Annotated in this window: 42 protein-coding genes (1 of these 42 running past the window's edge); 21 read left to right on the plus strand and 21 right to left on the minus strand. The window is 64.6% G+C overall.

Going from position 1 to position 57,671, the window contains the following annotated elements; translation table 11 throughout:
• The 6 genes from G6032_RS02915 to G6032_RS02940 all read right to left on the minus strand — a co-directional run.
• Window positions 1-2,393: hypothetical protein (locus G6032_RS02915; protein WP_206211774.1), on the minus strand; the 2,393-nt coding region annotated here is incomplete at its 3' end.
• Between the two features lie 71 nt (window positions 2,394-2,464).
• Complete coding sequence (locus G6032_RS02920; protein WP_165280644.1) at window positions 2,465-5,044, minus strand: glycoside hydrolase family 16 protein; 2,580 nt, start codon at window positions 5,042-5,044, stop codon at window positions 2,465-2,467.
• Between the two features lie 377 nt (window positions 5,045-5,421).
• Window positions 5,422-5,622: a hypothetical protein gene (locus tag G6032_RS02925; RefSeq protein WP_165280645.1), complete on the minus strand. Its 201-nt coding sequence runs from the start codon at window positions 5,620-5,622 to the stop codon at window positions 5,422-5,424.
• A 131-nt stretch (window positions 5,623-5,753) separates the two neighbouring features.
• On the minus strand, window positions 5,754-6,647 hold the full coding sequence (locus tag G6032_RS02930) for a LysR family transcriptional regulator (protein WP_165280646.1): 894 nt from the start codon (window positions 6,645-6,647) through the stop codon (window positions 5,754-5,756).
• Between the two features lie 6 nt (window positions 6,648-6,653).
• Window positions 6,654-7,613, minus strand: a complete 960-nt coding sequence (locus tag G6032_RS15880) for a glycosyl hydrolase family 17 protein (protein WP_165280647.1) — start codon at window positions 7,611-7,613, stop codon at window positions 6,654-6,656.
• Window positions 7,614-7,715: 102 nt separating this feature from the next.
• Window positions 7,716-9,902, minus strand: coding sequence for a glycoside hydrolase family 3 N-terminal domain-containing protein (locus tag G6032_RS02940; protein WP_206211775.1), 2,187 nt, complete (start codon window positions 9,900-9,902; stop codon window positions 7,716-7,718).
• 155 nt (window positions 9,903-10,057) lie between these two features.
• On the opposite strand from G6032_RS02940, the gene G6032_RS02945 reads away from it, so the two are divergent.
• Window positions 10,058-11,530, plus strand: coding sequence for an MFS transporter (locus G6032_RS02945; RefSeq protein ID WP_165280648.1), 1,473 nt, complete (start codon window positions 10,058-10,060; stop codon window positions 11,528-11,530).
• A 29-nt stretch (window positions 11,531-11,559) separates the two neighbouring features.
• Here the strand turns inward: G6032_RS02945 and G6032_RS02950 are convergent, their stop codons facing one another.
• The 6 genes from G6032_RS02950 to G6032_RS02975 form a co-directional block, all read right to left on the minus strand.
• Window positions 11,560-12,291: a TMEM175 family protein gene (locus tag G6032_RS02950; protein ID WP_165280649.1), complete on the minus strand. Its 732-nt coding sequence runs from the start codon at window positions 12,289-12,291 to the stop codon at window positions 11,560-11,562.
• 41 nt (window positions 12,292-12,332) lie between these two features.
• Window positions 12,333-14,153, minus strand: coding sequence for an SLC13 family permease (locus G6032_RS02955; protein ID WP_165280650.1), 1,821 nt, complete (start codon window positions 14,151-14,153; stop codon window positions 12,333-12,335).
• Between the two features lie 58 nt (window positions 14,154-14,211).
• On the minus strand, window positions 14,212-15,588 hold the full coding sequence (dbpA, locus tag G6032_RS02960; RefSeq protein ID WP_165280651.1) for an ATP-dependent RNA helicase DbpA: 1,377 nt from the start codon (window positions 15,586-15,588) through the stop codon (window positions 14,212-14,214).
• A gap of 79 nt (window positions 15,589-15,667) precedes the next feature.
• Complete coding sequence (locus G6032_RS02965) at window positions 15,668-17,368, minus strand: ammonia-forming cytochrome c nitrite reductase subunit c552 (RefSeq protein ID WP_206211776.1); 1,701 nt, start codon at window positions 17,366-17,368, stop codon at window positions 15,668-15,670.
• A 33-nt stretch (window positions 17,369-17,401) separates the two neighbouring features.
• Window positions 17,402-17,878: a cytochrome c nitrite reductase small subunit gene (nrfH, locus tag G6032_RS02970; RefSeq protein ID WP_206211777.1), complete on the minus strand. Its 477-nt coding sequence runs from the start codon at window positions 17,876-17,878 to the stop codon at window positions 17,402-17,404.
• Between the two features lie 84 nt (window positions 17,879-17,962).
• Window positions 17,963-18,628, minus strand: coding sequence for a response regulator transcription factor (locus G6032_RS02975; RefSeq protein WP_165280652.1), 666 nt, complete (start codon window positions 18,626-18,628; stop codon window positions 17,963-17,965).
• Window positions 18,629-18,832: 204 nt separating this feature from the next.
• Here G6032_RS02975 and treZ point away from each other — a divergent pair, with 204 nt between their 5' ends.
• Entirely contained in the window at window positions 18,833-20,692 is a 1,860-nt protein-coding gene (gene treZ / locus G6032_RS02980; RefSeq protein ID WP_165280653.1) for a malto-oligosyltrehalose trehalohydrolase, read from the plus strand.
• Window positions 20,692-25,827: a malto-oligosyltrehalose synthase gene (gene treY, locus G6032_RS15590; protein WP_240901934.1), complete on the plus strand. Its 5,136-nt coding sequence runs from the start codon at window positions 20,692-20,694 to the stop codon at window positions 25,825-25,827. The genes treZ and treY overlap by 1 nt, the downstream gene beginning before the upstream one ends.
• Before the next feature lie 20 nt (window positions 25,828-25,847).
• Here treY and G6032_RS02990 read toward each other — a convergent pair whose 3' ends face one another.
• Window positions 25,848-27,074 carry a sugar phosphate nucleotidyltransferase gene (locus tag G6032_RS02990; protein ID WP_165280654.1) on the minus strand — a complete coding sequence of 409 codons (1,227 nt, stop codon included), beginning with the start codon at window positions 27,072-27,074 and terminating at the stop codon, window positions 25,848-25,850.
• 254 nt (window positions 27,075-27,328) lie between these two features.
• Here G6032_RS02990 and G6032_RS02995 point away from each other — a divergent pair, with 254 nt between their 5' ends.
• The gene (locus G6032_RS02995; RefSeq protein ID WP_165280655.1) at window positions 27,329-28,066 is read left to right on the plus strand and encodes a DUF72 domain-containing protein; all 738 of its coding nucleotides are present in this window, start codon (window positions 27,329-27,331) and stop codon (window positions 28,064-28,066) included.
• Window positions 28,067-28,083: 17 nt separating this feature from the next.
• A complete protein-coding gene (locus G6032_RS03000; protein ID WP_165280656.1) occupies window positions 28,084-28,869 on the plus strand; it encodes an Fpg/Nei family DNA glycosylase in 786 nt (261 codons plus the stop codon).
• Here the strand turns inward: G6032_RS03000 and G6032_RS03005 are convergent.
• The gene (locus tag G6032_RS03005; RefSeq protein ID WP_165280657.1) at window positions 28,862-29,782 is read right to left on the minus strand and encodes a ribonuclease HII; all 921 of its coding nucleotides are present in this window, start codon (window positions 29,780-29,782) and stop codon (window positions 28,862-28,864) included. The genes G6032_RS03000 and G6032_RS03005 overlap by 8 nt on opposite strands.
• An 89-nt stretch (window positions 29,783-29,871) precedes the next feature.
• Here G6032_RS03005 and G6032_RS03010 point away from each other — a divergent pair, with 89 nt between their 5' ends.
• The 7 genes from G6032_RS03010 (at window position 29,872) to G6032_RS03040 (ending at window position 39,130) form a co-directional block, all read left to right on the plus strand.
• The gene (locus G6032_RS03010) at window positions 29,872-30,876 is read left to right on the plus strand and encodes a glyceraldehyde 3-phosphate dehydrogenase NAD-binding domain-containing protein (RefSeq protein ID WP_165280658.1); all 1,005 of its coding nucleotides are present in this window, start codon (window positions 29,872-29,874) and stop codon (window positions 30,874-30,876) included.
• Window positions 30,876-32,057, plus strand: coding sequence for a phosphoglycerate kinase (locus tag G6032_RS03015; protein ID WP_165280659.1), 1,182 nt, complete (start codon window positions 30,876-30,878; stop codon window positions 32,055-32,057). Before G6032_RS03010 ends, G6032_RS03015 begins: the two co-directional genes overlap by 1 nt.
• Before the next feature lie 123 nt (window positions 32,058-32,180).
• Window positions 32,181-33,134, plus strand: coding sequence for a 1-phosphofructokinase family hexose kinase (locus G6032_RS03020; protein WP_165280660.1), 954 nt, complete (start codon window positions 32,181-32,183; stop codon window positions 33,132-33,134).
• 17 nt (window positions 33,135-33,151) lie between these two features.
• Entirely contained in the window at window positions 33,152-33,736 is a 585-nt protein-coding gene (locus G6032_RS03025) for a superoxide dismutase (RefSeq protein ID WP_165280661.1), read from the plus strand.
• An 11-nt stretch (window positions 33,737-33,747) separates the two neighbouring features.
• Window positions 33,748-35,322: a trehalose-phosphatase gene (gene otsB, locus G6032_RS15595; protein ID WP_165280662.1), complete on the plus strand. Its 1,575-nt coding sequence runs from the start codon at window positions 33,748-33,750 to the stop codon at window positions 35,320-35,322.
• Entirely contained in the window at window positions 35,319-37,772 is a 2,454-nt protein-coding gene (locus tag G6032_RS15600) for a glycoside hydrolase family 65 protein (protein WP_165280663.1), read from the plus strand. The genes otsB and G6032_RS15600 overlap by 4 nt, the downstream gene beginning before the upstream one ends.
• Window positions 37,769-39,130, plus strand: a complete 1,362-nt coding sequence (locus G6032_RS03040; protein ID WP_165280664.1) for an FAD-dependent oxidoreductase — start codon at window positions 37,769-37,771, stop codon at window positions 39,128-39,130. Before G6032_RS15600 ends, G6032_RS03040 begins: the two co-directional genes overlap by 4 nt.
• Before the next feature lie 20 nt (window positions 39,131-39,150).
• On the opposite strand, the gene G6032_RS03045 is transcribed toward G6032_RS03040, so the two are convergent.
• Window positions 39,151-39,858 (minus strand): Crp/Fnr family transcriptional regulator, encoded by a 708-nt coding sequence (locus tag G6032_RS03045; protein WP_165280665.1) that lies wholly within the window; start codon window positions 39,856-39,858, stop codon window positions 39,151-39,153.
• Between the two features lie 178 nt (window positions 39,859-40,036).
• On the opposite strand from G6032_RS03045, the gene ppsA reads away from it, so the two are divergent.
• From ppsA to G6032_RS03060, 3 genes are all read left to right on the plus strand, one after another.
• The gene (ppsA, locus tag G6032_RS03050) at window positions 40,037-42,424 is read left to right on the plus strand and encodes a phosphoenolpyruvate synthase (RefSeq protein ID WP_165280666.1); all 2,388 of its coding nucleotides are present in this window, start codon (window positions 40,037-40,039) and stop codon (window positions 42,422-42,424) included.
• A 207-nt stretch (window positions 42,425-42,631) separates the two neighbouring features.
• A complete protein-coding gene (locus tag G6032_RS03055; protein ID WP_165280667.1) occupies window positions 42,632-44,629 on the plus strand; it encodes an ATP-binding protein in 1,998 nt (665 codons plus the stop codon).
• 92 nt (window positions 44,630-44,721) lie between these two features.
• On the plus strand, window positions 44,722-45,756 hold the full coding sequence (locus G6032_RS03060; RefSeq protein WP_165280668.1) for a sodium:calcium antiporter: 1,035 nt from the start codon (window positions 44,722-44,724) through the stop codon (window positions 45,754-45,756).
• On the opposite strand, the gene G6032_RS03065 is transcribed toward G6032_RS03060, so the two are convergent.
• Window positions 45,749-46,348: an exopolysaccharide biosynthesis protein gene (locus tag G6032_RS03065; RefSeq protein ID WP_165280669.1), complete on the minus strand. Its 600-nt coding sequence runs from the start codon at window positions 46,346-46,348 to the stop codon at window positions 45,749-45,751. The two genes, G6032_RS03060 and G6032_RS03065, sit on opposite strands and share 8 nt — an antisense overlap.
• A 74-nt stretch (window positions 46,349-46,422) precedes the next feature.
• Here G6032_RS03065 and G6032_RS03070 point away from each other — a divergent pair, with 74 nt between their 5' ends.
• Together G6032_RS03070 and G6032_RS03075 are read left to right on the plus strand one after the other, a co-directional pair.
• Window positions 46,423-46,695 (plus strand): DUF883 family protein, encoded by a 273-nt coding sequence (locus G6032_RS03070; protein ID WP_165280670.1) that lies wholly within the window; start codon window positions 46,423-46,425, stop codon window positions 46,693-46,695.
• Between the two features lie 41 nt (window positions 46,696-46,736).
• Window positions 46,737-47,234, plus strand: a complete 498-nt coding sequence (locus tag G6032_RS03075) for a hypothetical protein (RefSeq protein WP_165280671.1) — start codon at window positions 46,737-46,739, stop codon at window positions 47,232-47,234.
• 62 nt (window positions 47,235-47,296) lie between these two features.
• Here G6032_RS03075 and ligD (G6032_RS03080) read toward each other — a convergent pair whose 3' ends face one another.
• From ligD (G6032_RS03080) to G6032_RS03090, 3 genes are read right to left on the minus strand one after another with little or no spacing between them, the layout of a single operon-like run.
• Complete coding sequence (ligD, locus tag G6032_RS03080; protein ID WP_165280672.1) at window positions 47,297-48,229, minus strand: non-homologous end-joining DNA ligase; 933 nt, start codon at window positions 48,227-48,229, stop codon at window positions 47,297-47,299.
• Window positions 48,230-48,235: 6 nt separating this feature from the next.
• Window positions 48,236-49,234: a non-homologous end-joining DNA ligase gene (gene ligD, locus G6032_RS03085; RefSeq protein ID WP_165280673.1), complete on the minus strand. Its 999-nt coding sequence runs from the start codon at window positions 49,232-49,234 to the stop codon at window positions 48,236-48,238.
• A complete protein-coding gene (locus tag G6032_RS03090; protein WP_165280674.1) occupies window positions 49,227-49,844 on the minus strand; it encodes a DNA polymerase ligase N-terminal domain-containing protein in 618 nt (205 codons plus the stop codon). The genes ligD (G6032_RS03085) and G6032_RS03090 overlap by 8 nt, the downstream gene beginning before the upstream one ends.
• Before the next feature lie 139 nt (window positions 49,845-49,983).
• On the opposite strand from G6032_RS03090, the gene G6032_RS03095 reads away from it, so the two are divergent.
• Window positions 49,984-50,682, plus strand: a complete 699-nt coding sequence (locus G6032_RS03095; RefSeq protein ID WP_240901936.1) for a ZIP family metal transporter — start codon at window positions 49,984-49,986, stop codon at window positions 50,680-50,682.
• A 29-nt stretch (window positions 50,683-50,711) separates the two neighbouring features.
• On the plus strand, window positions 50,712-51,452 hold the full coding sequence (locus G6032_RS03100; RefSeq protein ID WP_165280676.1) for a ZIP family metal transporter: 741 nt from the start codon (window positions 50,712-50,714) through the stop codon (window positions 51,450-51,452).
• A gap of 5 nt (window positions 51,453-51,457) precedes the next feature.
• Here the strand turns inward: G6032_RS03100 and G6032_RS03105 are convergent, their stop codons facing one another.
• Together G6032_RS03105 and G6032_RS03110 are read right to left on the minus strand one after the other, a co-directional pair.
• Window positions 51,458-53,485 (minus strand): CocE/NonD family hydrolase, encoded by a 2,028-nt coding sequence (locus G6032_RS03105; RefSeq protein ID WP_165280677.1) that lies wholly within the window; start codon window positions 53,483-53,485, stop codon window positions 51,458-51,460.
• Entirely contained in the window at window positions 53,482-54,786 is a 1,305-nt protein-coding gene (locus G6032_RS03110; protein WP_165280678.1) for a D-alanine--D-alanine ligase, read from the minus strand. The genes G6032_RS03105 and G6032_RS03110 overlap by 4 nt, the downstream gene beginning before the upstream one ends.
• Window positions 54,787-55,008: 222 nt before the next feature.
• Between G6032_RS03110 and G6032_RS03115 the strand changes: the two genes are divergently transcribed.
• Both G6032_RS03115 and G6032_RS03120 read left to right on the plus strand, forming a co-directional pair.
• Complete coding sequence (locus G6032_RS03115) at window positions 55,009-57,096, plus strand: VIT domain-containing protein (protein ID WP_165280679.1); 2,088 nt, start codon at window positions 55,009-55,011, stop codon at window positions 57,094-57,096.
• Window positions 57,093-57,671, plus strand: the 5' portion of a protein-coding gene (locus G6032_RS03120) for a class GN sortase (RefSeq protein ID WP_165280680.1). It continues 6 nt past the right edge of the window; only the first 579 of its 585 coding nucleotides appear in the window; its start codon is at window positions 57,093-57,095; the stop codon falls past the right edge of the window. Before G6032_RS03115 ends, G6032_RS03120 begins: the two co-directional genes overlap by 4 nt.

Consider the following 57,671-nt stretch of genomic DNA (forward strand, 5'->3'; position numbering starts at 1 on the left):
CCCGTGAATGCCACGAACCCGACGTGCACACCGGCACCGTAGCCCTCGCCGCTCGTCACCTGGATGGCAGGATTGAAGTCCGCGTCACCAGCGAAGTCGAAGTCGAAGACCGCCCCGGAACCGAAGTTGTTCACGCCAGCAGGGGCCAGGTCCTCGGTCACGCCCGGGTCCGTCGCGTACACGACGTTGTCCGGGATGATGCCGCTGCCGCCGCCCCCACCACCGCCGGCGGTGCCGCTGAATCCGAAGTCGGTCAGCAGGAAGGTGAATTGATCCGGAGACGTGTTGGTGCTCTCGAAGAGCAGGGCCGTCGCCGTATCGACACCCGTGAACTGGGTCAGGGGTATCGACACCTGGTACCAGCCGTTGCCGAGCAACGTCGAGTACTCTGAGATGGTCAGGTCGATATCCACATAACCGCCGTTGTCGAGGAACCTGACCCGGATCACGTCGTCCGGCATGCCCTTGACCTTGAAGTCGAGGGCTGCGAAACCCGCAGCAAAGCCGGCATCGAAGCCGACGATCGCAAACTGGCCGACGTTTGCTCCGTAGCCTGCGCCGCTGGTGACTGCGAACACCGGACTGAAACTCGGATCGTCCGCAAAAGTCGAATTAAAGACCGAGCCGGAACCGAACGCCTCGAAGCCGGTGTAGTCCACGCCGAACTCGAAATCTACCGCGACGGCCGGGTCGGTCGCGAAGATCACGTTCTCGGGGATGATGGAGTCCGCGCTGTCCGCCGGTCCGAGCAATCCGCTGAACCCAATATCGGTCAGCAGAAACGTGAAAGATTCTGACGCGCCAGCGCCGGTCTCGAAGAGTAGACCCGTCGCGGGGTCCACGCCCGTGAAGCTCGTAAGCGGTACAGACACCTGGTACCAGCCGTTGCCCAGCTCTGTAGCGAACGGGGAACTAGTGAGCACGATATCAAGATAGTCACCGCCATCGAGGAATCGAACCCGAATGACGTCGTTGTCGAGACCCTTCGCTTTGAAGTCAAGGGTCTCGTAAAGAGCCGCGAATCCCGGGGCGAAGCCGGTGTACGCCAGCTGGGCGTTCCAGATGTCGTAGCCGAAACCGGTCGTGACCGCGAGCACCGGACTGAAATCGAGGTCGCCCCTGAAGTCGTCGTCGATAACCGCGCCGGAGCCGAATACAGTGATCTCGGCGTAATCGTCCGGGATCAAGAGGTCCGGGGCTCCCGCGCGGTCGTAAAGGGAGAACTCCGGCAAGACGCCCGGAGCGGCGGGAACGTAGGTGCCGGTGCCGCTGAATCCGATGTCGTTCATCAGCATCCGGAACTCCGTCGCTGAAGAGTCATCGCTCTCGAAGACGATGCCGGTCGCCTCGTCCGCTCCGGCGAAATCTTCCACCGGGATGGAGACCTGGAACCAGCCGTCGCCGAGTTCCGAGGCGTAGGCGCTGCTGGTCAGATTCAGTCGCAGCGCGTCAATGTCGTCGAACAGCCTGACGAATATGACGAAGCCGGGCGTTCCCTTGACCTTGAAATCAACGGTCTCGTAACGGGTCAGGAAGCCCTGCGGGAAGCCGATGAAGCCGACTTGCGCGACATTGGCGCCGGAGCCGGTGCCGCTGAAGACGGACAGCGCGGGACTGAAAACCTCATCATCTGCGTAGTCCGGATCGATGACCGAACCGGAGGCGAAGGCCGTACGCTCAGTGTAATCATCGGGTATGACCAGGTCGGGGGTGCCACCGCTCGTGTACAGCGCCGCGTCCGGCTCAATGGCGCCGCCGCCAGCAGCTTCACAGCTCGTTACCTGCGTGATGTCGTCGTAGTAGAAGGTCCAGTCGTCCGGATTGGTATCCGCCTGTCCCAGGGTGCCGTTATCGAAGATGATCGTCAGCGCGAGGACAGGCGGGGGGACCGTCTGTCCCGTGAAGTCGAAGCAGAGCTCTTCCCATGAGCCGCTGCCGCTGTGGTCCTCGTCGACGGTCAGGCCGCCGGCGGGGTTGCCCTGCTCCTCGAGCTTGAAGGAGACGGTGACCGGTCGCGGCGACCACACCTTCACCGTATAGATCTCGCCCTCGTCGAAATCGATGGGCTCGCCAAGGTTCAACAGCGTCCCGCCGAAGACCTCGTCGGGAAACTTCTGCATCCGCGCCACACGATCACTGGTGTTGATCCCGCTTGGGTCGGGATTGTCCACGATGACGGTGGCGCCACCATTGAAGTTGACGATCTCCGGATCGGAACATGCGAGCTCGAAATTGATCGGGTCGCAGAAGTCCGGCGCAGTGGGAGGCAACGGCGTCGCCGGTGTATTGCCGATGGACTCAGGACCGTCCCCCGCGCCGCAGCCCGCGAGGACCAGGGCGGGAACGATCAGCGCCAGTTTGCGAAGCCGGCATACGTTAGCTAGTGCGTGCATACGAATTCTCTGCGTAACGTTATTGACAGGTTTGTCCGCCAGGGCGCGGTGCGGCGTTTCGCGCGCATCCATCACGGGCCGACAATTTCGACGTTGATATTGTCGATGAACAGGTCCGATACGCAGCCTGCAACACCGCCACAGATCGCCGATATCTCCAGCGTCAGTCCGTCAGCGACTTCCGCAGCAGTGCCCGCGCTCGTGAAATTCAGTGGCCCAACCGTGGTCCAGTCCGCGGGGAAAGCGTCGCCACCCTGGACCAGGTCGGTCTTCGTCACTCCGCCATTCGCCTGCTCGGAAAAGACCTGGAAAGTGATCACGCCACCGTTGGCCGCCGTGCCCCTCCAGTCGAACGTGACACTGAACGTCTGGTTCGGTCCGATGACGCCGGCACCGATCAGGGTCTGCTTGATCGTCGGGTTCCCCGGAGACGTCGCATTCAGGTTGGCGGCCGGGCCGCCGTCCGAACCGCCGTTCGCGGCAATCGTCACGCTGCCGCCGTTGTCAAACGTCTCCCAGCCGGTGAAGCCATCGTCGAAACCACTGTTCACCACCAGACCGGTTCCGCCGCCGCCGCCACCGCCACCGCCGCTGGCTTCCGTCGAGAAGTAAACGTCGTCCACGTAGAGCGTGCCGAAGGCCAAGCCGGTACCGTTGGTCGGATTCCAGAATCCAAGGTTGCCCGCAGCGGAAAAATCGGTTGCAGTGAAATCCGCCAGCGGAATTTCATACGTCGCCCAGTTGCCCGACGTGGCCACCGGCGTGTAAGCCGACAGTGCCACATTGGTACCCGGCGCCCCTTCACCAGGCGGCTCGATCTGGATCGTCAGGTCAGCGAAACCAGAGATTCCAGACGTATCCACCGTGAAGTTCAGCGTGTCGTAGGCAGTCAGGTCGACACCGCCGAAGTTCAACACCACGCCACCGAAAGTGGAACCGCTGTCCTGATAGTCGATCGAGAGGACGACGTCGCCCTCGAAGGCCGGGATCGCCGTGCTGGCCGGATCCGCAATCGTGTTGTTGCCGCCAAAGTCAGCGCTGTTGGTGATACTCGTTACTGCAACCGTCGACTCCGTCGCCGTCTCCGTAAAGACGCCCGCGGTGCCCGCACCGTGCTCTCCGCCGCCGCCCGCGGTTCCGCTGAACCCGAAGTCGGTGAGCAGGAAGGTGAATGGAGAAGCTGCGGTATTGTCCGTCTCGAACAGCAAACCGGTGGCTGTCGCTGCGCCGGTCAGGTTGGCGATCGGAACCACGACCTGGTACCAGCCGTCACCAAGCGAGGTGGAATAGGTGGATCCCGCGAGGTCGATGTCGAGGTAGTCGCCGTCGGGCAGCAGATTCACGCGGATCAGATCGTTGTTGAGATTCTTCGCCTTGAAGACCAGCCTCTCATAGCCGGCCGCAAATCCCTCGGCGAAACCGACGATCGCGTACTGGCCGACCTGGGCGCCGTAACCACTACCGGTCGTGACACCGAACGCCGGGCTGAAGCTCGAATCGAAGGTGACATTGTTGTTGAAAGTCGAGCCGGATCCAAAGGGCTCGAAGCCGGTGTAGTCGACGCCAAACACCAGGTCCACTGTCTCGTTGGGATTCGATGCATAGATGACATCGTCCGGAATGATCCCCGGGGCGGCCGGTTCTCCGGCGGACTCCTCGCCCGAATAGACCCGGACCCAGTCCACCTCCATCGTCGCCGGGAAGGGCGTCGATCCGTTGGGTGCGCCCGGCAGATTACCGCCCACCGCGAGGTTCAGCAAAATGTGGAACGGCTGATCGAAGGGCGCGGGATAAGGGGCGGCAGCCGACTCCCAGGAGTTCTGCACGCCATACAAAATGCCGTTGAAATACCAGCGGATCTCGAACTCGTCCCATTCCAGGGCGTAGGTATTGAAGCCCCCCGTCACGTCCTCCGACGGAGTGTAGACGACCGTCGAAGACTGGTTTGCGGGGAACTCACCGCCGAAGTGGATGGTGCCGAAGATATCGTTGCCGCCGCCGAGCCCGCCGGGGCCAGGCTGGCCGTCGAGGTTCACAGCTTCGAGGACATCGATCTCTCCGGTCGCCGCCCAGCTGCCGTACGGGCTGTCCTGGGACAGCAACCAGAATGCCGGCCACAGGCCCTGGCCGGAGGGCAGCTTGATGCTCGCCTCGATGCGGCCGTATCTGAACGCGAACCGATCGCGGGTGGTGATGCGTGCCGACGTGTAGCCGAAATCGCCGACGGTCTCGCGTCGCGCGGTGATCTTCAGCACACCGTCCTCGAGCTGCGCGTTGTCGGGCAGGTACCACTGCAGCTCGTTGTTACCCCAGCCGGAGGGCAGACCGACGATACCGCCATCGCCGACGAAATTCGCGCCATCGCCTGACTCGAAGAACCAGGTCTCCGGATCGAGCTGGGCACCGTCGAATTCATCGCTCCAGACGAGCGTCAGCAGGTCGCCGTCGCCGACTGGAACGGTGGTCGGTATTTCCAGCGTCGGGTCGTCGATATTGATATTGACCCGGGTGGTCGTGTCCGCCACCGGGATATCGATCGTGTCGACCTGCTCAAGGGGCTGGTCGCGATCCTCCGCGGTACAGGCAGACAGCGCTGCCAGTGCGGCCAGGGATGCGACAAAGCGTGACAATCCTCGCGGACCGGGCGTCATAGGGTAACCCTCAGAATCGGGAAGCCCGAAGGCTTGAGGCGGGTGTGCTGATTGACGCTGTTGAGCGTCTCGGAATCCAGCGCCGTACAGACCGGCGGCTTCACAGGGGACAGGCGCGAGGCGCGTCCGTCGCGAAAGGATCCGTGCAGAAATTTCAGCGCCGCAGGTGGCAGGGCGGCGCGCGGCGGAATGCCGTTAGCAGATCTCATAACTCCCCCGAAAACGACCTCGAAGCACGAGGATGTCGTTACATTTTTATTTTCGAGGCTAAGAATTATCAGACATTGACAGCGGTGTCAATTTTGCCCGGGCACGCGCTTTCCTCCCATTCAAGGGCAACGGGGAAGGAACAAGGCAACCGCCCTGAATGTCGAACGCTAAGCCGTCGAGGCCTGCTCGTTATCCAGCCTTGGCCGGGGCTCGGCACTCTCCCCCGCAGCGGACCGGGTGCGCGCGCCGCGCGGCGTGCGGATCCTGTCGTGGGCCACGGCCGGCGCCGGGAAGAACGAGGCGATGGTCGTCAGCCCGCCGAGGCTGAACGTGAATGCATCACGCTTGTTTCCAGGGGTCTTTGACATGGCACTCTCTCTCCTTTTCGCTGCGGGTCTCTTGTTCGTGCTGCTAAGCAGCATCGTTCCCGTGAGTGCACTCTATGCAAGTGCCCCGGAGACCACAAACGAAAAGAATTCAGTGCTGGGATGAGAAAAAGTCAGGGGAGCGTGGCGAAGGTTTCCAGTATCCACGAACGGAAGAGCTCCACCCGCCCGTCGCCCCCAGGGTTGTCGGGCCCAACGAGGTAGTAGCTCACGTTCGCCACCAGTTCTTGCTCGAACAGGCGCACCACGCTGCCCTCCTCGAACCACAGGTTGCCGATGGGCACCGGGACCAGGGCCGCGCCCAGGCCGCGCTGTGCCGCCCGCACCACCGCGATCATGGAATCCAGGCGGGTCACCTTCTGGTTCCCCGGCAGCTTGATGCCAGCAACCTCGGACCATTGTTTCCAGGCGCTGGGGTAGGTCTCGTGGACGATGATGGGGAAGTCGCTGCAGACTTTTCCATCCTTCACCACGAGCTTGCGCTGGAAGTCCGGCGAACCGGCGGGCGCCATCGTCAGCGGGAACAGCAGGTCCGAGCGAATATCGGCGGGGGGGGCGCGAAACAGCCGGATGGACAGGTCCGCGTCCGCAGGATGCCGTTCCGCGCTCTCGTCGCTGGTGCCTACCTTGATATCGATCGTCGGGTGGGCGGCCGTGAAGTCATGCAGCCGCGGGATGAAATATTCGCTGGCGAAAAAAGGCTGCACCGAGATCCGTATCGAACTGCGCTCCGGAGCCTTCTTGTATCGGGCCACGACTGCATCGAGTTGCTCGATCAGCGGCGTCACTTCCTCGTAGAGCAAGGCGCCCACGCTGGATAACTTCAACTCCCGGCCGCTACGCTCGAACAGTTGCTCACCGATCGTCTCCTCCAGGTTCTTGATCTGGTGGCTGACGGCCGATGCCGTGATGTGCAGCTCCTCCGCTGCAGTGCGAAAACTGCCGTAGCGCGCGGCCACGCAGAAAGAACGCAGGCCACGCAAGGAGAAGCGCGGGTTGACCGGCATGTAAGCTCAGTTTTTCACAGGCGCGAGCGCCTGGTCGATCGGGTACTTGGGCGTGCGGTCGACGTAAAACATGCCCCAGTGTTTCTCCGCCCCCAGCGGACGGTTCGGGTCACCCTTCCACGGCTCATCGAACGCTTCGAAAATGAATACCGTCATCTGCACCGCACGCGCCCACTCGGTCAGCTCACGCAGGTAGCGCACCTGGTTGGCGATGCTGGCCTGCTCGGGGAACTCCTCCCCCACGGTCGCCCAGCCGGCCTCGAGGATGGCGATGGGATGGCCCGGCAAAGCCTTGCGCACCCGCTCGATGTTCTCGATGGTATAGGAGAGACCTTCCTCGATCGGTTTGTTTTCCCAGACCGGGTAGGTGTGCACGCCGAGGTAATCGACTTCGGCCGCCAGGGCCGCCCCATCCTCGGCCCACCACTCGTAGTTGTCGGCGACGGTCACCGGCTGTTCGATCGCCGCCTTCACCTGGCGCACGTAGGCAATCACCCGCTCCACCGGCACCATGTGATCGTTCCAGCTCACCAGGGCCTCGTTGCCGACGTTCACGGACACGACGATGTCCGCGAACTCCCGCGCCAGGTCGATGCCGCGCAGGATCTCGTCCTGGTTGACCAGCACGTTCGCTGCCAGTTCCTCGTCCGGTATCGGCTCGTCCAGCCAGGGGCAGCCTTCGTGGTTGCTGATCTCCGCGCTCAGCCAGATACCTTGCAGCACCTTGATCGGCAGCTCGTGTTCCCGGATCAGTTCCAGGGTCACCCGCGCGTTTTCGCCCGTGTCGTAAAGGCGAATCAGGCGCAAATCGTGCGCCACGAGGATCTGCAGGTCTTCCAGGATCTCGGCCCTCGAGGGGTTCACCGCGCCGTCGCCGCGGTCCGGATGCTGGCCCTCGCGAAACCCCGAATAGGCGATCGCGATGGGTTCCCCGGCCAGCAAGTAGGAATACTCTCCTTCACTCACGAGTCCGTCATCACTTGCATTTGCATCCCCAATCACGGGCGCCAACGCACCCAGAATCACGCTCGCGAATCCGGTCGCGAATCCCTGCCAAAGTTTCATGTCTCAACTTGCTCCCAGCACACGAAAAGTAATCCCCAGGCCGGCGTCGGAACTGCCGCCGATCCAGGCGTGAAACTCTCCGGGCTCCGTCGCGTATCGCAGCGACCGCCCGTAGAAGGCGAGCTGATCCGTATGCAGCTCGAAACTCAACCTGACCGCCTCGCCCGGCCCGACCCGGACGCGCCGGAATTCCTTCAACTCCCGGACCGGACGGGTCACGCTGCCGACCAGGTCCCGGACGTAGAGTTGCACTACCTCCTCGGCGGCGACGGGCCCCCGGTTGCTCAACTGGACACTGATTTCCAGGGTCTCGCCAAGCCGGATACGGTCCGCGCTGGCCCGAATTTCGGCGTAATGGAACTCGCCGTAGGACAGGCCGAAGCCGAAGGGAAAAAGCGGCAGGTACCCGGCATCCAGGTGGAATGCGGTCATGCCCAACGAGGTCTGGGGCGCGTGCGGGTCGATCGCATCGATATGCACCACCTGGTCCGGCGTCGGCGGCTTGCCGGTGTTTTTCTGGCTGTAATAGATGGGCACCTGGCCGACCATGCGCGGAAACGTGACGGGCAGCTTGCCGGACGGCGACTCGCGCCCGAACAGCAGGTCCGCGATCGCGGGACCGCCCATCGTGCCCGGATGCCAGGCAAACAACAGGGCGTCGACCTGATCCACGATGTCCGCCAGGGTGAGCGGCCGGCCCGCCATGATCACCGCCACAAGCGGCTTGCCCGTACTCCGCAGACGCCGCACGAGTTCAGCCTGGTCGCCCGGCAGGCCGATCTCGGCCCGGGAATGCGCTTCGCCCGAGAGGATCGCCTCCTCGCCGAGGAACACAATAGTCGCGTCCGTTTCACTTGCAGCGGCGACGGCATGCTCGAATTCCGGGCCGGCCCTGCTGCGCGAATGGGCCATGGCGGGCACGTGACGCAACTCGACTCCGGCGCCAAGCAGCGTCCGGAGCGCCTGCAGGGGCGTAATGGCGTCGGCCGCATGACCGTCGAAGGTCCAGGTGCCGATCTGCTCGTGCGCCGCATCGGCCAGCGGGCCGATCACGGCGATCGAACTCAGGCTGTGTGCGGACAACGGCAACAGGCCGTCGCGGTTGACCAGCATGACAACGCTCTGCAAGGCAGCGCGCCGCGCCGTCTCCAATGCCGGCCGGTCGAGAAGCGGCGGCAACGCGGCGGGGTCCGTGTAAGGGGCGTCGAACAGGCCGAGCCGGAGCTTCAGGCGCAGGATCCGGGCGACCGCGTCATCGATGAGATCGATACCAACGTGTCCACGCTCGACCAGGTCGGCCAGGTGCTTGCGGTAGGCATCCCCCTCCATCTCCATGTCCACGCCCGCCAGCGCCGCGGCCAGCGCGGATCCGGCATCGTCCTCGGTCAAGCCGTGGATGCTCAGTTGGCGCACCGAGTCCCAGTCGCTCACGACGACACCCCCGAAATCCCACTCGTCGCGCAGCACCTGGCGCAACAGGAACTCGTTTCCCGTGGCCGGCACGCCGTTGAGATCACTGAAGGACGGCATGAAGGTGGCCACGCCCGCGTCCACGGCGGCCTTGAAAGGCGGGAAATAGACGTTGCGCAGTTCGATCTCCGGGATGCTCGTGGTGGCGTAGTCGCGCCCGCTCTCGACCGCGCCATAGCCGGCAAAATGCTTGGCGCACGCCGCGATCGCGCCGGGAGCCGCGAGGTCGACATCCTGGAAGCCATGCACCATGGCTGCCGCGAGTCGACTGGTAAGCAATACGTCCTCGCCGAAGCTCTCGGCGATGCGTCCCCAGCGCGGATCACGCGCGATATCGATCATCGGCGCAAACGTCCAGTTGATCCCGGCGGTGGCCGCCTCGCGGGCCGACACCCGCGCGCACTCCCCGACCAGCGCGGGATCCCAGGTCGCGGCCAGTCCCAGCGGCAGGGGCATGATGGTACGGAAGCCATGAATCACGTCGCGTCCGACCAGCAGCGGAATCCCCAGGCGACTTTCCTCGACAGCGATGCGCTGCAGTTCGTTGACCGTGTTGACGTCGACCACGTTGATCACGGCGCCCACCCGCCCGGCGCGCAGGTCTTCCGCCAGGTACTCCGGGGGATGACCTTCACTCGCATTGCGCTGCCACATCTGGCCGATCTTTTCGGCCAGGGTCATCTGTTGCAGCAACGACTCGACTTGGTCCTCGATCGGCACGGCCTCACTCGCAGGCTTTGGGCGGGTAGACTTCATTCGATGCTGCAGTTCGGGAGTAGGGACTTGTAGCAACGTTTGACAGCGCTGTCAATTTGGCAGAGTATCCGGCAGGAGTCCGGCTGCCACTTGGGGATCGCAGCCAGGGGATAAAAAAAATGACGCACTACCAGACTGCTCCCGAAGACCGGATCCCGTTCGTTCAAAAAACGATCTACGGTCTCGGGGCCTTCGTCAACAACCTCCTCGCGGCCGCCATCGGCGGCATGGTCATCGTGCTGAACCTCGGGCTCGGCATGAACCCGGCCCTGGTCGGACTGGTTGCCGCCCTGCCCCGGCTCACCGACGCCTTCACCGACCCGCTGATGGGCTACATCTCGGACAACACGCGCTCGCGCTGGGGCCGGCGTCGCCCCTACATCTTTTGCGGCGCCATCCTTGCCGGCCTGTTCTTTGCGCTTTTGTGGCAGCTGCCGGCCGGCAAGAGCGAGGTATTCTATTTCTGGTATTTCCTCGCCGGCTCCATTCTTTTCTACCTCGCATACACCATGTTTGCGACGCCCTGGGTGGCGCTCGGCTACGAGCTGACCCCCGACTACCACGAGCGGACCCGCCTGATGGGCACGCAGAACTTCATCGCCCAGCTGGCCTACGTCATTGCTCCCTGGTTCCTGCTGATCATGCAGAGCGAGCGATGGTTCGACAACATGGTCGACGGTGCCGCGGGTCTCGCCATCGTGATCGGCGTGTTCGCCGCCGTTGTGGGGATCCTGCCTGCAGTCTTTCTGCGCGAACGGTTCGCGGCCGATATCGCCAACAGCTGCGGGGACGTGGAACCGCCGAAGGAGACGCTCGCCGTCGCCTTGATGCGCAACCTGAAGTGTTTCCTCAAGGGTTTCGCGACCTCGCTCAAGTTCAAGCCCTTCGTCAAGCTGTGCGTGGCCACGTTCCTGGTCTTCAATGGCTTCATGCTGATCGCGTCATTCCAGTTCTACGTCATCATCTATTACGTCTTCAGCGGCGACACCGTCGCAGGCGCCAAGTACGCCGGCCTCGCCGGTACTATCGGGGCCGTCTCGACTTTCATCGTCATCGTGCTGGTGACCTGGATCGGCACTCATCTCGGCAAGCGCAAGACGTTTTTCCTCGCCATCGGTATCTCGATGGTGGGCTATGCCCTGAAGTGGTTCTGTTACAACCCGGAGATACCATGGCTGGTGGTCGTGCCCGCACCACTGATGGCCTTCGGTCTCGGCGCACTGTTCACCCTTATGCCATCCATGATCGCGGACGTCGTCGACGCCGACGAGCTGGAAACCTACGAGCGCCGGGAAGGCATGTACGGTTCGATCTTCTGGTGGATGGTAAAGCTGGGCATGGCCGCGGCCCTCGCCGGCGGCGGCTTCCTGCTGAATGCCACCGGGTTCGACGTCGAGCTGGGCGGCGCCCAGACCGAGCGCACGATCTACCTGATGCGCCTGTTCGATGCTTTCATTCCCTGTCTTACTTCCGGTATCGCGATCTGGGCGATCTACACGTTCTCGATCACGGAGGAGAAGGCCTACGAGGTGCGCGCGGCCCTGGAATCGCGGCGCGGCACGGCGGGCGATGCAGCTGCGCAACCGGCCTGAGGCAGCTATCGCGCGCGGGGGAAAGAAGGTCAGTCTTGCAGGATCCCGCTCGCCTCGCGGCGTTGCCATGCCTTTTTTTGCGCCCAACTGAACAGCGGGCCGAACAACGCGAGGCCGCAATATAGCCAGACCGACAATTGCACCCATGCGGTAGGCAGCACCCAGGCCAGGATGACGGACAGCGCGGCCACCAGTGCGACGATCAACCATGCGAGGCTCTCAGCCCGGGTATCGAACAATTCCCGCGCCGCCATCCCCAGTCTTTCCTTCTGGCTCGCGGCGTATAGATACAACGCACTGACAAGCATTGACATCAGCCCGAAGCCGGTGCTGTAGATGGTCACCACAACACGGAACTCGAACGCGTTTTCCAGGCGGAATCCGGACGGCAGCCAGCCGCCGGAAACCACGTAGAACGCTGCTCCGAACATGATCTTGAGCGGATAGACGTAGATCATGAGGACGATGATCAGGCCTCCCGTGAGCAGCACGGAAGGCATGTCTTCGAGTCCGTAGCGGTCGCTCCAGGACTGGTGCGCCCGCCAGAACAGCAGCAGGACCGCAAAGCTCGCCACGAACGCCGGCGCGCCCTTGATGGCGTCGATGAGTTCCGGGTAGTTCTGCGGCACCGTGTCGATGGAGATGGCCAGCATCGCAGCGGCAAATGCGAACGCCGCATCGGTAAAGGTTTCGAGACGCGTCATGTGCCGCCCGCGTCGCGGATGGCCATCCTTTCCCACCTCGAATACTTCACTGCTCATCTGGTGATCTCCTTACCCGATCTCGGCATGGCCGGCGCGCCTCAGGTCAGCCACAACCACCAGACGCTGATGCTCGTCACGACCATCAACAACAGGTTGAGCGGCGCCCCGACCTTGGCAAAATCGGTGAACTTGTAGAGCCCGGTGCCGAAAATCATGGTGTTCGTCTGGTAACCGATGGGCGAGAGAAAGCTGGTGGACGCGGCGAACATCACGATCAGCGTGAGCCCGAAGATATCGATGCCGAGGATCTGGCCGAGCGAAATCGCCACCGGCACGAGGATGACCACCGAGGCGTTGTTGCTCACCAGTTCGGTCAATACGGTCGTCACCGCGTAGAGCGCCATCAGCAGCAGGATCGGGTGCCAGCCCCCGGCCTGGGAGGCCAGCAAACCGCCGAGCAGGTCGGCGGCGCCCGACTTGGTCATGGCAATGCCCAGCGGGATGATCCCTGCGAGCAGGAAAATCACGTCCCATGACACGCTGGTGTACATCTCGTCCTTCTTCACGCAGCCGGTCGCCACCATCGCCACCACGCCGAGCAGCGCCGTGACGACGATGGGCAATGGCGTGAGTACCGCTCCTGTCACGACCGCGGTGATGATCCCGCCGGCGAGCCACATCTGTTTCCGGTCGAACTCGTCGTGGCTTTCCTCGATCACGACGACGTCCGTCAGTCGCCGGAGCCGTTCCAGCGCGGTACGGGAGATCTGCAGCAGGGCGATCTCACCGACATACAGCGGTTCGTCGGCCATCCTGTGACCCTTGATCTTCTCCGTCTCCAGGCCGATCAGCCGCGCCTGGTAACGTTCCCAGAAATTCACGGTGCGTGCGCTGCGGCCCTTGAAGATCTGCCGGTTGCGCAACAATACCCGCACCAGCTGGCCGTCGCTGCGGGCCGGCCGGGTCTCGTCCCACTCGGACAGCACCTCGACTTCCCCGGCCTTGATCAGGTCCATCACCTGGCGCAGGTTGGCCCGCACCTGGATCACGTCCTGCGCGCGGATCTTGATCTCGCTGGCGCGTTTCAGGTGAATCGTGTCGCCGCGTATGAGCTTCAGGACCTCGACCCCGGACTTGACGATGAATTCGGTGTCGTCCAGCGGCTCGTCGATGAGCGGGCTGTCCGCCGGGACCCCGAGGTCGATGATGAACGGCTCGTCCTCCTCGCTGCTCAGGCGCACGCGGTCTTTTTTTGGCAGCAGCCAGCGCCCGATGGTGACGAAATACAAAAGCCCCACGCCGAACACGATCAGGCCCAGGTGCGTGAACTCGAACATCCCGATCTGCCGGTTGAAGTTCGGGTCCTCGGCCAGGATTGCTGACGCGAGAATATTGGTCGAGGTGCCGATCAATGTCAGCGTCCCGCCGAGCATGCCGAAGAAACTGACGGGAATCAGCATCCTCGAGGCCTGCATCTTGAGCCGCCTGGCCATGTCCACCACGAGCGGGATAGCGACCGCCACCGCGGCGGTGTTGTTGATGAACCCGGAAACCCCGCCGACCAGCGCCGCGATGATCAGCATCATGCGGAGCTCGGAATTTCCCACCAGCGGGAACAGCTGCTTGCCCAGGACGTGAACCAGGCCGGAACGCTGGATGCCCGCGGAAAGAATGAACATGGCAAGCACGGTGACGGTCGCCGTGCTGGACAGTCCGGAAAGTCCCTCGCCGACGCTCGGAAACGCCGACTCCAGGTCGACGCCGCGCTCCAGCAGCCACTCCGAATGGAAAATCTTCGGGATCGCGATCAGGATGATCATGATCAGCAGCGCGGTGACATCGAGCGGCAGCTTTTCGCTGGCGAAAAGGTACAGGGCTGCCGCGATAATGACGAAGACCAGTGCGATTTCGACGGTCAAGAGCCCTCCCCTCCCGGTGCGTCGGTCATTCTACTGCCTGGTCTCGAAGCGCATCGAATCAAGACCCCAGCGAGCGCATACGGACTTTCCGGCCCTTGATCTTGCCATGCTGCATTCTTTGCAGGGATCGATCACGCCACTCCCTGTCGATCGCGACGTAACTGCGACTGGGAAATACATCGATCTTGCCGACCGCGGAAGCAGGCACACCGGCGTCACCGGTGAGCGCCCCCAGGATATCGCCGGGCCGCAACTTGTCCTGCTTTCCCGCATCGAGCATGAGGGTCACGAAACGCGCCGGCGACGGTGCCTCCTCCCCCCGAGAGACAGGCGGTACGGACCATTGCAGCGCCGAGCCACAGCGATCTTCAAGCGCATTGGCGCGACTCACCTCCCAAGGCGCGCACAAGGTCAGGGCGACCCCTCGCCGACCCGCGCGCCCCGTGCGACCGATCCGGTGCAGATGCGTGTCCGCGTCATTCGCGATATCGAAATTGATGACCATGGCGAGCCCGGCGATATCGAGGCCGCGAGCCGCCACGTCCGAGGCCACGAGGATATTGGCGCTGTGATTCGCAAAACGCAGCAAAGTCTCTTCGCGCGCGCGTTGATCCATTTCGCCGTGCAGAGCGAGCACCGAGAACCCTCCTGCCGAAAGCGACGCGGCCACGGCGCGCACGGCCTCGCGGGTGTTACAGAACACCACGGCGGATTCCGGGCGGTACATCTGCAGCAACGCTGCCAGGGCAACCGGCTTGGCAACCGGATCGACCTCGAAGAAACGCTGCTCGATGAGGACTTCGTCTGCTTCGTCCACGATGGTCACCGCCACCGGATCACGCTGCAGCTTGCGGCTGATATCCCTGACTCCGTCGGGAATCGTCGCGGAGAACAACAGGGTTTGTCGTGCGGAGGGCAAGTGGCCCATGACCTGGCGCAGAGCGTCCGCGAAACCCATGTCGAGCATCCGATCCGCCTCATCCAGGACGAGCGTCTTGATAGTGGCCGGCCGCAGCGCCCCGCGCTGCATCAAGTCGAGAAGACGTCCCGGCGTGCCCACGGCAATATGCGGCTCGTGCGCCAGCGAAGCCAGGTGGGCGCGCAACGGAACGCCGCCGCACAAGGTCAGGACTTTCACATTGGGCAGGGCGTGCGCCAGGCGCCGGACCTCCCGGCTGACCTGGTCCGCCAGCTCGCGGGTCGGACACAGCACCAGTCCCTGCATTCGGGCGACGCCGACATCGAGCACGCTCAAGAGCCCGAGAGCAAAAGCCGCCGTCTTGCCGCTGCCCGTTCGCGCCTGCACGATCGTGTCCCGACCGGCCAGGATCGGGGGCAGCGCCGCGGCCTGCACCGGCGTCATGGTTTCGTAGCCGATCCCGGCCAGCGCCTGCGCCAGGGGAGCGGAAAGCCCCAGTTCAGCAAATGCTTTCATCGACGCATGATCGCACAGCGCCACCGCTTCACCTCGACCGGGATCTCGACCCGGCCGTGCGAATCGAGAACCGAACCCATCATTCGGGATTGATCGGCGCCTCCTCCGTCGGCGTCACGCCCTTGACCCCCTCGGTCGGGAGTTCATCCGTATCCGGCGCCGGCGGGGCGCGCCAGCGCAATGCGGCTGCCTGGGCCTGGCGGCTGTAGTCCATGGACTCCGCGAGGATTCGCGCGGCCTCCTGGTCGGCATGAAAACCCTTCGAGTTCTCGCTGCTGATGTAATCGAGCCGCCACATCGCCTTGGTCTGCAGGGCGAGGATCGGTTCGAGTTCCTCGTCCGTCGCGCCGGCGGCCTTGGCCTCCATGATCGCGTCGAGCATCGCGGTCATTGCCTGCCCGGCCCGCTCCGTCATCGCCACCGTCCGTTCCTGGATCGTCTCGACGCGCGCGCGGATCTCGTCTTCGGGCACGTTGTGACAGTTCTGGCAGGCGTTGTTGACGTTGTCCATGGGGCTTTGCACGTGGTGATTGCTCACCTTCATCGCGCCCTCGCGCTCGTAAGGCATGTGGCAGTCGGCGCATGCGACGCCGCTGCGCGCATGAATCCCCTGGCTCCACAACTCGAATTCCGGGTGCTGCGCCTTGTAGATCGGCGCGCCCGTCTCGCCGTGCTCGTAGTCATAGAACTCGCTGCCGTCAGGAAACTCGAACTCGTCCCAGAAGGTTTCGAGATCCTCCACCTGCAGGCCATTGCCCCAGGGAAACGTGAGCGTGGCCCGGTTCGCGCAGTAGTACTCGACGTGGCACTGGCCGCAGACGAAGGAACGCATCTCCTGTCGCGTGGCGAGTTCGTTCGGGTTGTACGGTGCACTGCGGCTGCCCTCGCGCCATTGCTGGATGCTCGGCAGGTGCGGCACTTCGCCGTCTCCTTCGGCGAGCGCCGCGATGCCCAGCATGAAGCCCGGCCGCGTGATACGAATAGACATCGTGTCGGGATCGTGGCAGTCGATACAGGTCACCGGGTGCGCTTCGCCCAGCAACACGTGCTCCTCGGGAACGGCCTCGCCGGCAAACTCGCCGGTGAATCCGCCCGGCGGCGCATGGGGAAACACCGGCTCGTTTTCGCCGGGCGTGCCGTCCGGAGTGGCGTACAGCATCTCCAGCACGTCGCGGTAAGGCTGCCTGCTCAGTGCCTCGAAACCGCGAATCACGGCCGGCATGTTGAACTCGGCGGCCAGCTTCTCGGTGCTGACGTCCTCGCCCATCGCCTGCAGCCCGACACGCCGGTAGAGCACCGTGGTCGAGGCATGGCAGTGCAGGCAGGCGCCGGCCTGGGGTTTTTGCGTGATGCGCTCCGTGACGCCCTGGTCGTAAAGCATGTAAGCGTGGCCGCGCGCTTCACGGTAATCGATGCTGAAGGCGTACCCGGCGTACAGGCGCTTCAGCCACGGCTGAGATTCCAGCTTGCTTTCCGGAAGCGCGCTGCTGCCGCCGTAAAATTCTCCGTCCGAGACCGACTTCCAGCCGTCGAACTGGCGCGGCCAGTTCCGGCCCCACGGCTCGGGATCGGTCGTGATTTCATCGACCTCCACCACGCGCACGAAAGGCTCACGCGCATCCTGCTTGTGGCCGAACATCGTGATCAGCACATAGGTCACGACGATCGTGGCGGCGATCGCCACGAGAAACACCAGCCCCAGCAGCAAGGTATTCCCCCGTTGGCCATGGCCGGCACGCTTGTGGGCCGGGCCGCGATTCGTGAGCAGTGTTTTCATCATGATCAACCTCGAAACAAGAAACTCGGATCGGCCTCAACGCCGGCCCTGGTGACCCACGTCGGTGTGGCAATGCACGCACCATTGCATTTCCCCACCCCGCTGGGCCGGCAACATCCAGTGAACCAGGTCGCTGTGGCAATGAAGGCATGCTCTTTGCGTGACACGCCGGTTCCGTGCCTTGATCTGTATGGGTTCATGGAAATTGCCGGTGGTAAACGCCAGCGCATGAAAGAAACCGTTGTCGGCTTTGGTGAACCACTTGCCGACGAAATCGTGCGGCAGATGGCAGTCGTTGCAGCCTGCGACGTCGCGATGGCTCGATTTCACCCAGGAGTCGAAATGGTCCTGCATGATGTGGCAGTTGGCGCAGGCGGTCGGATCTTCCGTCAGGTAAGCCAGGCCGTCGCCATAGCCCAGCGTGAACACGCCAAGTCCGCCCAGGACGCCGAGCGCGATCGCCACGGCCATGGCGAAAAGATTCCGGCCCCGCATGGCGGTCGAAGACCTCAATGTGCTGTCTCCCAAGAGCACGAACGCATATTCAAAACGTAGCAGAGCAGCCTTGAACTGCCAGCGCGCCGGGGCGCGTCCCGCTTATCGATCAAGGGTCGTCAGCCCTTCGCGGATCGCATAGCGCGTGAGTTCGACGACGTTGTGCAGGTCGAGCTTGCGCATGATGTTCCTGCGATGGGTCTCGACGGTCGTCGGCGCAATATGCAGGGTCGTTGCAATCTGCGGCGCGCTGAGCCCTTCCGCGAGCAGCCTCAGGACTTCCCGCTCGCGGGCGCCGAGATGGCGGGCGGCCGGCGCCCGGCCGTCCGTCGATTCGCGAATCGCCCGGGCCGCCTCAGCGGCCGCCCTGGGGCACAGGTAAGTGCCCCCGCGGCACACGGCATCCACCGCACGGCGCAGTTCCGTATAAGCGCTTTCCTTGAGAAGGTAGGCAACCGCGCCGGCGCGCAGCATGGCCGCGACCAGGCGAGTGTCCACCGACAGGGCAATGATGCGCGTCTCCCGGTGCCGGGCGTGGATCTGACGGACGATCTCCCCGCCGCCGAGATCTTTCATGTCCACGTCCATGATCACGACCTCCGGCGCCTGCTCCGATGCCATCCGCACGGTGTCGAGCCCGCTGGCCGCCTCCCCCACCACATCGATACGGCCGTCGCGTGCCAGGATTGCGCGCAATCCCTCGCGCACCAGGCCATGGCGGTCCGCGAGCAGGACCTTCGCGCCGGCCAGGGATGGTCTATTCTTCATACCCTGATACTAGGAGAGAAAATCGACGTTCACCGCAGAACCGGCTGGCAAGGCGCACCGTATTCCGGGCATTCCGCCGGCCCGCCAGGGGCATGGCGCATTGCGAAATCGCATTGCCGTCTTCGTCCCCGTCTGGATCAATCGAGTCGATATGCCAAGTGAATTACCGACGAACCGGGCGGCCTGGTGAAGCATCGCCATTCCATGCCTTTCGGCGCCGAACTGCTGGCCGACGGCGCGGTGCGATTCACGCTCTGGGCGCCCGGTGCCCGCGAGGTCGAACTGCTGTTGCACGGCAACGACTCGCTCATGCAAAGCCGGATGACGCCAAAGCCCGGCGGCTGGTTCGAACTCACCCAGGCTGACGCAGGAGCAGGCCTCCACTATGGCTTCCGCATCGACGGGACGATTGATGTCCCCGACCCCGCCTCGCGCTATCAGCCCGCCGGCGTGCATGGCCCGAGCGAAGTCATCGATCCGACGGCTTTCGCCTGGAAAACGCGGGACTGGCAGGGCCGACCCTGGGAGGAAGCCGTCCTCTACGAGCTGCACGTCGGGGCCTTCAGCCTGCGGGGCGACTTTCGCGGGGTGCAGGCGCGACTCGATCACCTCGCGGACCTGGGAATCACAGCCATCGAACTGATGCCGATCGCGGCTTTCCCGGGCACCAGGAACTGGGGATACGACGGTGTCGACCTCTTCGCGCCCGCCCATTGCTACGGGCGACCGGACGATCTCAAGCAGCTGATCGACGCCGCCCATGCGCGCTCGCTGATGGTATTCCTCGACGTGGTCTACAACCACTTCGGGCCGGACGGCAATTACCTGCCGCGTTATGCGCCGGCCTTTTTCACCGATCGACATCGCACGCCCTGGGGTACCGCGGTCAATTTCGACGGACCCGACAGCGCGCCCGTGCGCGAGTTCTATATTCACAATGCCCTTTACTGGCTCGAGGAATATCGCTTCGACGGGCTGCGTCTCGATGCGGTGCATGCGATCGCGGACGACTCACCGCGCCATATCCTCGATGAACTCGCCGAACGGGTCCGCGCCGGTCCCGGGCGGGACAGGCATGTCCATCTCGTACTGGAGAACGACGACAACGAGGCTCGCTACCTGAAGCATGGCGCGGCGACACCGCAGCCGACGACGGCGCCGACACCTGTGCCGGTCGGCGGTTACGACGCCCAGTGGAACGATGATTTTCATCACGCGCTCCACGTGCTGTTGACCGGCGAGGCCGACGGTTACTACGGCGACTACGCCGACCACCCGGTGCAGCGAGTCGGACGAAGCCTCGCGGAGGGGTTCATCTACCAGGGTGAGCCATCCCCGCACCGGCATGGCGCGTCGCGCGGCACGCCCAGCAGCCACTTGCCACCCACCGCCTTCGTCAATTTCCTGCAAAACCACGACCAGGTCGGCAACCGGGCCTTCGGCGACCGCCTTCACGGTCTCGCGGACCCCGGCGCATTGCGGGCCGCGACGGCGATCCTGTTGCTGTCTCCCTGCCCGCCGTTGCTGTTCATGGGGCAGGAGTTCTGCGCCGATTCGCCCTTCCTGTATTTCTGCAACTTCGACGGCAGCCTGGCCGAGGCCGTCACCGAAGGACGGCGCAAGGAATTCAGCCGATTCAAGCGCTTTGCGGAACCTTCTGCCAGGACGACGATTCCGGATCCCAACGATCCGGCCACCTTCGCGCGTTCGGTGCTGCAGTGGAGCACCGCTGATCACACCGACCACGCGGCCTACACGGCATTCGTGCAGCAGCTCCTCGCCCTGCGACACCGGCACATCGTGCCGCGACTTCCTGGCATGTCCGGCGGTACCGGCCACTACGCGACTCATGGCGAAACCGGTTTGACCGTTCGTTGGCGACTCGGAGACGGCAGCACGCTCACGCTGCTGGCCAATCTCGGCGCCGACCGCATCGCCGCGGAGGATTTGCCTGCACCGGGAAGCCTGCTGCATGCGGTACCCGAAACCGCCGAGCAGGCCCTGCCCGCCGGCGAAATGCCAGCGTGGAGCGTCGCCTTCTTCCTGGGCCAGAGCGACACCTGATGCCGTCCGCCGCATTGCAGGCGTTAGGCCGGCAGTTTGGTATCGCGCCCACCTACACCGACCAGTCGGGGACGACACACGTCGTCCCCGAGACGACGCTGCGTGAACTGCTTCGCGGCATGGGCATAGACGCGACGACAGACGAGAAGACCCGCACGGCGCTGGCCGATGCACAGGCCGACGAATGGCGTCGCCTGCTGCCTCCGGTGAGTCTCGTGCGCGCCCGGGCAGGCACCGTCGAGATCATGCTGCGCCTCCCCGCCAGGGCCAACGGAGAATGCTGGCGCTGGACGCTGCATGAGGAGTCGGGACGGCGGGAGCGCGCCGAATTCGTACCGGCGACAATGGCGCCCGGCGACACCTGCCAGGTCGATGATGAAACGTGGGAGGAACGCTGCCTGGTACTCCCCCGCGTCCCCCAGCCCGGTTACCACGAGCTGGAGGTCTCCACGGCCGGGCTCGAGGCCCGCATGCGGCTGATCGTGGCGCCCGCCGAGTGCTACCAGCCCGAGGCCGTGCGCGGGGAACGCCGGGCCTGGGGGATCTCGCTGCAGCTCTTCGCGTTGCGCTCCAGCCGCAACTGGGGCCTGGGGGACTTCACCGACCTGGCGCATGCGGTCGAACTGGCGGCACGGGAAGGCGCGGGAATCGTCGGCGTCAATCCCCTGCACGCGCTGTTTCCCGGACACGCGACCCGGTGCAGCCCGTACAGCCCATCCAACCGGCTGTTTTTGAATATCTTCTACATCGATGTCGAAGCGGTCCCGGATTGCAGCGAAGCGGGCATCGACGCCGAGATTGCCGATCCGGCATTCCAGGCCCGGCTGCGTGCATTGCGGGCCAGCGAACTGGTCGATTATGCGGCCGTGGGGCGCCTGAAACTGGACATGCTGGAGCGGCTTTACGGCCACTTCCGCAGCGTTCATCTCGCGAACGACACGGCACGCGCCCGGCGTTTCCATGAATTCCGCCGCCGGCACGACCCCTGCCTGCATCGCCACGCCCTGTTCGAAGCGCTCCAGGACCACATGGAGCGACAGCATCCGGACGCGCGCGACTGGCGCGACTGGCCCGCTGCATTCCGGCGTCCGGATGCCGAGGGGATCACGACATTCGAGCAGGCGCAGGAACCGCGCGTCACGTTTTACGAGTACCTGCAGTGGCAGGCGGCGCTGCAGCTCGACGCGGCCGGACGGCGCGCGCTGGAACTGGGCCTCGAGGTAGGCATCTACCAGGACCTCGCCGTGAGCATCGATCCCGGCGGCGCCGAAGCATGGGCCAACCAGGAACACTATGCGTTCGAAGCGCGAATCGGCGCACCGCCGGACGACTTCAACCTGCAGGGCCAGGACTGGGGTCTCGCGCCCTGGATCCCGCACCGCTTGCGCGCGGCGGGCTACGCCCCCTTCATCGAAACACTGCGACAGAACATGCAGGCGGCGGGGGCCTTGCGGATCGACCACGTCATGGGCCTGTGCCGCCTGTTCTGGTTGCCGCCGGACGGCGGACCCGAAGACGGCGCCTATGTCCATTTTCACATGGACGAAATGCTCGGCATCGTGGCGCTCGAGAGCCGTCGCAATCGCTGCATGGTCGTCGGCGAGGACCTGGGCACCGTCCCCGAGGCTATCGAGGAAGCGCTGCCGCCGGCCGGCATTTTCTCCTGCCGCGTGATGTATTTCGAGAAGCAGGAAGACGGCGCATTTCTCGACCCCGGGGCGTACCCTGCCCGGTCGCTGGTCAGCATCGGCACTCACGACCTGCCCACCTTGCGCGGCTTCTGGGAAGGCGCCGATCTCGAATGGCGCCGCCGGCTCGACCTCTTCCCCGATGCATCGAGCTACGAATCACAAGTCGTGGGGCGCGCGCAGGACCGGGCCCGCCTGCGCCTGGCCCTGGAACGCGAAGGGTTGCGACCCGGCGAGCATGACGGCGAAGCGGGGCCCGCCCCGGAACTGGATGCCGCGCTTTGCGAGGCGATCCACGTCTACCTGGCGAGAACCCCTGCGAAACTCATGCTGCTCCGGCCTGAAGACCTGCTGGGGGAAACGCTCCAGACGAACCTCCCCGGCGCCGGCGACCGGCATCCGAACTGGCGGCACCGGCTCACGCTGGACATCGAGGCCTGGCTGGAACAACCCGGATTCGCGGCGACGCTGGCTGCCGTTCGGGACACCCGCGGGTCCGCGGTGAGCCCGACACCCCTGCCGGTATCCACCGGTGCACTGCCGGCGCGCGCAGAGATTCCCCGCGCCACCTACCGCCTGCAACTCAACCGGGATTTCACGCTGGACGACGCCGCCGCACTCGTTCCCTACCTCGCAGCGCTCGGCATCAGCCACTGCTACACCTCGCCCCTGCTGAAGGCCCGCCCTGGCAGCCCACACGGCTACGACATCGTGGCCCACGACGTCATCAACGATGAGCTCGGCGGCGAACCTGCCTTCGCGCGATTTACCGAGGCATTGCACGCGCACGGCCTCGGGCTGCTCATGGATATCGTGCCCAACCACATGGGCGTCATGGGCCGGGACAACCCCTGGTGGCTCGATGTGCTCGAACACGGCCGGGCCTCGCGATATGCGAGGTTCTTCGACATCGACTGGAAGCCGATCAAGGACGAACTGCGTGGCAAGGTGCTGCTCCCTGTGCTGGGGGATCATTACGGCAACATCCTCGATCGTGGCGAACTGCAGATCGCGTTCGACCAGGATTCCGGCGCCTTGTCGGCTGAGTACTTCGAGCACCGCTTCCCCCTCGACCCCGCCGAGTATCCCCTCGTATTCGCCCATCGCCGCGACGACCTGGCCGCCCGCCTCGGCGCCGGCCACGCCAGTGTCGGCGAATTCGACAGCCTGCTCACGGCCTTCGCCAACCTGCCGCCGCGAGACGACGACAGCCCCGACGCCATCGAGGAGCGCAGTCGCGATACGCTCATCCACAAGCGCCGCCTGGCTGCCCTGCACGCCCAGGACGTGGACGTGGCGCGATACCTGCAGGACGTGCTCGCGGACTTCAACGGTACCGGCCAGCGGGGCGGGAATCCGGCGCTTCTGCACGGGCTGCTCGAGAAGCAGGGCTGGCGCCTGGCCTACTGGCGGGTAGCCGCCGATGAAATCAATTATCGCCGCTTCTTCGATATCAATGAATTAGCCGCACTTTCTATGGAGCGACGTGAGGTTTTCGATGCGACCCACCGGCGGGTATTCGAACTGCTTGCCGCCGGAAGCGTACAGGGCCTCCGGGTCGATCATCCCGACGGCCTGTACGATCCGGCGGGCTATTTCGATCGCCTGCAGGATACGGCAGCAGCGATCGCCAAACGCGACGTGAATGAATCCCGTGCCGGCCACGCCGCCCATCCTCGCTACGTGGTCGTCGAGAAGATCCTCGCCGCGGACGAGTCATTGCCCGAGCACTGGCCGGTCCATGGCACCACCGGCTACGAATTCGTCCGCAGCGCCGGTGGTCTGTTCGTCGATCCCGCCAGCGCGGAGGCCATGAACGAGGCCTACCACGGGTTCACGGGAGCGGAACCCTTTGCCGCCACGGTGCAGTCCGCTCGCAGGCAGATCATGGAGGAAGCGCTGGCGAGTGAGCTCGCCGTGCTGGCGACCGAGCTGGCCCGGATCGCCGAGATGGACACCCATACGCGTGATTTCACGCGCTCTGGCCTGCGCCAGGCCATCGAGAACACCGTGGCCTGTTTCCCGGTCTACCGGACCTACATCGACGTCGACGGTCCATCCGCCTCGGACGAGGCGCGAATCGAGGCGGCGATCGAGGGGGCACGGCGCTCTGCGAAGGTCGCGGATGACACGATCTACGGTTTTCTCCGTGACGTCCTGCTGACCCGGCAGGCCGCGGGACGCGAGGAAAACTATCGTGCCCGGATCCTGGCTTTCGCGATGAAGTTCCAGCAATTCACCAGTCCGGTCGCGGCCAAGGGCGTCGAGGACACCGCTTTCTATCGCTTCAACCGGCTGGTCTCGCTCAACGAGGTCGGCGGAGATCCGGCCGAGTTCGGCCACTCCCCCCGTGAGTTTCATCGGGACAACGAAGCCCGCTGGCGCCACTGGCCGCATTCGCTGCTGGCCGGCTCGACCCATGACGCCAAACGCTCGCTGGATGCCGGCATGCGAATCCACGCGTTGTCCGAGCATCCCGGCGACTGGACCGACCTCGTGGAACGATGGATGCGCGCGAATGCCCGCTACCGCCAGCTCCTCGACGCCGGACCCGCGCCTGTCGCGAACGACGAGTACCTCCTTTACCAGGCACTGATCGGCGCCTGGCCGAACGGCCCGCTGGATGAAACCGCGAAGAATGACTTTGTCCGGCGCATTCAGGCCTACATGGTCAAGGCGTTGCGGGAAGCCAAACAGCGCACCTCGTGGACCCGCCCCGATACCGACTATGAAGTCGCCATGGAGTGCTTCATCGCCAGCATTCTCGAGCCGGGCAACGAGTTCCTGGAGACTTTCCTGCCGTTCCAGCAGATCATTGCGCAGGCGGGGCGACTCAACAGCCTGGCGTACCTGCTGCTGGAACTCACCAGCCCGGGGGTCCCGGATCTCTACCAGGGCGACGAACTCTGGCAGTTCCTCCTCGTGGATCCCGATAATCGCCGGCCGGTCGATTTCGCCCGCAGGCGTGCGGCCCTGGATGCGCTGCGGTCGCGCCAGGGCGGCGGACCGCTGTCAGCGGGGGATCTGGAAGCGCTGCTGAAGGACGACCACGAGGGTCGCAGCAAGCTGTACCTGGTCTGGCGGCTGCTAACGTTGCGCCGCCGCCACCCGGCGCTGTTCCGGGAGGGTGATTACATCGCACTCGAGACCAGCGGGGCGCAGGCCGGGCGGCTTTGCGCGTTCTGCCGACGCCGGGATGATGTCGTCGCTGTGAGTATCGTGCCGCGCCTGGCTGCACACCTGCCCACCGGCACGTCAGGTTTTCCGCTGGGTCGTGACGCCTGGGAAGATACCCGTGTGCATCTGCCGGGCTGGCTGTCCGGAGAAAAGCTGCATGACGTCCTTGGCGGCGCCACGTTCGCCCTCGACGGATCCGACTTCCCGGCGGGACAGGCCCTCGAGCGCTTTCCGGTCGCCCTCTGGACGACGAGCAAACTGGCCGACTGACGCCGGTCGCTGAAGAATTCTCAGTTCGATTCGACCAGTCTCAATCGCGGCGTCACTTCGCCGCGCAAGGATTCCCGCGTCACCAGCACGGGCGCCCCCTCCATGGCCGACCCGCCGCCGCGCCATTCGATGATCGTGCCGTCCGGCACGTGACAGTTCTCGTCGACCACGGCCTGGTGCAGGCGGCAATCCGCCCCGACCACCGCGCCGGGAAGAAGCACCGTGTCCTCCACGATCGATCCCGAACCGATCGTCACATCGCGCGACACGATCGAGCGATTGACGTGTGCACCGGAGATCCGTGCCCCGCACGCCAGCAGGGAATTCAGCACCATGGCCTCGCAGCCGCTTGCATCGCTCTCGAGCACCGCCGGCGGCGCGTGGCCGCGGTCGGTGATGAGAGGCCATTCCGGCCGGCACAGCTCGTGTCGAACTGCCGGGTCCAGCAGTGCCATGTTCGCCTCGAAATAGGCCTTCACCGTGCCCACGTCGCGCCAGAACCGTGGCGCCCCGTCCTTGTCGACGAAGGGATGGGCAAACACCCGGTGCCGTTTGATCATCCAGGGCACCACGTCGCCGCCGAAATCGTCAAGGGACCCGCCCCTTGCATTGAGCCCCGCCACCAGCGCTTCGACACGGAACAGGTAGATACCCATCGACACATGCGCCCGGTCCGGGCGATCCGGTGTGGATTCGAGATGCCGGGGCTTTTCGGCAAAAGCAATCACACGCCCGGCAGCGTCGGTCTGCAGCACCCCGCAGCGGCTTGCCTCCGGCAGCCCGACCTCGGTACAGGCGACCGTCACGTCGGCATGTCTCGCCACGTGTCCGGCAAGCAGATCGCGATAATCCATGTTGTAGACGTGATCGCCGCCCAGCACGAGAACGTGCGATGCGCCACTGCGCTGGATCGCCGGGAGATTCTGGCGGACCGCATCAGCCGTGCCGCGGTACCAGCCGTTCGCTTCGCCTTGCTGCGCAGGCCAGGCTTCAACGAATGCCCCCGGATGAAGCGCCCGCAAGGCCCATACGCGTTGCAGGTGCGCGATGAGCTCGTGGGCCTCGTACTGGGTAAGGACGCCGACGCGGCGAATCCCGGAATTGAAACAATTGGACAGGGTGTAATCGATGATGCGGTACTCGCCGCCGAAGGACACCACGGGCTTGGCCCGCGTCCGGGTCAAGGCCTGCAGCCGTGAACCCCGGCCCCCGGCCATCACCACACCGATCACCTGGTCGGCGTTCACCCGCCTCTCACGCCAACCCTGCTGCATATCGATGTCCAGATTATGTCACTTACTGAACGCTAGCCCCCACCAACGCGGCAGGCATTGACGATCGTCAATCCGCATGACCCGAACGGCGCCTGGCCGGCCCACAGCACCTCTTCGACCGATTGAACAATCGCAATGCAGGCGATCGAAGAGCGTGCGAGCTTGGCAGGGACTCCCATGGCCGGCGAGCGCCGGTTCGGCATGATCCCGAGGGCTCACCGCACGCGATGACAACCGCTTCCGGCCGCATTCTCGTCGGCACCTCCGGCTGGTCGTACGATCACTGGACGGGGCCTTTTTATCCCGAGGACCTGCAGGACGAGCAACAACTCGCGTTCTGCGCGGAGCGATTTCCCAGCGTGGAAATCAACAACTCCTTCTACCAGCTGCCCTCAGCGGAGAAACTCGAGACCTGGCGCGAAGCCGTGCCCCAGGATTTCGTATTCGCGGTCAAGGCGAGCCGTTACATCACCCACATGAAGAAGCTCAAGGACGCCGACGAGGGCGTGTCTCGTTTCATGGCTCGTCTCGACCCGCTGCAAGGGAAACTCGGGCCGTTACTTTTCCAGTTACCGCCCAACTGGCATTGCGACCATGAGCGGCTGGAGACCTTCATGCAGGCGTTGGACGGCAAACAGCGCCATGTGATCGAGTTTCGCGATCGGAGCTGGATCAACGAAAAGACCTGCGAACTCCTGGCCGGACACGGGGTCGCCTTCTGCATCTATGAACTCGACGGCTTCGAGACGCCGCGCACCGTGACGACCGACTTCGTTTACATCCGTCTGCACGGACCGGATGCGCCCTACGAGGGATGCTATGACGACCAGTCGCTGGCCGGCTGGGCGGGCGCCCTCTCCGCATGGGCACGCCAGGGACTTGACGCCTACTGTTACTTCGATAACGACCAGGACGCCTATGCTGCGCTCAACGCGGCCCGGTTGCAGCAGATGTTGAGCGACTGACCGAGGAGCATGCCGCTATGCCCGAATTGCCCGATGTCGAAACCTGGCGCCGTTACCTCGACGCCACCGCGCTGCACCAGGAAGTCGATCTTGTCCGTGTACCCGCCCCCCGGGTGCTGGCCGGCACGACACCCCAGGGACTCGGCCACGCGCTCAAGGGCCGCCGCATCGACGAGACATGCCGTCACGGCAAATACCTGTTTGCCCGACTCGACACCGACGGCCACCTGGTGCTGCATTTCGGCATGACCGGGCAGCTGCGGTATTCCCGCGACGGGGAGAGCGATTGCCAGGCGACCGCCTGTATTCATTTCTCGAACGGCGCCCAGCTGGATTACATCGCCCCCAGGAAACTCGGCCGCATCGCTCTCAGCGGCTCCGTGAACGGTTTCGTCGCCGCCCACCAACTGGGGCCCGATGCGCTCTCGATCGACGCGGAGCAATTCGCCGACCTCGTCCAGGGGCGCCACGGCGCGGTCAAATCCTGGCTGATGAACCAGCACATCATGGCGGGCATCGGCAACGTGTATTCAGACGAGATCCTGTTCCAGGCCCGCATTCATCCGCGGCACCAGGTCAAGGCGCTCGACAGCGACGGGTTGAGCGCCCTGCACGAGGCGCTGCACGAGGTCCTGGAAGCGGCGATCGAGGCGGGAGCGGACCCGGAGCGCATGCCCGAAAGTTTCCTGCTGCCCCATCGCCTTGACGGTGGTCGCTGCCCTTGTTGCGATGCCCCGCTGGACACGACCCGCGTCGGCGGGCGCACCGCCTGGTACTGCCCCAGGTGTCAGACGCTCAACTGAGTCCAGCCACCAGCAGTTCCGCCAGGACCATTCCGTCGGGTCCGGCCAATCGAAGTCCGTGACAGCCTGCGCAGGGACCGCCGCCCTTAAGCAGCCGCCCCTCGTCGTCATAGCCGATCGCCTGGAAAGTCCAGCGGCCGCGGAGGTTCTTCAGCACACCGAGATGATGATCGCCGCCGTCGAACACCGCGTGCAGGTCCTGGCGTAACTGCAACAGCCTGAGCCCGGACAGATCGGGTCGGCCGCGCATGGCCCGGAATCTGAATGCTCGCAACGACCTGTCGTCCGAAGAAAAAAGCGTGTTGAGCGGTGCGAAACTGCGGCGGTGATGCTCGGTCGGTCCCTTGCGCAACAGGCCGAGGTAATGCGTATCTGTGCCGTAGCCGACATTGGTTTGCCAGCCGTAATCCGGATAATCCTCGGCCAGCGTGTGCATCAAGCGGTCGCGCACCACCTTGGCGACCACGGATGCGGCGGCGATGGACAGCGAGCGCCGGTCCCCCTTGATGACCGTCCTGACCCGACATCGCAGCGCCGGTGTGCCGCGACCATCCACCAGCGCCAGGTCCGGCACCTCGCCCAGCGCCTCCACGGCCCGTTGCATGGCGAGCATGTCGGCATGGAAGATATTCAGCTGATCGATCTCCGCCACCGTCGCCATGCCGACGGCGACCCCGCCGACACGCTGGATCGCGGTGAACAGGCGTTCCCGCTCCGCGGCCGAGAGCAGTTTCGAGTCGTTCAGCCCACGGAGCTGGCGCGGCCGGGCCCCGCTCGGCAGCAGCACCGCGGCGGCGACCACCGGGCCGGCCAGCGGCGCACAACCGGCCTCGTCCACCCCGCAGACCCGGCCTTCGATCTCCCGCTCGAGCTTGAGATTCGGGAACTTCGGCAAGGGTAGCGTCGCGGACATGGTGGCGAAAGATTAACCGATTGATGAACTGCAATGCACGCATCCGGCACGCTGCACACACTGGCGCTCAAGCTTTCACAGAGATGGACATGAGCACCGTAGCAATCAACGGACTCGGGCGCATCGGGCGGGCCACGCTGAAAATCCTGATGAAAACGCCGGGTCTCGAACTTGTGGCCGTGAACGACCTCGCGGATCTTCCCAACCTGGCCTACCTGTTGCGCTACGACACGGTTTACGGGCGTTACGAAGAGAGCGTGTCGCTGGACGACGGACGGCTGGTGGTCGGCGACCGGACGATCGAGGTTCTCGCGGAGAAATCGCCCGCGGACCTGCCATGGAAGCGGCTCGGCATCGACGTGGTCTTCGAGTGCACCGGCGCTTTCCGTCACCGCGACGAGCTGCAGGGCCATATCGATGCCGGCGCGCGCCACGTGATTCTCTCGGCGCCGGCCAAGGACGACGATCTGCTTTCGCTGGTCCACGGCGTCACCCCGATACCCGACCCGCTGCCCGCGATCATGAGCACGGCCAGCTGCACCACCAATTGCATCGCCCCCGTCGCTGAAGTCATGGAGCGAAGGATCGGGGTACACAAGGCGCTGATGACCACGGTGCATGCCTACACCTCCAGCCAGGGCATCGTGGACGGGCCCAGCGGGCGGTGGGAGCGCGGGCGCGCCGGAGCCGCGAATCTCGTGCCCACGTCCACCGGCGCGGCCAAGGCCACGGCTCGCGTGTTGCCTCACTATGACGAAGTCTTCGACGGCATGGCCATCCGCGCACCGATCCCGGTCGGATCCATCGCCGACATGTGTTTCGTGACTCGAAGAAGCACCAGCGCCGACGAGATCAACGGCATCTTTCGCGAAGAGGCAGGCGAGGAGCGCTACCAGGACGTGCTCGGCTGTGCGGAAGACCCGATGGTCTCCAGCGACATCATCGCGGATCCGCGCGCCTCGGTGGTGGACCTCAGCCAGACGCGCGTCGTCGCTGGCGACCTGGTGAAGATCCTGAGCTGGTACGACAACGAATGGGGTTACGCCAGCCAGATGGTCCGCCAGGCCCGGGCCATCCTCGCCGGCCGGTCCTGATGGCTCGATCCGACCTTCGGACACTGGCCTCCTTCGACCCGGGCGGCCACCGGGTCCTGGTGCGCGCCGATTTCAACGTGCCGTTATCCGACGGCGAAATACGTGACGATCGGCGGATCATGGCCACGCTTCCCACTCTGCGCCGCCTGCTCGACGACGGCGCGGCGCTGGTCCTGGCGTCGCATCTCGGTCGGCCGGACGGGCGGCCCGACCCTGCCCTGTCCCTGCGCCCGGTGGGCCAGCGGCTGCAGGAGGCTCTCGACGGCCGCGTCACACTCGCGCCCGACAGCGTCGGCCACACCACCGAACACGCCGCCGCGGCGCTCGCGCCCGGCGAGATCCTCCTGCTGGAGAACACGCGCTTTCATCCGGAGGAAGAACGCAACGACAAGGGCTATGCGGCGGCGCTCGCGGAACTGGCCGATTATTTCGTCAACGACGCGTTCGGCACGCTGCACAGGGCGCATGCCAGCACGGTCGGAGTCGCCGCCCACCTGCCGTCGGCGGCCGGCCTGCTGGTGGAGAAAGAACTGGCGGCACTCGATCGCGCGGCCCTACAGCCCGCACGCCCCTACGTGGTTTTGATCGGCGGCGCCAAGATCGACAGCAAGCTGCCCGCCATGCGCAAACTGCTGGCCGGTGCCGACCGGATCCTGGTCGGCGGCGGAGTGGCGAACACCCTGCTCGCGGCATCCGGCCATGCGCTCGCAGATTCCCTGGTGGAGGACGACTGCATCGACGCGGCCGAAAAGCTGATCGAGACTGCCGGCGAGCGACTCGTACTGCCGGTGGATATCGTCATCGCAGACGGGGCTGGCGAAGATGCCACCTCGAAGGTCGTGCCGGTCGGCGATCTCGAGAACGGCTGGCGAATCGTCGATATCGGCCCACAGACCGTGGCCCTGTTCGAGAACGAGATCGCGGCCGCGGCGACCATCGCCTGGAGCGGCCCGCTCGGCCGCTTCGAGATCGCCCGATTCTCGAAAGGCACCTTCGCAATCGCCCGCGCCCTCGCCGATGCCGGGGGATACACCATCGTCGGTGGCGGGGAGACCGCCTCAGCGGTGCGGGCCGCGGAGGCCGAGGCGGGGATCGACCACATTTCCACCGGCGGCGGCGCTTCGCTGGCCTACCTGTGCGGGGACCCGCTGCCCGGGCTGGAAGTCCTGCGCAAGCCGTAACACGCCCGCCCCGTGGCGCAGCGCGTCTGCCCCGGGGAGCCGAGGCGGGGCGTTGACGGACTGCAATGATGAGCGCCGCCCTCGGAACTAGGCTTTACACAGGCCCTACGGAGACCACTTTTCTTGGACACGATCATCACGCTGACCATGAATCCCACCATCGACCTCGGCCTGGAGGTCGAGCAGCTGGCGCCGGATCGCAAGCTGCGCAGCAGCACGGTACGGCGTGAGCCGGGTGGCGGCGGAATCAACGTGGCCCGGGGCATCCGCAAGCTGGGTGGCGAGGCCTGTGCGTTGTTCGTCGGGGACAAGGCGATCGGCGGGCAGATCGAAGACCTCCTCAGCGCGGAAGGTGTGCCCTGCCGACGGCTGCCGGTCGCGGCCGCGACGCGAGAAGCCTTCTCCGTGCAGGTGAAGGACTCCGGCGATCTTTTCCATTTCGTTCTGCCGGGGCCTGAACTGGGCGAGGAAGAGATAGCGCAAGTGGTGGATGCCGTGGTGTCGGCCGACCGGGCGCCAAGATACCTGGTCGCAAGCGGCAGCCTGCCGCCCGGCGTCGAAGACGATTTCTACGGCCGGCTGGCGAGCAAGCTGCACGATCGGGGGACGCGCCTCGTGCTGGACAGCCATGGCGCGCCGCTGCGGGCCGCGCTGGAATCGGGGGTGTATCTCATCAAGCCGAACCTGCACGAGTTCGGCGAACTCACCGGCGAGACACCGCAGGACGAAACACAGGCGCGAGCGCAGTCCCGGGACATTCTGAACCGTTACCGGCTCGAAGTGCTGGTGCTCACGCTGGGCTCGAAAGGCGCCCTGTTGACCACGGCAAAGGAACAACTCCGCATGTACCCGCCGGAGACGCAAAGCGTGAGCCCGGTCGGGGCCGGAGACAGTTTTCTCGCCGCCTGCGTTTTCGAACTGGCCCGCGACGCCCCGTTGGCGGATGCACTCAGAAGCGGCGTCGCGGCGGCCGCGGCGGCGGTACAGACACCGGGAACCGAACTGTTCGAGGTCGACGAGTACCGCCGGATCAGAGCACAGACCGGGGAACGGCCCGCCCTGGCCAATCATCAGTAACTCCCGAGAGGCAAGCCATGAAACACGAATTACCCGATCTGCCCTATTCGAAAAATGCACTCGAGCCGCACATCTCCGCGGAAACGCTCGAGTATCACTGGGGCAAACACCACCGCAAGTACGTCGACACGTTGAACGAGTTGATTTCCGGCACGGAGTTCGCCGACGCCGGACTCGAAGACATCGTCGGCAACGCGGGCGCCGGGCCGATCTTCAACAATGCCGCACAAGCCTGGAACCACGCCTTCTACTGGAACTGCCTGAGCCCGGAAGGCGGCGGCCGACCCCAAGGCGCTGTGGCGAAGGCGATCGACAGCAGCTTCGGATCCTTCGACAAGTTCCGCGATGAGTTCTCCGACGCTGCGAAATCGGTATTCGGGTCAGGCTGGGCCTGGTTGATCAACACGGGCAACGACGTGATCTCGATCCAGACGATGCCGAACGCGGAGACCCCCTTGATGCACGGTCGCATCGCGCTGCTGACCTGCGACATGTGGGAACACGCGTATTACCTGGATTACCGGAATGACAAGGGCGGCTACCTCGACGCGTTCTGGAAGCTGGTCAACTGGGACTTCGTCAACGAGCGCCTTGAAGCCTGAGTCGACGCGCGATGTCCGCAAACACGGCCAGTTTCAATCCGGCTTCCCACGACGCTGTCGTGCTCGATCTCGACGGTGTGCTCACGAAGACACAAAAAGTGCATGCGGAGGCATGGAAGAAGGCCTTCGACGAGTTCCTGCGCGCCTATGCAGATGGCGACGACGACCGGTTCCGGCCTTTCGAGATCGACCCCGAATACTACGATTTCGTCGATGGCAAACCGCGTTTCGACGGCGCCGCCAGTTTTCTTGGCTCACGCGGGATCGAGCGGCTCCGAGGCACGCCAGACGACGAGCCCGGGCGCGGTACGATCTGGGGGCTCGCCAACAGGAAAAACGAGATCTTTCTCGATCTGCTGGAACACGACGGCGTCACGACCTACCCCTCTACGATGCGTTTTCTGGCTGCCTTGCGCTGTGAAGGTCTGCGGACCGCGATCGTCTCCTCGAGCAGGAACTGCATGGCCGTGCTGGCCGCGGCCAACGCGCTCGATCTGTTCGATGCAAAGGTCGACGGACGTGACGCCCAGCGGCGAAAGCTACAGGGCAAGCCGGCTCCGGACATCTTCATCGCGGCCGCGCAGGATCTCGGGGTGGCACCCGAGCGTTGCGTGGCTGTGGAAGACGCCAGTTCCGGCGTGGAGGCCGCACGCAAGGCCGGCTTTCGCTGCGTGATCGGCCTCAATCGGGGCGGAGCAGACCAGGCGCAGGCCCTGAGAGACCATGGCGCCCACATCGTGGTGGCTGACCTGGATGAACTGGCCATCGAGGGCGACGGCCTGTTGTTCAGTGAACTGCCCCTCGACCCGTCTCAACGGAAAAGCTTTCTCGATTGCCTCGGGGATCGCAGCGTCGCACTGTTTCTCGATTACGACGGGACGCTGACGCCCATCGTGGACCGCCCGGAAGACGCGGTACTCTCGGCCGAAACACGCCATGTGCTGCGAAAAGCTGCCGATCGCCATACGACGGCGATCATCAGCGGACGCGACCTCCCTGAACTGAAGTCGCTCGTCGATCTCGAAGGGCTGGTCTATGCCGGGAGTCATGGATTCGATATCGAGTTGCCCGATGGCCGCCGGAAGAGCCCGCCGGCGGCTCAGCAAGCCCTTCCGGCGCTGGAGTCTGCCGGCGACCTGATCGAGGGCCGCATCGGCGAAACCGACGGGGTCATCGTCGAGCGCAAGAAGTATGCCGTTACGGTTCACTACCGGCTCGTCGCAACTAAAGACCATGCCAGCATCGAAACCGCCGTGGACGAGGCACTGCGTTCCACCGAGGGACTGCGCAAGCGCAAGGGCAAGAAGATCTTCGAGCTGCTCCCCGACATCGACTGGGACAAGGGCGAGGCCCTCCTCCTGTTGCTCGATATCCTCGGATTGCGTGACGGGCGGCACGTGATGCCCGTCTATATTGGCGACGACGTGACGGACGAAGACGCTTTTGCGGTGCTCGGGGATGACGGGATCGGCATCGCGGTGGGCCGCCGTGCTGCGGACAGCAATGCCCGGTGGACGCTGCCGGATCCGTCGGCCGTCGCGCAGCTGCTCGCCTGGTTCTGTCGCCGGGAGGTCCAGAGACATTGAGCAGCTGGGAACTCGTCTACACGGAATATCACCCTGATCGGGAACGACTGCGTGAAGCCCTTTGCACTACCGGCAACGGGTACTTCGCCACCCGCGGCGCAGCACCCGAGGCCCGCAGTGATGATCACCACTACCCGGGCACCTACATGGCCGGTTGCTTCAACCGCCTGGCGACCGAAATCGCCGGCCGGACCGTCGTGAACGAGTCGATGGTCAACCTGCCCAACTGGCTGCCGCTGGAACTGCAGCTCGGCGAGGATGCGTGGCTCGACCTGTCGCAACTCGAAATCCTGGATTATCGCCAGGCGCTCGATATGCATCGTGGCCTGTTGCGCCGGGAAGTCGTCCTGCGCGACGCGGCCGGGCGCGAAACACGGATCGAGCAGTGGCGGTGCGTGCACATGCGAAAGCTGCACCTGGCCATGCTCCATACCCGGGTCGTCCTGCAGAACTGGTCGGGCCCCGTGCGCTTGCGCAGCGCCCTCGACGGCCGGGTCGCCAACACGGGCGTGTCACGCTACAGCGACCTGAACAGCCGGCATCTCCGTCATCTCGATCGCCGCGTGGTGGACCCGGAGTGCGTCACGCTGGAGGTCGAGACGAACGATTCGGAGATCCGCATAGTGCAGGCGGCGCGCACGCGCCTGTATCGCGGGGAGGCCCAGGTCGAATGTGCGCCGCTCATCGAGGAGCAAGAAGACTACATCTCGCAGACCTGGAACCTGGAACTGGAACGCAACGAGCCGCTGCAGGTCGAGAAGATCGTCGCGCTCTACACATCCCGCGACGATGCGATCTATCGGCCCGGGACCGAGGCGGAAAAGGCCGTCCGTGACGCGCCTCGTGCCTCGGTCCTGTCTGCGGATCACGTCCAGACCTGGGAGCAACTCTGGCGACGGTTCTCCTTCGAACTCGAACACGCGCCCCACGGAGAGGACGGGGGACGGATGGACGATGAGCGCACCTTGCGCATCCTGCGGCTGCATGTATTCCATCTCCTGCAGACCTGCTCTCCGGCGGCCATGGACCTCGACATGAGCGTCCCGGCTCGCGGCCTGCATGGGGAAGCCTATCGGGGCCATGTTTTCTGGGACGAACTGTTCATTTTTCCCCTGCTGAACCTGCGCATGCCTGCCATCACGCGGGCCCTGCTGCAGTATCGCTACCGACGCCTCGACGAAGCGCGCCGGGCGGCGCGCGAAGCGGGCTATCGCGGCGCGATGTATCCGTGGCAGAGCGGCAGCAACGGCCGGGAGGAAAGCCAGAAACTGCATCTCAACCCCGAGTCGGGCCGCTGGATCCCGGATAACAGCCGGCGCCAGCGCCATGTCAATTCCGCCATCGCCTTCAACATCTGGCAATACTACGAAGTGACTGAAGACAAGGAGTTCATGGCCTTCATCGGGGCGGAAATGATCCTTGAGATCGCACGGTTCTGGAGCAGCATCGCCGCATACGACGGGGCCCGTGCACGCTACGTCATCAAGGGCGTCATGGGGCCGGACGAGTACCACGATGCCTACGCCGACAGCCAGTCCGGCGGGCTGGACAACAATGCCTACACCAACGTGATGGCGGTGTGGGTGCTGCACCGCGCACTGCAGTTGCAAACCCTGCTGGGGACCCAGCGCTGGGACGAACTGTGTGAACTGCTTTCCCTCGATGCCGAGGAGCTGTCGCGATGGCGCGACATCAGCAAGAAGATGTTCGTCCCTTTCCACGACGACGGCATCATCAGCCAGTTCGAGGGCTACGCCGAACTGGAGGAGTTCGACTGGGCCGGTTACCGGCGTCGCTACGATGACATCCAGCGGCTGGACCGGATTCTCGAGGCCGAGGACGATACGCCGAACCGCTACAAGGTCTCTAAGCAGGCCGATGTGCTGATGCTTTTTTATCTGCTGTCGGCAGAAGAACTGCAGGAACTCTTCGCCGACCTCGGCTACCGCTTCGATCCCGATACCATCCCGAAAAACATCGATTATTACCTGCAGCGGACCTCTCACGGCTCGACACTCAGCCGCGTGGTCCATTCCTGGGTGTTGTCCCGATCGGCTCGCGAAGGCGCATGGGAACTGTTCTGCGACGCGCTGCGCAGCGACATCGACGACATCCAGGGCGGCACGACATCCGAAGGCATTCATGCCGGCGCGATGGCCGGCACCGTGGACCTCGTGCAACGGTGTTTCACGGGTATCGAGACCCGCGACGACATCTTGTGGCTGAACCCGTGCCTGCCGGAGCCGCTGCACCGTCTCGGGCTGCAGGTTCACTACCGCGGGCAGGTGCTGGACCTGGAAATGACCTCGCGGCGACTGCGTATCAAGTCGCAGGAATGCGTGGCCCTGCCGATCCGGATCGGCTTCCGCGGCGAGACGATCCAGTTCTCGCCCGGCGATTGCCGCGAACTCGAACTGGAATCACCTTGTGGACGACGGAGGAACGCATGAAAGTCGAAAGAGCTGACTTGCTGGTCATAGGAACCGGCCAGGGCGGCGTGCCGCTGGCTGCCGATTTCGCGGCGGATGGCAAGCGCGTCGTGGTTTTCGAACGCGAAGAGCTGGGAGGCAGCTGCGTCAACTGGGGCTGCACGCCGTCGAAGGCCTTCCTGGGTGCCGCGCATGCTGCGGGCCGCGCCCGGCTCAGCGCCTCGCTCGGCGTCGATTGCACGGTCGAAGTCCACTTCGACAAGGTCATGGAGCGTGTCCGTGAGGTGCGTGACCGCTGGAATACCGGAGTGGAGGACAAACTGTCGGATGCCGGGGTGGAGGTCGTACGGGGCGAAGCCGCCTTTCGCAAGGACGGCACCGTGGAGGCGAACGGACAAGCCTACGGCGCGCCCGTCACGGTCATCGATACGGGCAGCAGGCCAACCGTGCCGCCGATCGACGGCCTCGCAGACGGTCCTTACCTGACGGACCACGACATCTGGGACCTCGATACCCTGCCGCAGCGCCTCGCCGTCATCGGCGGCGGCTACGTGGGTCTGGAGCTCGGGCAGGCGTTCGCGCGCCTGGGCAGCAAGGTCACCCTGTTCGAGCAAGCGGAGCGAATCCTCGCGTCGGAGTCGCCGGACGTAGCCGACGTATTGCGTGAGGCTCTCGAGCGCGATGGTGTCGAGATTCTCGAGAATACCGCCCTCGAGAGCGCCCGTCATGATGGTGATACGTGGCGCCTGGAGTCAGGGAGCCGGACCCATGAAGCCGACGCGGTGCTCGTCGCGGCGGGACGCACACCGAACACGGAAGCGTTGAATGTCGCCGGCACGGGCATCGAACTCGATGACGCCGGCTTCGTGAAAGTCGATCCGCATTTCAAGGCGACCAGAGGCGTCTATGCCATCGGCGAAGCCGCGAGACAGCCGGCTTTCACGCATGTCGCCTGGGAGGATTACCGGCGGCTCAAGACGATCCTCGGGGAAGGGGTCAGGCGGCGCGACGACCGCATCCTCGGCTACGCGGTCTTCACGGACCCGCAGGTCGGGCGGGCCGGGCTCAGCCAGCAACAGGCCGAAGCTCGAGGCTACCCGGTCGGGGTGGCGGAAATGGCAGTGGCCGACATGGCGCGGGCGGTGGAATGGGGTCACTCGCTGGGGTTCTACCGCCTGGTGTTCAACACCGAGAGCGGCCGGCTGCTGGGCGCCGAACTCGTCGGCCAGGAAGCGGCGGAGATCGTCCACGTGCTGCTCGATCTGATCGAACAAGGCGGGACCGCCGAACAACTCGCCAGCTGGCAACACATCCATCCCACCTACGCGGAGAACCTGCCGACACTGGCGCGCCAGGTCGAGCCGTCCTCAAGGGCCTGAGATCGTGCCTCGGATCCGGCTCAGTCGGCGGCGATCCGCCGCAGTGCCGCGAGGTCGCAGCGCAGCTGGCCATGGCCTGGGCCGGCGTCGGCTTCGAGGGTACCCATGCGTTTCAGGGACGCAACCACCCGGCTGACGCTCTCCGGGGTCACACCCAGGATGTCGCCCATGTCCTGGCAGGTCAGCAGCTCGACGTCTTCCGTCGTTGCGGCGCCGCGCAAGCGGGCCAGGAACAGGATCAGCCGGGCCACGCGACTGCGAATGCACCCGGTGGAGAACTCCGTGATCCAGAAGTCGGCCTGCTGCACCTGTCCGAAAAGGCTCTCGAGCAGTTCGATGTAGCTCCCGGGCCGCTCACGGCGGAGCCGCTGCAATGAGCCCGCCTGCCACGAGACGGCGACCACGTCGCCCAGCGCGATCGCGCTGTGCGGATTGACGGCCGGGGCGGCATCATTGGCCGGCGAGCCGAGCACCGCTCCAGGCCCGTGCAGGCCGACGATCCGGGCTCGACCATTGGGGAGATGCCTGACCAGCTTCACGAGTCCCTCGCGTATCGCAAACAGGCTAGCGGCCTCGGCGCCCTCGCGAAACAGCATGCCGTCCACGGCAAAACGCCGGATCGAGCCGAATTCGTCGGTGGCGGCCTGCCGGCCCGGTGCCAGACCGGTGGGACGGCCGCGCTGGTGAAATGCCTCGAGCTCGCGAAATGCTGCGGAACTGACGGCCATGTCTTCATCCCCTTCCCGTTCTATCGACGCCTTGTATCGAGTATGGGTCGCCAACCAGCGGCCCGCCTATCCCCGGATCCCGGTAACGTGCTGTCCTGATCCGGTGATCGAGAGCGCTGCGATGCCGGATTGAGAAAATTCAATGCCCGTCGCGCCGCAACCGCCATGATGGGTCCACATGACGAAACATGAACTCGTGCTGGCGCTGGGCGCCGTGGACAACCGCGATACGGATCGCGTCGGTGGCAAGAACGCCTCACTGGGCGAAATGCTGCAAAAACTCGGCGACGCAGGTATCCGCGTTCCCGCAGGCTTCGCCACCACCGCAGCCGCCTACCGGGCTTTCCTGGATCACAACGATCTCAAGCAACGAATAGACGAGAAATTGAAAAGTCTCAAGGCGGGAGACGTTTCGCTCGACCATGCCGGTCGCTCGATTCGCCAGATGATCAGTCGCGGCGAGTTCCCGGAGTCGGTGGCCGAAGCGATCGGTCGTGCCTACGACGAGCTGGCCGCTGAACACGACGAGAACAGTCCCGCGGTCGCCGTGCGCAGCAGTGCAACCGCCGAGGATCTTCCGGAAGCGAGCTTCGCGGGCCAGCAGGACACGTTCCTCAACATCCAGGGCAAGAAAGCCTTGCTCAAGGCCTGCCGTCGTTGTTTCGCCTCCCTGTTCAATGACCGTGCCATCGCCTATCGCGAGAAACACGGTTTCGATCACATGGATCTTGCCTTGTCGGTCGGCGTGCAACTGATGGTGCGCGCCGACACCGGCGGCGCGGGCGTCATGTTCTCGATCGATACGGAAACGGGATGCCCCGACATCGTTCTCATCGATGCTGCCTGGGGACTGGGAGAAAGCGTCGTCGGCGGACTCGTCGATCCGGACGAGTACATGGTTTTCAAGCCCTTGCTCGACAAGGACGACTGCGTGCCGATCATCCAGAAGACGCTCGGCCGCAAGCAGCGCAAGATCGTCTACAACAAGAGTGGCCGCAAGCCCACGCGCAACACGACAACCTCCGAAAAGGAACGGCAAACCTTCGTCCTCGACGACGAAGAAGTCTGCCGCCTCGCGCGCTGGGCGGTGATCATCGAGCAGCACTACGGCTGCCCGATGGATATCGAGTGGGCGAAGGACGGCAAGACGGGCGAGCTGCTGATCGTCCAGGCGCGTCCGGAGACGGTCAAATCGCAACAGAAGGCCGCCCTCCTCAAGACCTACACGGTGCATGACAAGGGCGGGACGGTGGTCAGCGGCCTGAGCATCGGCGACGGGGCGGCGGCCGGCAAGGCGCGAGTGCTGAAGGACAAGGTCCCGCGGGACGAGTTTCCGGAAGGTGGCGTGTTAGTCACGGATATGACCGATCCGGACTGGGTCCCGATCATGCGTCGCGCGAGCGCCATCGTGACCGATCGTGGCGGCCGTACCTCGCATGCGGCGATCGTAAGTCGCGAACTCGGCGTGCCTGCCATCGTCGGCACGGGAGACGCGACGCGCGAAATCAACGACGGCGACGAGATCACCGTGTCATGCGCCGAGGGGGACCAGGGTTTCGTCTACGCAGGCCAGGCCCGGATCGAGTCGCAAGACATCGATCTCGACGAGATACCTGAAACGCGCACCAGGGTGATGCTGATCCTGGCGAACCCGTCGGCCGCCCTGCGCTGGTGGCCCCTGCCTGCCGACGGCATCGGCCTCGCTCGCATGGAATTCATCATCAACAACGCCATCAAGATCCATCCCCTGGCGCTGGCCTGCTGGGACGATGTGGAGGATGCCAGGGAACGCAAGCGTATCGAGAAACTCACCGCAGGGTGGGCGGACAAGACTGAGTTTTTTATCGATCACCTGGCACGGGGTATCAGCCGCATTGCCGCGAGCCAGTATCCGCATCCCGCCATCGTGCGTATGAGCGACTTCAAGACGAACGAGTATGCCCAGCTGATCGGCGGCAGGCTGTTCGAAACCGACGAACCCAACCCGATGATCGGCTGGCGGGGTGCGAGCCGCTATTACAGCGACGACTTCGCACCTGCGTTCGCCCTGGAATGCCGGGCCATCGCGCGCGCCAGGGAGACCATCGGGCTGAGCAACATCCGCCTCATGATCCCGTTCTGCCGGACACCGGAGGAAGGCGAGCGAGTGCTGGAGATCATGGCGGAACACGGCCTCGAACAGGGTCGGGACGGCCTCGAGATCCTGGTCATGTGCGAGGTGCCGTCCAACGTCGTCCTCGCGGACCGTTTCGCGGAACACTTCGACGGGTTTTCCATCGGCAGCAACGACCTCACGCAGCTCGTCCTCGGGATCGACCGTGACTCGGATCGCCTGTCCGGGCTTTTCGATGAGCGTAACGAGGCGGTCCGGCGCATGATCCGCGACGTGATTCGGGTCGCCCACGCACACGACCGCCCCGTGGGGCTGTGCGGCCAGGCTCCGAGCGATCACCCCGAGTTCGCACGATTCCTGGTGGCGGCCGGAATCGACTCCATCTCCGTCAATCCGGACAGCTTTTTTTCGGTCAAGAAGGCGATTCAAGAGGCCGAACGCGACGACGACTGAGCTCCCCGTTCGACCCATAGTCCATTTTCGACCCGCCACGCCACGCCACGGCACGCCACGGCGCATGATCCGTCCGGCCCGGCCTCGCGGCGCTGCGGAAATTCCGTAGGGTGCTGGCGAGGGTCGTCGCGCTAAAGTGCGGATACAAGGCCCCGTGACGCGACCCGGACATACCAGGAACAGCCCAGCATCGCGAACGATTGTCCCGTGCAACACCATTCGTCAATAGCAGCCGATCCTGCGGCTCTCTCCGCCGACCCGGAGGCCGTCTCCGCCGATCCCGCTCGCGTGTTCCGTCGCATGGTGATGGCCGGCACGGCCTGGACGCTGCTGATGCTGGTCGCGCTGGGCTGGGCGTGGTACGACCAGCGCCAGCGGACCATGGAACTGGCGGAGCACGAAGCCCGGACCCATTTCAAGAAGGACCAGGCCTTCCGTCTCTGGGCCACCCGCCACGGGGGCGTATTCGTGCCGGTCGATGAACGCACGCAACCGAATCCATATCTTGCGCATCTCCCGGACCGGGACACGGTCACGGACGCGGGTCTCGAGATGACGCTGATGAATCCCGCTTACATGGTTCGCCAGATGATGGAGGAGTTCGACGAACTCTATGGCGTGCGAGGCGGTATCACCAGCCTCGATCCGTTGAATCCGCATAACGCCCCGGATGCATGGGAACGCCGCGCGCTGTTGCAGTTCGAACAGGGCGTCGAGGAAGTCGCCGAGCTCGATCACTCGGAAAACGAGCAGCGGCTGCGCCTGATGCAACCGATGGTGACCACGGATGGCTGCCTGAAGTGCCACGCCCACCAGGGTTACCAGGTGGGCGACATACGCGGCGGCGTCGGCGTGTCGGTGTCCCTTGCGCCCTATCTCGCGGTCCAGGAACAGACGATGCGGCAATGGAGCTTGAGCCTTGGCGGACTCTGGACGGTCGGGCTCTTCGGAGTCGGTTTCCTGGCCCGCAAAGACCTGAAGCATGCGAGCGACGAACGCGCCTTCACCCACCAGTTGATGGACCGCGAGCATTCGCTTCGGGAGGCGCAGCAGATTGCTCGTCTCGGTAACTGGCAGATCGACCTGTGCGCCGACCGGGTGACGTGCTCAGGCGAGCTCAGCCGGGTTCTCGGGGTCGAAGCGGCTGAGACCGAAGACGGCTATGCCGGATTCCTGGAGTTGTTTCCCGTCGCATGCAGGACGCAGCTCGAGCGCGGGTTCGACAGACTGATGGCCGGCAGCGCATCCATGGATCTCCAACTGGAGCTGGCGTCGGACCAGGACCAGCCGCGATGGATCCAGCTGCACGGCGAGGCCGTAAACGACGGCACAGGCCGACCGACGCTGTTGCGCGGCACCGCCCAGGACATCACCAGGCTGAAAAAAATCGAACACGAGTTGCTACGGGAAAGGGTGCTGCTCGAAGAGCGCGTCGCGAGTCGCACTCGTGAACTGGTCGAGGCAAAGGAAGCGGCCGAAGCAGCCAACCAGGCCAAGAGCCTGTTCCTGGCGAATATGAGCCACGAGATCCGGACTCCTTTGAATGCAATCCTCGGCATGGCCTACCTGGTGCGTCACAGCCACGATCGCACCCGGCATGACGAGTACTTCGACAACCTGGATAACGCAGCCAATCACCTGCTGGGCATCATCGACGGTGTCCTGGACCTGTCCCGCATCGAGGCCGGCAAGTACCAGCTGGATGAAACCGTGTTCCATCTCGACGAGTTGATGCGCAACGTCGAGGCCATGGTCCGAGACAAGGCGACAGCCAGGGGGATCGAACTCGCGGTGGCGCCATTGCCACAACTCGGCGAGTTGCTAGGCGATCCGACGCGTATCCAGCAGGCTCTGCTGAACTATATCGTCAATGCCGTCAAGTTCACCGATGCGGGCCGGATCACGGTCGCGGTACACCGGGTCGAGGAACATGTTGAGGACGTGATGCTTCGCTTCGAGGTTACCGACACGGGGATCGGCGTGGACCCGGAGCGCCTGCCGCACCTGTTTGATGCATTCGAGCAGGCGGACAATTCGATGACCAGGAAATATGGCGGCACGGGGCTCGGTCTGGCCATCACCCGCAAGCTGGCCACCCTGATGGGCGGAACGGCCGGGGCCACGAGCGAACCGGGCGTCGGGAGCTGCTTCTGGTTCACGCTGCGGCTGGCGAAAGTGGCGCAGTCCCGACGCCTGCAGGCATGAGCGTCTAAGCTGAGCAGGAAACCGGGCGAATCAACCCGGCCCTGGAGTCGCACCTGCCGCGCGGCAAGCCGCTCGCCGGCAACGCCTGAGTCATGCCATCGCTGATCGAAAGCCTGCCGCTGCCATGGATCTTCATGCTGTTCGTGTTGAGCGGTGCCGTCATCGCCGTGATGGGCACCTGGCTGGCAGGCCTCGTCGATCAACTCGCCGACCGCACCCGCCTCGGTGAAGCGATCACCGGCGGAATCCTGCTCGGCGCGACGACCTCGCTCCCGGATATCATCGTGTCCGTCTCCGCAGCCGCCACGGGCTATCCCGAGATCGCCGTCAGCAACGCACTGGGTGGAATCGCCGCCCAGACGGTATTCCTCGTCGCCGCCGACCTGAGCTATCGCCAGGCCAATCTCGAGCATGCCGCGGCTTCCGCCACCAATATGCTGTCCGCCACCCTGCTGCTGCTGCTGCTCGCCTTCCCCCTGGTCGCCGCCACCGCGCCCGAGTGGCACCTGGCGGCGATCCATCCCGTGACGCCGCTCGCTTTTCTCGTCTATATCGGCTTTCAACGCATGCTCGCGAGAGAGCGGGACCGTCCCGCGTGGCAGCCTTCGCAGACTGCGGAGACGGTGACGGACCGGCCCGAAGCACGCAGCGACCAGGGTACTTTGCGCTTCCTGTGGCTGCGATTCGGCATCGCCGCGGCAACGGTTGCGAGTGCCGGGTTCGTGATCGCCGAAAGCGGCATCGCACTCGCCGACAGGACGGGACTCTCCGAAAGCCTAATCGGTGTCGTATTCACGAGCCTCACGACGTCCGCGGCGGAACTGGTGACCTCGATCGCGGCGGTCCGTCGCGGCGCGTTGACGCTGGCAGTCAGCGGCATCATCGGGGGCAACGCCTTCGATGCCCTGCTCGTGCCGATGAGCGATATCGCTTACCGCGAAGGTTCCATCTATCACGCCATCACGCGGGAATCGATGTTTCTCGCGGCCGCTACGCTGACCATGACGATCATCCTGTTGATGGGACTATTGCGCCGGGAGAAAAGCGGCATCGCCAATATCGGCTTCGAGGGCGGGCTCGTCCTGGCGTTGTATGTCGGCCTGGTGACGATCCTCTACTTCACGTGAATCGCTGCAGGCCTTCGACGGCGACCCAGCCGAACAGGCCGAAGGTGACGAACAGGGCGAACAGCGCGGCATAGCCGTCGCGAAATACCATGGCCAGGCCGAAGGCGATCCATGCGGTCGCAGCGATGTTGGCGCTGAATGGAATCGCTTCCAGCAAAGGTACGACGAGGGCGACGAGAATGCAGGCCACCGCGATCAGGTAAATGCCCCGTCCCGCGCTTACCGCCTCCAATCGCGGGCTGAACCACCGATCCAGCCACGCGGCCGGCCGGTCGAGCCGTTCCAGGACTCGCTGTAAGCGGGCGCGCGCGACCGAGCGCCGCAACAGCAGTCCCGGCAGCCAGAACTCCTGGCGGCCGACCAGCAGCTGTCCGGCCGTCAGCAGGACGAGTAACGCCATCAGCGTTGGCACGCCCGGCACATCGCCGACCAGCGGCGCCATGGTCACCAGGCCCGCCATCAGGATCACCGGGCCGAATGAGCGTCGCCCCACCCGCTCGAGCACGACGCGAAGTTGCACCGGATCCTCCTGGCTATCGATATCGCGGATTCGCTGTAACAATTCCGCCAGGCTGTCGACCTCGTCACTCATCCGTGCCTCGCTGAATCCATGTGCTATGTTTTTAGTGTAGGTCCGCAACAGAATGCAATCGAGGAGGCACTCCCATGGCCACGAACAGCAACGAACTCCAGGAACTCAAGTCGGAACTCGCCAGTCTCAAGTCGGACATGGCGGATATCGGCGAAACCCTGGCGAAGCTTGCCCGGTCGTCGGCAAACGAAGGCCGCGAACGCGTCAAGGAAGCCGCCAGCCACTCGCGGGACCAGGCCAGGCAGACACTCGGCGCTTTTGAGAAAGAGGTCGAGGAACGCCCCATGACGAGCCTCGCGGTAGCCCTCGGCATGGGTTTTATTCTCGGCAAGCTCATCGATCGCTGACAGGCCGTGCGTCGTCGCGACCAACCCACGGGATGCCACCGTTGCTTGAGCGCCTGAAACATGACATGGAGGCCCGGGCCCTGACGGCGATCGTCGTGGCACCGGTCTTCATCCTTGTAATCACTTTTCTCGCCATTGCGTGTTTCCTCGCCTTGCAAGAAACGCTGGCGCCACCCATGGCCGCACTGGTGACCGCGGCTGCCGGGATCATGCTGATCGTGATACTTCTGCTCATCATGCGCATGGTCACGTCCAGCGGCGGGTCGGGGGCCTCCACGCGCACCCCCTCGAAGTCCGCCCAGCCTCCCCCGTTGGGTGATCAGTTCGAGGCCATATTGCAGGAACGGGCGGACCCGGTGCTTTCGAACTGGATCCGCGACAATCCCGACAAGGCCATGGCCGCGACGCTTGTTCTCGGTGTCGCCGCCGGCTACAGCAGTTCGGTGCAGAAGGTGCTCCTGGACTTGTACCGGCACTATGCCGCGGCCGAAAGCAAAAGGCGCCACACCAACGGCGAGGGTGCAAAGCCGCAGGCCTGAGTCCCCGCATCGGTCCCGTTTTGGCTGGGCCTATCGATCCCGTGTTGGCGGCGTGAGGATACTCAGTCGTCCCCGGCCTCAGAGCCGTTCTCGAGGTCGTTAAGCCGCTGGGCGATCGTGCGCACTGCACACGCATGCCGGCTGATGTCCTTCCACGGATCCTCGGTTCTCGCGAGACGGCGGAAGATGTTCCTGATGGTGTATTTCTGCGGGTCGAGGTCGTCGGCAGTGACCTCGTGCCAGTGCAGCGGGGTGGCCACCGGGGCCGCTTCCTTCGCCCTGACGGAATAGGCGCCGACCGCAGTCTGGCCGTAGGCATTGCGCAGATCGTCGAGGAATACCTTCGCGCCCCGCTTGTTCTTGCGATGCTCGATCGTCAGGCGGTCGGGATGGCGCGCGACGAGCAATTTCGTCAGTCGTCGCGCCACGTTTCGGGTCGTATCGAAATCCGCGCTGCGGTCCAGCGGAATCACCAGGTGCAGTCCCCGCGATCCCGTCGTCTGGACGAATACCGGTAGCTCCAGTTCACGCAGGAGATCAGCGGTGAACTTCGCCGCCTCCTGGACCTTTCTGAAGTCCTCGTCGGAGGGATCGAGATCGATGACCAGCCGGTCGGGATGATCGGGTCGATCGATCCGTGCCAGCGCGAGGTGCAGCGTGATGCATGCATGATTGGCCAGGTACGCCAGGGTGGCCGCATCCTTGATCACCGCGTGCGTAATCTCGCCGTCTGTCTTCGGCAGGGTGACCCGGTCGATCCAGTCGGGAAAATAATCGGGGATCGCTTTCTGGAAAAAGCCCTCCGATCGGATGCCGTCGGGGAATCGATGCATCGTGACCGCCCGTTCCCGGTAGTGTCTCAGTGCGGTTGGCGCGATGCGGCAGTAATAGTCTGCGAGCGCCTCCTTGTCGATCTCCGCGTCCGGAAACAGCACCTTGTCCGGATGGCTTAGCTTGATCTCTCGCCCGTCGATCTCCAGGGTTTTGTCGGCCATGGCGTGCTAGGTATCCTCCCGGGTCACGTCCCGGGGCGATTTGTCGCGCCGCAGCCCCAGGAAGCGGGGATGACGCAAGCGACCGGCACGTGTCCATTCGGTGAAGCCGAATTCACCAACCAGCTTCGGTTCAACCCAGTGCTCCGAGTCGCCTTCAGGTCCATCGGCGAACGGGGATTCGTCGGTCTCCAGATCGTCCAGCCGTTGGCGGAACTCCACGAGGAACTTATCGTCGTAACCGGTGCCCACCTTGCCGGCATAACGCAGTTCGTCGTCTTCATAGTAGCCGACCAGCAAGGCGCCGAATCCCTCTCGGGCACCCTGTGGCTCGGTGAATCCGCCGATCACCAGCTCCTGGCCCTTGCTGCACTTGAACTTCAGCCAGTCGGTGGAGCGCCCGTGTCGATAGGAGGAATCCGCCCGCTTCGCAATCACGCCCTCCCATCCTTTCTCGCAGGCCTCCTGGAAATATGCTTCGCCCTCGGCATTGCGGTGGGCCGTGAAACGCACGCGGTGACCGAAATCGAGTGCGCCGCGCAGCAGGGCCTTGCGCCGGCGCAGCGGTAATCCATCCAGCCGGTATCCGTCCAGGTGGCACAGGTCGAAGGCATAGAAATAAACCGCGACGGGACTCGCCCGGGCCTGCTCGGGATCCCGGACCTGGATGCGTTGCTGCAACCTTGAGAAGCTCGTGATGTTGTTCTTGAAGGCCACTACTTCCCCGTCGACGACGATATCCGGACCGCCCATGGCGCCAAAGGCCTCGACCAGTTCGGGATAAGCCGCATTGACGGTCTTGCGATTGCGGGTCATCAGACGGACATCATCCCCACGGCGGAACACGAGGATCCGCTCGCCGTCGAACTTGCGCTCGTAGATCCAGCCAGGGTCCGAAAAGCGCTTGTCCGTGAGCGTGGCCAACATGGGTGCGAGCCACTCGGGCGGACCACTTTTCTCCAGCCCGGCGCGCTCCTCCTCCGGCAATTTCTCGACCCAGTCAGCCATTGCCTTTACTTTCTTCGTCCCCCTCTTTTCCTGCCGCATCGATCTCGTCCAGCGTCCGACCGCTCGCCACGGATTCAGGCTGTGTCGAGACGGGATTGCGGCGCGCGTCCGAGTGCTCGTCGTCGGTCTTGACGAGCAGCCAGCGCGTCTCTTCCCCCCCGCCGATACGCTGCAGGGCATACCCGCCCTGGAGCTTCTCGCCATGCAACTCCACGACAGCATGGCCGTCATGCAGCGCGTCGGCCATGGATCGGCGCTCGCCGTCTTTCTCGCTGAGGTTGCGGTAGCTGCCGCGATCCCAGATCAGCACCGGCCCCGCCCCGTATTCGCCTGCGGGAATCACGCCCTCGAAATCCGCATACTCCAGCGGGTGATCCTCGGTCGGAATGGCCAGCCGCTTTTCGGCCGGGTCCGTGGACGGGCCTTTCGGCACGGCCCATGAACGCAGCACGCCATCGACCTCGAGGCGGAAATCGAAATGCATCGTGGACGCATCATGTTGCTGGATGACGAACACGGGCTGCTTGTCGCTCCTGTCGCGCTTACCTTTGCCACGAGGCTCCGGCGTGCGGCGGAAATCCCGCTTCTCCTGGTATCGATCGGCCGGCATGGCGTCACTCGTCAACGGCTCATGCCCAAAGAATAGCAGTGGCTGCGCAAGTGGCAGGACGACGGCTTCTTGACCATGCTTGGGAGGCAGGAGGACGCGGACGATGGACAATGTTTTCTGGGCGGCGCTCGGCACGAGTATGCTCGCGGCGCTGGTCACGGCGTTGGGGATTTTCACGATCCGCCGATTCGCCGGCTGGGGACAGCGGAACACGCCGCATTTCATGAACTTCGCGGCCGGCCTGCTGATCTCCGCGTCACTCCTGCATCTGGTGCCGGAGTCGCTGGGCATGGTCGCAGCCGCCCCCGCTGGCTGGCTTGCAGGCTTCGTGGCATTGCTGCTGTTCAATCGCATTGCCACGGGGTTTCTCTGCGAACGCGATCCGGAAAACAAGAGCTATGTGATCGGCCTGATCCCGATGATCGGCATTGGCATCCACTCCTTCGTCGACGGTTTCATTTATTCGATCACCTTCTCGGTCAGCCTCTTTACGGGCTACCTGGCGACCATCGGGATGGTTTTGCACGAGTTTCCCGAGGGGTTGGTCACTTACCTCTTCCTCCTGCGGGGCGGCTTTTCGGAACGCCGTGCCATGGTGCTCGCCTTCATGGCGGCGGCAGCGAGCACCCCTGCGGGGATGCTGCTGTCCTATCCTTTCGTCAGCCGGATCAATACCCCAATGCTGGGAACGCTCCTGGCCATTTCCGCGGGCGCCCTGCTGTACGTGGGCGCCAGCCACCTGCTACCCCACGCCGAGCAGGAGCGCAAAGGACAAAGCCTGCTGGCGTTCGGCGGCGGAATGCTCGTCGCGATCCTGATCGTCCTGTCGAAGGCTTGAGGAACGCTCGTGCAACTCATCAACCCCGCATGAAGACCGAATACCTGGCAGTGATGGGCCTCGCTTCGTTGTCCCTGCTGACGACGTGGATCGGGGTATTGCTGGCGTTGAAACTACGCAACAACGGCCATGCGATCGCAGTCGGCATCGGTTTTTCCGTCGGCATCATGCTGCTGATTTCGCTGCTCGAGCTCGCCCCCGAAGCGATTTCCCGGGCCGGGCTGGGCTCCGTCGCACCGAGTTTTCTCGCCGGGATCGCGATCATCTGGTCCGCGCACCTGCTGATCCCGCATCGACACCTGACCGACGAGCGAGGTCGAGGGAACCCGCGGCTCGTGCGAACCGTGTATCTCGTCGCCTTCGGCCTGGTGCTGCATGACTTTCCCGAGGGTTTCGCGATGGCCAATGGCTATATCGCCTCTCCCGAGCTCGGCATCATGCTGGCGCTTGCGATCGCCTTGCACAACATCCCGGAGGAATTCGCCATGGCGGTTCCAGCGGTGATGCTCGGGCGCAAGCGCCTGATGTATGCGGCGGCCGGCCTCTCCGCTCTTGCCGAACCGCTCGGCGCCGCCATCGGCCTGGTCGCTGTCGCCCTGGCGCCGGCCCTGAACAGCCATTTCATGGCCTTCGCCGCGGGCGCGATGGTTTTTGTTTCTGTCCACGAACTGATACCGATGGCGAGACGTCATCGGCAGCCGGTATGGTTCGGCGCCGGCGCACTCCTCAGCATCGCGGTCTACGGGTTGTTGACTCTCATCGAGGCATGAAACCCTTACACCAGATCCCGAGGTATGTCGACATCCCAGTCGCGGCAATAAACACGTCGCTCGCCTTCCGCGAATTGCTGGTAGGCATCGAGGTTGGCATGCAGGTGAAACATCGTGGGCGTGGACGTGAGCACTGTCCTCGTCACCGTACGAACCCGCCATGGTCCCCGCGCCAGGCTGCGCTCCCAACGGACTTCCGCGCGGACGGAGTTGAAGTCGTCCGCTACGGAGGTGTAGCGCTCGACGCTAAGTGCCTGCACTTCCAGGTCGATGTCGTCGAGCCGGAATCGGCCCCGATCATTGACGACTTCGAGTGTCGACTCGTCACGCGCCAGGTCACGATGGACCTGCCAGGTGTCGTGCGGGACCTCAAGCCGCGTGCACCTTGGCGCCGGCGCGCCGAGCGGTGCCTCGAACGGCCGTAACCCGGCATCCGCGGACTGCGGCGGCCGCTCCGGCAAGACGAGCGTGCTGCCGGCCGTATACACCTCGAGGCGCACAGGTTCCGGCGGCACCCAGGCCATCGGCCAGTACGAGGTCGACAGGGACAGGCGCAGGCGATGCCCCGGCGGGAACACATGGGCGATGCCGTTCATCCGCACAATCACGCGATAGCGCTTGCCCGGCACCATCGCTTGGGGTTGATCGCTGCCATCCCTGTGAGTCAGGTTCAGCAAGCCGAACGTCACCCGGGTCGCTTTATCATCCTCCGCAACGTCCGAAAGCCGCGCCGCGATCATTGCTACGGGGCGATCCACGCTGATGTCCAGTTCGACGTACGGCGTGCCCAGTATCTCGAGGCGCGCCGGCAGCGGGTCGCCCTGGAATACCAGTGCGCCGCCGTCCTCTTGCCGTTGATCATGAGCCAGGTCCGGGCCGGCCGCATAAGAGCACCACTTGCCCGCGAACAGTCCTACGGTAAGCGGGGAGCGCAGGCTATGGACCCCGGCCGTCGGCGGCTCACCGGGAGACAACAATCGATTGCGCGAAAGGCCGTAGCGCCTCGCCCGGACGTTCGGCCCGGGCCAGGTCGATTCGGCGACCCAGCGGCCCGGACGCTCGTTGTAGAATGTCGTAGGCGGAACGCTGTCCTGCATCCAGACGCGCAACATGGGTTCATCCATGATCCCGGTCTGCTCGTCCTTCAGCCAATGGTCCCACCAGCGCAGCAGTTCCTGCAGGAAGCCGATCGCCGGTCCGGGAATCCCCTCGTGGGGATACTTGTGGCTCCATGGCCCGATCAGGCCCTTGCGGGGACCTGGCAGCTTCTCCATCAACCGCAGGACCGCATTGGAATAGCCGTCGGCCCAGCCGCTGACGGCGTAGACCGGGCAGCGGATCGCCCCGTAGTCATTGCACACCGAAGCATGCCGCCAGTAGGCGTCGCGGCGCTGGTGACGGAGCCATTGTTCGAGCCACAAGCCGCTACCGCGCAGGCGCTCGAACCACATCGGGCGCCAGTCATCGCCGACCAGCGCCGGATCCGGCGGCATGGAGTTATAGGCGAACATCACCGATGCCCACGAAATATTATCGCCGAGCAGGCACCCTCCCATGTGATGAACATCGTCCGCGTAGCGGTCATCCGAGGCGCATACCGCGACGACCGCCGCAAGCTCCGGCGGCTGCAAAGCTGCGATCTGCAGGCTGTTGAACCCGCCCCACGACTTGCCCATCATGCCGATCCGGCCGCTGCACCATGGCTGGGCCGCCAGCCAGCGCAGCACCGTGCAACCATCTTCGAGTTCTTGTTCCAGGTACTCGTCCTCCAGGACTCCGCCCGACTCGCCGCTGCCCCGTAAATCTACGCGTACGCAGGCATAGCCGTGGCCCGCCAGGAAACGATGCATGATCTCGTCCCGAACTGCCGTACCGAAGCGTTTCCGATAAGGAATGTACTCGACGATCGCGGGCACGGGCGTCCCCGTCTGCGCGCGCCAGATGCGGGCCGCGAGCTGCGTTCCATCCGGCATGGGGATCCATGCATTCGCTTCTTCCCGTATTGTGTAAGGAAGCTTTTCGACGATTCTCATGGCTTGACGTCCTCGATCGGACGCACCCGGAAATCCAGGATCTCACAGGCCTCGCGATACCTCTCCAGCAGGTCCTCCTCACTGCCTGCACCGAGGAAAATCTCCGCGACCTCGTAGCTGTAGCTGTCCTGCAGTTTCAGCTCGCCGAGCCGATCCCCCTGCTCTGCCACGAGACGGATCCGGGATTCCGGGAATCGTTCACGCAGGCGCGCGATATCCGCGTCCGTCGGTACCCGCTCGAGGATCCCGTCTTCGAAATAGCGCAGCATGAACTTGCCGGCCACCTTGTGGGGGCCTTCACGGAAGGGCATCTCCGGCCGGCGGCCGAGCGCGAGATGCAATATGGCCTGCTGGTTGGTCGCACCATCGACCATCAAAAAGAGCGGCGAATGCGACTTGGAAATCCGGGAGTTTATTTCGAGCAACCGAATACTATCGCGCTCCGGGTCCCAGAAATACTCGATGTTGAACGCGGCGCCATCGTAGTCAAACCGTTGCATCACCCGTCGGGAGACGTCTGCCATGCGTTTTTGCACCTCCTGTGGCAGATGCGACGGATACTGGTAACGCGTGAAGCTGGAACGGTGGCGGCCGGAGCGGACCGAGTCCACGATGCCAAGGAACTCGACCTCTCCCTGCCAGCAGTAACCCTCGACCGTGCACTGGTGCCCTGCCGCAATGATTTCCTCTGCAATGCAGTGATTGCCGTCGATGGGCGCGACCTCGGGTGGTTGTTCGACATGTGCGAGAAATTCATTGAAGCGCTCACCCAGCAGTCCGATATTGTCGCGAATTCGCGGCAGGTGCTCGCGTAATGTCTCCGGGCCGTCGATATGGAAGCCGAGGAACGAGGAATGCGCCTTCACCGGCTTGATCCAGAACGGGTAGGCGATCTCGATATCCCCGACCGGGTCGTCGGCGAAGGGATCGATGGCCTGGAAGCGCGGCAGGTGTTCCGGGATCACCTCTCGTTGCACTCGTCTTGACCAGTACTTGTGCTCGCAGCGGGCCACCGCCTCGAGGCTGGCGCCCGGCATGCCCAGGCGCCGCTGGATCATCGGCACCACGACGCTGGTCGGGAAATCCCAGTAGCCGATGACCGCATCGACGCCTTCGCTCTGCTGTTCGAAAAGCGTCAGCGCGCGCTCCACCAGGATGTCCAGCGAGGGATAACCCTCTTCCGGGCTGTGTACCACTTCATCATGGTCGAACAAAGCATGAAAGCGATAGTCATCCCCTTTTATGGTTCGCAACAGCTCGAGATTGAATGGCTCGAGGGCCATCACCATGATGTTTTTCATCCTGGGCTCCCTTGCCTCGCCGCGCGGGCCGGCGGCAGTCGCATGCGGCCGTTGCCGCGCCCGCCCCTATCAAAACTATAGTCGTTTGCATCGGCAGCGCCGCCCCGCGGATCCTGCCCGATTTCGCCACAATCGCTCCCGAATTTGCCCTGACCCGCACGCAATCGCGCCGGATTCAAGGCGTTAACTGTCTCTGCATCCACTCATGCGGAGACCAGCCCAATGCAACAGACCAGCGCCGCCGCCGTCCGCCCTTCGTGGCGCACCACGTGTCGACAAGCCCTTGCCTTCGTCGTGTTGCTGTTGCCCGGGATCGTGTGGTTTCCCGGGGACGCGGATGCGACCGGGGCGACCCTTGCCCCGATACACGACCCGCGGGAAGCGAACGCGGGCAGCCTCTGGCTGCGACCCTCGCCAGAGGCGGACGTCATCGCCGGTCTCAGCGTCATGACCGGAATACAGGTCCGGGTGACCGGCAGTACCGCGCGGGTGGAGATCACGCAGCGATTCCGGAACCCGTCCGACGAGTGGATGGAGGGTCTGTACGTCTATCCGCTCGCGTCCAGCGCGGCGGTCGACCGGCTGACGATGCATTTCGGGGAACGCATCATCCGCGGCGAGATCCAGCCGAGGGAGACGGCGCTTGCGCATTACGAAAAGGCACGCCGGAGCGGCCGGCAGGCGAGCCTCGTGGCGCAGGATCGACCGAACATGTTCATGACCTCGGTGGCGAACATCGCCCCCCGCAGCGAGATCACGGTGCGGATCGCGTACCTGGAGATCATCCCGTTTCGCGACGGGCGCTATACCCTCAAGCTGCCTTTGGCCATCACGCCCCGTTTCGTTCCGGGAGGCGCGCTGGAAGCGACGCCCGAAAGCGTCGCTTCCAGCGGCACCGTCCCGCGCGCGGACATCGAGATCGACCTGCGGCCCGGTTTCCCGCTCGCGTCGCTGGACAGCCATCATCATGCCTTGACGGCCACCAGATACCGCTCCGAGACCGATCGACGCGTGGTTTCGAGCCGGGCGGCCATGGATCGTGATTTCGAGTTGAGCTGGACCCCGCAGCAAGTTGCCGATACGGTCGCCACGGCTTTCACCGCAACGAAAGACGCCGCCACCCACGCCCTGGTCACCCTGATGCCACCCGACACCGCCGCGCAGCCTGCGCCGCCGCGGGAAGTGATTTTCATCATCGACACCTCGGGCTCCATGGGCGGCGACCCGCTGCGGCAGGCCAAGACTGCATTGCAGCTCGCCATCGCCAGGCTCGGCGCCGACGATCGCTTCAACATCATCCGCTTTTCCGATGACGCAAGCGCCCTGTTCGCGGCGCCCCAGGCCGCGGACCCTTTGGCTCGTGCCACTGCGCAGCGCTTCGTGCACTCGCTGCGCGCCGACGGCGGAACCCGGATGCACGGCGCACTGGCGCTGGCGCTCGACGCACCGTCCCGGGATGAACGACTGCGGCAAATCGTGTTCATCACCGACGGCAGCGTGGGCAACGAAGCCGAACTGATAGAACTGATCGACAGCCGGCTCGGCGCCGCCCGATTATTCACGCTGGGCATCGGCGCCGCGCCCAACGCCTGGTTCCTGGCCGAGGCGGCGGCAGTCGGGCGCGGGAGTCCGACCTTCATCGCCGCGGCGGAACGCGTCGACGAGCGCATGGCGGACCTGTTCCGCAAGCTCGAGCGACCCGCCCTGCTCGACCTCGAACTGCACTGGCCGGACGGCGCGCAGCCGGACCTCGCGGCCCCGTTGCCGCTCGACCTGTACGCCGGCGACCCGCTCATGGTGGCCATTCGCCTGGACGGCGACACGCCACCCAGCGGCCTGACACTCGCGGGCCGGGATGCGACCGGTCACTGGGTTCGCCAGGTGCCGATCGTCGTCCTCGAGGGAGAAACCGGTATTGCGAAATTGTGGGCCAGGGAACGCATCGGGGCGTTATCGCGACGCAAGCGGTTGAGCCGGGACGCCGAGGCGCGCGAGGCCCTCGATGAGCGGATTCTTGCGTTGTCGCTCGATTACGGGTTGGTGAGCGAGTTGACGAGCCTGGTGGCGGTGGACCGCACGCCGGTGCGTCCCGGCGGGGCCGCCGGCGCCACGGAGCAGGTCCGCACGGCTGCGCCGGCCGGCACGCCATGGGCCCGTTCGGCCGGGTTCGCCCCGACGGCGAGCCCGGCACCCTTGCTGGCGTGGGTCGGCGCGCTGGCGCTGTTGTTCGGCGCGGGGATGTCGGTTCTGAGGCGCCTGGCGCATCGCCAGCGACTTTCCCAAGAGGGACATCCGGCGCGTCGGCCATGACCCGCGGACCGTCGCGCACCGTTGTGCTGCCTGCAGCGCTGTGCATCATCGGCGCGCTCTGCATCGGCCAGGCCGGCTGGATCCATGCCAAGGCATGGCTGGCGCAGCGCCTCATCGTCGACGCGTTCGACCGGGCCGTCGCCGGCGAACCCGCCCCGCGTCCGTGGCCCTGGGCGGATACCGAACCTGTCGCGCGGCTGCATCTGCCCGGGACCGCCGATCCGCTCGTCGTCCTGTCGGGCGCCAGCGGGCGCAACCTTGCGTTCGGGCCGACCCATGACCCGTCCAGCGTCCGGCCGGGTGAGCCGGGCAACAGCATCTTCGCCGGGCATCGCGACACGCACTTCGCGCCGCTTGCCGGTGTCAGTCTCGGTGACACCCTCCTTGTCGAACGCGTCGATGGCCGCCAGGCCCGGTTCACCGTCCGCGCGCTGGATATCGTGGACAGCAGGCGATGGCGCATCCGGCTGGACGCCGACCAGCCAATGCTGCTGCTGGTGACCTGCTATCCCTTCGATGCGGTGGACCCTTCAGGCCCGCTGCGTTTCGTCGTCACGGCGGAATCGTCCGGCGAA

Origin of the sequence: Wenzhouxiangella sp. XN24 (assembly GCF_011064545.1) — a bacterium.
In the GTDB taxonomy this organism is placed as follows: Bacteria; Pseudomonadota; Gammaproteobacteria; order Steroidobacterales; family XN24; genus XN24.

Bases quoted from the DNA above. Each gene is read 5' to 3' on its own strand.
- G6032_RS02920 (WP_165280644.1), bottom strand. From the start codon at position 5,044: ATGACGCCCGGTCCGCGAGGATTGTCACGCTTTGTCGCATCCCTGGCC.
- G6032_RS02925 (WP_165280645.1), bottom strand. From the start codon at position 5,622: ATGTCAAAGACCCCTGGAAACAAGCGTGATGCATTCACGTTCAGCCTC.
- G6032_RS02930 (WP_165280646.1), bottom strand. From the start codon at position 6,647: ATGCCGGTCAACCCGCGCTTCTCCTTGCGTGGCCTGCGTTCTTTCTGC.
- G6032_RS02945 (WP_165280648.1), top strand. From the start codon at position 10,058: ATGACGCACTACCAGACTGCTCCCGAAGACCGGATCCCGTTCGTTCAA.
- G6032_RS02950 (WP_165280649.1), bottom strand. From the start codon at position 12,291: ATGAGCAGTGAAGTATTCGAGGTGGGAAAGGATGGCCATCCGCGACGC.
- dbpA (WP_165280651.1), bottom strand. From the start codon at position 15,588: ATGAAAGCATTTGCTGAACTGGGGCTTTCCGCTCCCCTGGCGCAGGCG.
- G6032_RS02965 (WP_206211776.1), bottom strand. From the start codon at position 17,368: ATGATGAAAACACTGCTCACGAATCGCGGCCCGGCCCACAAGCGTGCC.
- G6032_RS02975 (WP_165280652.1), bottom strand. From the start codon at position 18,628: ATGAAGAATAGACCATCCCTGGCCGGCGCGAAGGTCCTGCTCGCGGAC.
- treZ (WP_165280653.1), top strand. From the start codon at position 18,833: ATGCCTTTCGGCGCCGAACTGCTGGCCGACGGCGCGGTGCGATTCACG.
- treY (WP_240901934.1), top strand. From the start codon at position 20,692: ATGCCGTCCGCCGCATTGCAGGCGTTAGGCCGGCAGTTTGGTATCGCG.
- G6032_RS02995 (WP_165280655.1), top strand. From the start codon at position 27,329: ATGACAACCGCTTCCGGCCGCATTCTCGTCGGCACCTCCGGCTGGTCG.
- G6032_RS03000 (WP_165280656.1), top strand. From the start codon at position 28,084: ATGCCCGAATTGCCCGATGTCGAAACCTGGCGCCGTTACCTCGACGCC.
- G6032_RS03005 (WP_165280657.1), bottom strand. From the start codon at position 29,782: ATGTCCGCGACGCTACCCTTGCCGAAGTTCCCGAATCTCAAGCTCGAG.
- G6032_RS03010 (WP_165280658.1), top strand. From the start codon at position 29,872: ATGAGCACCGTAGCAATCAACGGACTCGGGCGCATCGGGCGGGCCACG.
- G6032_RS03015 (WP_165280659.1), top strand. From the start codon at position 30,876: ATGGCTCGATCCGACCTTCGGACACTGGCCTCCTTCGACCCGGGCGGC.
- G6032_RS03025 (WP_165280661.1), top strand. From the start codon at position 33,152: ATGAAACACGAATTACCCGATCTGCCCTATTCGAAAAATGCACTCGAG.
- otsB (WP_165280662.1), top strand. From the start codon at position 33,748: ATGTCCGCAAACACGGCCAGTTTCAATCCGGCTTCCCACGACGCTGTC.
- G6032_RS03040 (WP_165280664.1), top strand. From the start codon at position 37,769: ATGAAAGTCGAAAGAGCTGACTTGCTGGTCATAGGAACCGGCCAGGGC.
- G6032_RS03045 (WP_165280665.1), bottom strand. From the start codon at position 39,858: ATGGCCGTCAGTTCCGCAGCATTTCGCGAGCTCGAGGCATTTCACCAG.
- ppsA (WP_165280666.1), top strand. From the start codon at position 40,037: ATGACGAAACATGAACTCGTGCTGGCGCTGGGCGCCGTGGACAACCGC.
- G6032_RS03060 (WP_165280668.1), top strand. From the start codon at position 44,722: ATGCCATCGCTGATCGAAAGCCTGCCGCTGCCATGGATCTTCATGCTG.
- G6032_RS03065 (WP_165280669.1), bottom strand. From the start codon at position 46,348: ATGAGTGACGAGGTCGACAGCCTGGCGGAATTGTTACAGCGAATCCGC.
- G6032_RS03070 (WP_165280670.1), top strand. From the start codon at position 46,423: ATGGCCACGAACAGCAACGAACTCCAGGAACTCAAGTCGGAACTCGCC.
- ligD (WP_165280672.1), bottom strand. From the start codon at position 48,229: ATGGCCGACAAAACCCTGGAGATCGACGGGCGAGAGATCAAGCTAAGC.
- ligD (WP_165280673.1), bottom strand. From the start codon at position 49,234: ATGGCTGACTGGGTCGAGAAATTGCCGGAGGAGGAGCGCGCCGGGCTG.
- G6032_RS03090 (WP_165280674.1), bottom strand. From the start codon at position 49,844: ATGCCGGCCGATCGATACCAGGAGAAGCGGGATTTCCGCCGCACGCCG.
- G6032_RS03095 (WP_240901936.1), top strand. From the start codon at position 49,984: ATGCTCGCGGCGCTGGTCACGGCGTTGGGGATTTTCACGATCCGCCGA.
- G6032_RS03100 (WP_165280676.1), top strand. From the start codon at position 50,712: ATGAAGACCGAATACCTGGCAGTGATGGGCCTCGCTTCGTTGTCCCTG.
- G6032_RS03105 (WP_165280677.1), bottom strand. From the start codon at position 53,485: ATGAGAATCGTCGAAAAGCTTCCTTACACAATACGGGAAGAAGCGAAT.
- G6032_RS03110 (WP_165280678.1), bottom strand. From the start codon at position 54,786: ATGAAAAACATCATGGTGATGGCCCTCGAGCCATTCAATCTCGAGCTG.
- G6032_RS03115 (WP_165280679.1), top strand. From the start codon at position 55,009: ATGCAACAGACCAGCGCCGCCGCCGTCCGCCCTTCGTGGCGCACCACG.